43 protein-coding genes (1 of these 43 running past the window's edge) are annotated in these 57,671 nt (G+C 63.9%); 25 read left to right on the top strand and 18 right to left on the bottom strand.

Features of this window, described 5'->3' with window-relative positions; genetic code table 11:
* Nucleotides 1-1,173 carry the 3' portion of a PEP-CTERM sorting domain-containing protein gene (locus ABFD92_19300; GenBank protein ID MEN6506686.1) on the top strand. 837 nt of this gene lie to the left of the window's left edge, so 1,173 of the gene's 2,010 nt are visible here — the last part of the coding sequence; the start codon falls outside the window, past its left edge; the stop codon is at nt 1,171-1,173.
* A gap of 17 nt (nt 1,174-1,190) precedes the next feature.
* Here ABFD92_19300 and ABFD92_19295 read toward each other — a convergent pair whose 3' ends face one another.
* The 4 genes from ABFD92_19295 to ABFD92_19280 form a co-directional block, all read right to left on the bottom strand.
* Nucleotides 1,191-2,369: a glycoside hydrolase family 172 protein gene (locus tag ABFD92_19295; protein ID MEN6506685.1), complete on the bottom strand. Its 1,179-nt coding sequence runs from the start codon at nt 2,367-2,369 to the stop codon at nt 1,191-1,193.
* Between the two features lie 94 nt (nt 2,370-2,463).
* The gene (locus tag ABFD92_19290; protein MEN6506684.1) at nt 2,464-5,217 is read right to left on the bottom strand and encodes a GAF domain-containing protein; all 2,754 of its coding nucleotides are present in this window, start codon (nt 5,215-5,217) and stop codon (nt 2,464-2,466) included.
* Between the two features lie 680 nt (nt 5,218-5,897).
* Nucleotides 5,898-7,163 carry a DUF3863 domain-containing protein gene (locus ABFD92_19285; protein MEN6506683.1) on the bottom strand — a complete coding sequence of 422 codons (1,266 nt, stop codon included), beginning with the start codon at nt 7,161-7,163 and terminating at the stop codon, nt 5,898-5,900.
* 396 nt (nt 7,164-7,559) lie between these two features.
* The gene (locus ABFD92_19280; GenBank protein ID MEN6506682.1) at nt 7,560-8,033 is read right to left on the bottom strand and encodes a hypothetical protein; all 474 of its coding nucleotides are present in this window, start codon (nt 8,031-8,033) and stop codon (nt 7,560-7,562) included.
* Nucleotides 8,034-8,696: 663 nt separating this feature from the next.
* Here ABFD92_19280 and ABFD92_19275 point away from each other — a divergent pair.
* The 5 genes from ABFD92_19275 to ABFD92_19255 all read left to right on the top strand — a co-directional run bounded on the left by ABFD92_19275 (nt 8,697) and on the right by ABFD92_19255 (nt 17,024).
* Entirely contained in the window at nt 8,697-9,950 is a 1,254-nt protein-coding gene (locus tag ABFD92_19275; GenBank protein ID MEN6506681.1) for a hypothetical protein, read from the top strand.
* Between the two features lie 91 nt (nt 9,951-10,041).
* Nucleotides 10,042-11,187, top strand: coding sequence for a hypothetical protein (locus tag ABFD92_19270; protein MEN6506680.1), 1,146 nt, complete (start codon nt 10,042-10,044; stop codon nt 11,185-11,187).
* 401 nt (nt 11,188-11,588) lie between these two features.
* Nucleotides 11,589-14,375, top strand: coding sequence for a leucine--tRNA ligase (gene leuS, locus ABFD92_19265; protein MEN6506679.1), 2,787 nt, complete (start codon nt 11,589-11,591; stop codon nt 14,373-14,375).
* Nucleotides 14,376-14,570: 195 nt separating this feature from the next.
* Nucleotides 14,571-15,890, top strand: a complete 1,320-nt coding sequence (hemL, locus tag ABFD92_19260; GenBank protein MEN6506678.1) for a glutamate-1-semialdehyde 2,1-aminomutase — start codon at nt 14,571-14,573, stop codon at nt 15,888-15,890.
* A gap of 213 nt (nt 15,891-16,103) precedes the next feature.
* Nucleotides 16,104-17,024, top strand: a complete 921-nt coding sequence (locus tag ABFD92_19255) for a hypothetical protein (protein ID MEN6506677.1) — start codon at nt 16,104-16,106, stop codon at nt 17,022-17,024.
* Here ABFD92_19255 and ABFD92_19250 read toward each other — a convergent pair.
* Together ABFD92_19250 and dxr are read right to left on the bottom strand one after the other, a co-directional pair.
* Nucleotides 17,017-19,143: a site-2 protease family protein gene (locus ABFD92_19250; protein MEN6506676.1), complete on the bottom strand. Its 2,127-nt coding sequence runs from the start codon at nt 19,141-19,143 to the stop codon at nt 17,017-17,019. The two genes, ABFD92_19255 and ABFD92_19250, sit on opposite strands and share 8 nt — an antisense overlap.
* A gap of 69 nt (nt 19,144-19,212) precedes the next feature.
* Nucleotides 19,213-20,367 carry a 1-deoxy-D-xylulose-5-phosphate reductoisomerase gene (gene dxr, locus ABFD92_19245; protein MEN6506675.1) on the bottom strand — a complete coding sequence of 385 codons (1,155 nt, stop codon included), beginning with the start codon at nt 20,365-20,367 and terminating at the stop codon, nt 19,213-19,215.
* 203 nt (nt 20,368-20,570) lie between these two features.
* On the opposite strand from dxr, the gene ABFD92_19240 reads away from it, so the two are divergent.
* The 6 genes from ABFD92_19240 to ABFD92_19215 all read left to right on the top strand — a co-directional run bounded on the left by ABFD92_19240 (nt 20,571) and on the right by ABFD92_19215 (nt 25,715).
* Nucleotides 20,571-21,104 carry an NUDIX hydrolase gene (locus ABFD92_19240; GenBank protein ID MEN6506674.1) on the top strand — a complete coding sequence of 178 codons (534 nt, stop codon included), beginning with the start codon at nt 20,571-20,573 and terminating at the stop codon, nt 21,102-21,104.
* The gene (locus ABFD92_19235) at nt 21,101-21,943 is read left to right on the top strand and encodes a rhomboid family intramembrane serine protease (GenBank protein ID MEN6506673.1); all 843 of its coding nucleotides are present in this window, start codon (nt 21,101-21,103) and stop codon (nt 21,941-21,943) included. Before ABFD92_19240 ends, ABFD92_19235 begins: the two co-directional genes overlap by 4 nt.
* 297 nt (nt 21,944-22,240) lie before the next feature.
* Nucleotides 22,241-23,749 carry an endo-1,4-beta-xylanase gene (locus tag ABFD92_19230; GenBank protein MEN6506672.1) on the top strand — a complete coding sequence of 503 codons (1,509 nt, stop codon included), beginning with the start codon at nt 22,241-22,243 and terminating at the stop codon, nt 23,747-23,749.
* The gene (locus ABFD92_19225; protein ID MEN6506671.1) at nt 23,736-24,158 is read left to right on the top strand and encodes a helix-hairpin-helix domain-containing protein; all 423 of its coding nucleotides are present in this window, start codon (nt 23,736-23,738) and stop codon (nt 24,156-24,158) included. The genes ABFD92_19230 and ABFD92_19225 overlap by 14 nt, the downstream gene beginning before the upstream one ends.
* A 164-nt stretch (nt 24,159-24,322) precedes the next feature.
* A complete protein-coding gene (gene wrbA, locus ABFD92_19220; protein MEN6506670.1) occupies nt 24,323-24,937 on the top strand; it encodes an NAD(P)H:quinone oxidoreductase in 615 nt (204 codons plus the stop codon).
* 55 nt (nt 24,938-24,992) lie between these two features.
* Nucleotides 24,993-25,715 (top strand): CPBP family glutamic-type intramembrane protease, encoded by a 723-nt coding sequence (locus tag ABFD92_19215; protein ID MEN6506669.1) that lies wholly within the window; start codon nt 24,993-24,995, stop codon nt 25,713-25,715.
* Nucleotides 25,716-25,894: 179 nt separating this feature from the next.
* Here ABFD92_19215 and ABFD92_19210 read toward each other — a convergent pair whose 3' ends face one another.
* Nucleotides 25,895-26,692, bottom strand: a complete 798-nt coding sequence (locus ABFD92_19210) for a polysaccharide deacetylase family protein (protein MEN6506668.1) — start codon at nt 26,690-26,692, stop codon at nt 25,895-25,897.
* Between the two features lie 116 nt (nt 26,693-26,808).
* On the opposite strand from ABFD92_19210, the gene ABFD92_19205 reads away from it, so the two are divergent.
* Both ABFD92_19205 and ABFD92_19200 read left to right on the top strand, forming a co-directional pair.
* Nucleotides 26,809-27,543, top strand: coding sequence for a DNA alkylation repair protein (locus ABFD92_19205; GenBank protein MEN6506667.1), 735 nt, complete (start codon nt 26,809-26,811; stop codon nt 27,541-27,543).
* Nucleotides 27,544-27,662: 119 nt separating this feature from the next.
* Complete coding sequence (locus tag ABFD92_19200; GenBank protein ID MEN6506666.1) at nt 27,663-31,076, top strand: PQQ-binding-like beta-propeller repeat protein; 3,414 nt, start codon at nt 27,663-27,665, stop codon at nt 31,074-31,076.
* A 181-nt stretch (nt 31,077-31,257) separates the two neighbouring features.
* Here the strand turns inward: ABFD92_19200 and ABFD92_19195 are convergent, their stop codons facing one another.
* The 7 genes from ABFD92_19195 to rpmA form a co-directional block, all read right to left on the bottom strand.
* Nucleotides 31,258-32,088 carry a ZIP family metal transporter gene (locus ABFD92_19195; GenBank protein MEN6506665.1) on the bottom strand — a complete coding sequence of 277 codons (831 nt, stop codon included), beginning with the start codon at nt 32,086-32,088 and terminating at the stop codon, nt 31,258-31,260.
* 534 nt (nt 32,089-32,622) lie between these two features.
* On the bottom strand, nt 32,623-34,041 hold the full coding sequence (gene dnaA / locus ABFD92_19190) for a chromosomal replication initiator protein DnaA (GenBank protein ID MEN6506664.1): 1,419 nt from the start codon (nt 34,039-34,041) through the stop codon (nt 32,623-32,625).
* Between the two features lie 322 nt (nt 34,042-34,363).
* Entirely contained in the window at nt 34,364-35,536 is a 1,173-nt protein-coding gene (locus ABFD92_19185; GenBank protein MEN6506663.1) for a GTPase, read from the bottom strand.
* 210 nt (nt 35,537-35,746) lie between these two features.
* Complete coding sequence (locus ABFD92_19180) at nt 35,747-36,538, bottom strand: type III pantothenate kinase (protein ID MEN6506662.1); 792 nt, start codon at nt 36,536-36,538, stop codon at nt 35,747-35,749.
* A 107-nt stretch (nt 36,539-36,645) separates the two neighbouring features.
* Nucleotides 36,646-37,149, bottom strand: a complete 504-nt coding sequence (locus ABFD92_19175; GenBank protein ID MEN6506661.1) for a four helix bundle protein — start codon at nt 37,147-37,149, stop codon at nt 36,646-36,648.
* A 4-nt stretch (nt 37,150-37,153) separates the two neighbouring features.
* Nucleotides 37,154-38,182, bottom strand: coding sequence for a GTPase ObgE (gene obgE / locus ABFD92_19170; protein ID MEN6506660.1), 1,029 nt, complete (start codon nt 38,180-38,182; stop codon nt 37,154-37,156).
* 85 nt (nt 38,183-38,267) lie between these two features.
* Nucleotides 38,268-38,501 (bottom strand): 50S ribosomal protein L27, encoded by a 234-nt coding sequence (gene rpmA / locus ABFD92_19165; GenBank protein ID MEN6506659.1) that lies wholly within the window; start codon nt 38,499-38,501, stop codon nt 38,268-38,270.
* A gap of 318 nt (nt 38,502-38,819) precedes the next feature.
* Between rpmA and ABFD92_19160 the strand changes: the two genes are divergently transcribed.
* Together ABFD92_19160 and ABFD92_19155 are read left to right on the top strand one after the other, a co-directional pair.
* Nucleotides 38,820-39,155, top strand: coding sequence for an RNA-binding protein (locus tag ABFD92_19160; protein MEN6506658.1), 336 nt, complete (start codon nt 38,820-38,822; stop codon nt 39,153-39,155).
* Nucleotides 39,156-39,850: 695 nt separating this feature from the next.
* Complete coding sequence (locus tag ABFD92_19155; GenBank protein MEN6506657.1) at nt 39,851-40,651, top strand: PEP-CTERM sorting domain-containing protein; 801 nt, start codon at nt 39,851-39,853, stop codon at nt 40,649-40,651.
* A gap of 180 nt (nt 40,652-40,831) precedes the next feature.
* Here the strand turns inward: ABFD92_19155 and ABFD92_19150 are convergent, their stop codons facing one another.
* Nucleotides 40,832-43,324, bottom strand: coding sequence for a hypothetical protein (locus ABFD92_19150; GenBank protein MEN6506656.1), 2,493 nt, complete (start codon nt 43,322-43,324; stop codon nt 40,832-40,834).
* 228 nt (nt 43,325-43,552) lie between these two features.
* Here ABFD92_19150 and ABFD92_19145 point away from each other — a divergent pair, with 228 nt between their 5' ends.
* Nucleotides 43,553-45,562 (top strand): DUF6785 family protein, encoded by a 2,010-nt coding sequence (locus tag ABFD92_19145; GenBank protein MEN6506655.1) that lies wholly within the window; start codon nt 43,553-43,555, stop codon nt 45,560-45,562.
* A gap of 164 nt (nt 45,563-45,726) precedes the next feature.
* Nucleotides 45,727-46,203, top strand: a complete 477-nt coding sequence (locus ABFD92_19140) for a YXWGXW repeat-containing protein (protein ID MEN6506654.1) — start codon at nt 45,727-45,729, stop codon at nt 46,201-46,203.
* A 438-nt stretch (nt 46,204-46,641) separates the two neighbouring features.
* Here ABFD92_19140 and lptB read toward each other — a convergent pair whose 3' ends face one another.
* Both lptB and lepB read right to left on the bottom strand, forming a co-directional pair.
* Nucleotides 46,642-47,379 (bottom strand): LPS export ABC transporter ATP-binding protein, encoded by a 738-nt coding sequence (gene lptB / locus ABFD92_19135; protein MEN6506653.1) that lies wholly within the window; start codon nt 47,377-47,379, stop codon nt 46,642-46,644.
* Nucleotides 47,380-47,695: 316 nt separating this feature from the next.
* Nucleotides 47,696-49,423, bottom strand: a complete 1,728-nt coding sequence (gene lepB / locus ABFD92_19130; protein ID MEN6506652.1) for a signal peptidase I — start codon at nt 49,421-49,423, stop codon at nt 47,696-47,698.
* Between the two features lie 439 nt (nt 49,424-49,862).
* Here lepB and dapB point away from each other — a divergent pair, with 439 nt between their 5' ends.
* From dapB to ABFD92_19100, 6 genes are all read left to right on the top strand, one after another.
* A complete protein-coding gene (gene dapB, locus ABFD92_19125) occupies nt 49,863-50,654 on the top strand; it encodes a 4-hydroxy-tetrahydrodipicolinate reductase (protein MEN6506651.1) in 792 nt (263 codons plus the stop codon).
* A 148-nt stretch (nt 50,655-50,802) separates the two neighbouring features.
* On the top strand, nt 50,803-51,183 hold the full coding sequence (locus tag ABFD92_19120; GenBank protein ID MEN6506650.1) for a four helix bundle protein: 381 nt from the start codon (nt 50,803-50,805) through the stop codon (nt 51,181-51,183).
* A 46-nt stretch (nt 51,184-51,229) separates the two neighbouring features.
* Nucleotides 51,230-52,252 (top strand): GntG family PLP-dependent aldolase, encoded by a 1,023-nt coding sequence (locus ABFD92_19115; GenBank protein MEN6506649.1) that lies wholly within the window; start codon nt 51,230-51,232, stop codon nt 52,250-52,252.
* Between the two features lie 45 nt (nt 52,253-52,297).
* The gene (locus ABFD92_19110) at nt 52,298-53,386 is read left to right on the top strand and encodes an N-acetylmuramoyl-L-alanine amidase (GenBank protein ID MEN6506648.1); all 1,089 of its coding nucleotides are present in this window, start codon (nt 52,298-52,300) and stop codon (nt 53,384-53,386) included.
* A gap of 46 nt (nt 53,387-53,432) precedes the next feature.
* Nucleotides 53,433-54,329, top strand: coding sequence for a phosphoribosylaminoimidazolesuccinocarboxamide synthase (locus ABFD92_19105; GenBank protein ID MEN6506647.1), 897 nt, complete (start codon nt 53,433-53,435; stop codon nt 54,327-54,329).
* 466 nt (nt 54,330-54,795) lie between these two features.
* Nucleotides 54,796-55,191 carry a HEPN domain-containing protein gene (locus ABFD92_19100; protein MEN6506646.1) on the top strand — a complete coding sequence of 132 codons (396 nt, stop codon included), beginning with the start codon at nt 54,796-54,798 and terminating at the stop codon, nt 55,189-55,191.
* Nucleotides 55,192-55,232: 41 nt separating this feature from the next.
* Here the strand turns inward: ABFD92_19100 and trpD are convergent, their stop codons facing one another.
* Nucleotides 55,233-56,258 (bottom strand): anthranilate phosphoribosyltransferase, encoded by a 1,026-nt coding sequence (trpD, locus tag ABFD92_19095; GenBank protein MEN6506645.1) that lies wholly within the window; start codon nt 56,256-56,258, stop codon nt 55,233-55,235.
* An 827-nt stretch (nt 56,259-57,085) separates the two neighbouring features.
* Here trpD and ABFD92_19090 point away from each other — a divergent pair.
* Nucleotides 57,086-57,583, top strand: a complete 498-nt coding sequence (locus ABFD92_19090) for a hypothetical protein (protein MEN6506644.1) — start codon at nt 57,086-57,088, stop codon at nt 57,581-57,583.
* Nucleotides 57,584-57,671 lie beyond the last annotated feature (88 nt).

Here is a 57,671-nt window from a genome sequence, read left to right as displayed (position 1 = left end):
TACTCCGCCGCATCCTCCGCCGGTCTAACGGTCACCGCCGACGGCAGCATCGCCGAAGGCAGTCAGACCGAGACGCTGGCGATCGACCTGACGACCGCGCCGGCGGGCTCGGGCGTCAGCGGGTCCAAGACGCTGTCGGTGACGATCGACAATCTGGCCGCCACCAGCGCCGCGTCCGGTCAGGGCAGCGACGACGCCGCCGACACGATTGCGGTGACGGCTCAGGTGTATCAGGCGGCGGCGGTATCGGCCAATACGGGCAAGTTGGGCGACGGCGGCCTGGCCACGGTCACCAATGCCGCCTCCAGCGACAACGGGGCCTTGGGCCAGCGGGCCAGCGCGGTTCTGGAGAGCTACCAGGTCAGCGGAGACGGCTGGTCGGTTGCGGGCCTGACCAGCGGCGTTACGCAGACGGGCGTGGTGACGACAACCGCCCAGGCCTTCAGCGGGACTGTGCAATTCGATGCGACCGGACAGCTCAACGGCTCGCACAAGGGCACGTTGACGATGCAGGTCGCGACGGACCCGGCGCTGCTGGGGGCGGACCTGCTCAGCGCGACCCAACTGGTCTGGTCGCTGCAGGAGGTGGTGACCGGCAACACCGGGCACCTGTCATCCGTAGTGGCGGCCGATATCGACCTGGGCGATCTGGAGGAAAAACTCTCCAGCATCAGCGACAAGTCTCGCGGCACGGTGGTGACGCTGCTGGATGGCATTTTCAGCTCGCAGCGCACCGTGCAGACGATCTGGCGCGACGCGGACGCCAACGATATCGCCTTGATCAGCGACGTGCTGACGCTGGGCGACACCAACGGCGACGTCTATGTGATGCAGCTTTCCTATGACGATTCGCTTCTGGGCGGCGACCTGCAAGAACGCACGCTGGCCTCGGCCGGCGGGCTGCGGATGGCCTGGAAGAATGGCAGCGGCCTGTGGGTCAATCCCGTCGACGGCAACTTCGGTGCGGGCAACACGCCGCTGTTCCGCGGGCTCGGGGCCTACGATGCAGCCGAGGACTTCACGCTGGGCTACTGGGGCGTCGACACCGACGCCAACGTCGTCTGGGCCGTCCTCGACCACAACAGCGAGTTCGCCGTCAGCGCCATTCCCGAGCCGACGACGCTGGCCTTCATCCTGGCCGGAGGCCTTCTGGCGCTGCTGCGCCGCAGGTGACCACCGGGGACCGATCTTCATACGTCCGCGCGCTCGGTGCCTTTGATGTCGGTTCGCAGGGCGCCGGTGCGATGATCCGGCGGCGCGAGGGGCGCGCCGCATCCGCCGGGGCGGTCGAGGTAGACGTATGCGGTGGCAGACCAGTCGTCCTGACGGAAGAAGTTGTACCACCCGTCGGGCAACGAGGCGTCGGCGGCGTCGGTGGGTTGGGTCGCCCGCTCCATCAGCGGGATGTACTGCTTGCCGTCGAGGGTCGCGCAGGTCACGGGAACCAGCGGCACGCCGCCGTGCTGGAGTTTGACGACGTGCTCGCGCATCGATCCGCCGATGGTCTGGATCGCCACGCGGCAGTTGCGGTAGAAGTAGATCGGGCTATCGGTGTGATAGCGGTAGAAGCAGTACTGGCGGGTGTCGGCCTCGGCGATGGGGCAGCCCTGCACGCGGTGGGCGAACTTGCCCAGCCCCCAGCTCGTGCCGACGTAATCCTCAAGCCCGGTCCCGCAGATGGTGGGAAGCTCGCTGTCGCCGTCGAGCCACATCTTGACCTCGCCCTCGCCGAACCATGCGTGCTGGTAGCGGCTGTCGACAATCACGCCGATATTGCAGCCGAGGAACCGTCCCGCGCCTTCGACGCGGGGCAGGATCTCGAAGTTGGCCCCCAGCGCGTTGGGGCGCTCGCGCCGCCAGTAGGCGTGCAGGTACATCACATCCTCGTCGTGGGGCACGTCGAGCAGGAGTTCCACGTCGTAGAACAGCGTCAGGTCCGCGGGCGACTCGTTGGTGACGGCGATGCGGGCCGCGCGGCGGAAGGGCATCGGCACGAAGCTCAGAAAGTTGCGCCCCTCGGGGTTGGCGAACAGCTCGCTCTCGAAAGCGGCCATGCGGCCCAGGCCCACGCCGAAGAAATCGCTCAGCGGCACCGCGACGGCGGGTTCGGCTTGGCCGTCCCACCACATCTCCAGGCGGCACGCCCGCAGCGTCTCGGGCGAGCGTTCGTTGAGGGTCAGCCAGATCCGCCCGATCAGTCCGCTGCCCTGGACGTCCAGCAGCGTGAGCGTCTGTCCCGCCGCCAGGCTCGCGCAAGGCGACCCTTTGGCCCCGCGGTTGGCGCGCCCGGCGGCGCCCGCGGCGGCCGAGGGATTCTCAAAACTCGCCCACCGCGACACCCGCGCGCCACCCTTACGAAACAGATCCATCGACAGACTCCCTTGCGTCAGGTTCAGTCGCCGGCACTTCCGGCGGCAGGGGGCATGATATCCGCCGCGGCGCGCCTGAGCGAGCCTTCAGCGTTCAGGCCGCGGCGCCGGCGGCGATCCGCTCGCACAGGGCGGCCAGGCGGGCCAGGCACAGCGAGGCGCCTTCGATTTCGCTCTGGCGGCAGTGCCACTCGAGTTGGCGGGCTTCGCTGGTCAGTGCGTCGTAGCCGTAGCTTCCGCCGGCGCCTTTGAGTTGGTGGGCCATCCGCCCCAGGGCGGGCCAGTCGGCTTTGCCCAGGGCGTCGCGCATCTCCTGGACGCGTGCGGGCAGCGAAATGGCGAAGTCGCGCACCAGGAGGCGGATGTCCGGGTCGTCGTGCATGGTCGACTGCAGCGCTCGCGGCGGAGCGGGTGCGGTTGCCTCGGCGTCGGGGGTGGTCATCCTGGCGACCGTCCCCACCAGCGCCTGGCGGTTGATGGGCTTGGTGACGTAGTCGGTGCATCCGGCGTCGATGCATTTCTTGCGGTCGCCGATCATGGCGTGCGCGGTTAAGGCCACGATGGGCGTCGCGATGCCCAGGCCTCGCAATATGGCGGTGGCTTGATATCCATCCATCTCGGGCATCTGCATGTCCATCAGGACGATGTCGTAGGATTGATTGCGGGCGCGGGCGGCTTGGACGGCGTCGACGGCGAGTTGTCCGTTGGCGACGATGTCGACGTGGGCGCCGGCCTTGCGCAGGATGGTCGCGATCAGGACCTGGTTGTCATATCCATCTTCGGCCAGCAGGAGTCGGATGTTGTTGAGGTTCGCTGCCGCGTCCGGGACGTTGCCGGCGAGGTGGGTCCGGGCGGGGGTCTGCTCAGGGCTGGCAATGACGGCGGCGGTGGCGACCGGTTGGGCCTGGATGGTCAGGGTGAAGGTGCTTCCCTGTCCGGGGCGGCTTTGGACGGAGATATCGCCCCCCAGGGTCTGGGCGAGCTTTCGGCAGATGGCCAGGCCCAGCCCCGTCCCGCCGAAGCGCCGGCTGGTGGAGGCGTCGGCCTGGGCGAAGGGGCGGAAGAGCCCGGCGATCTGGTCGTCGCTGAGACCGATGCCCGTGTCGCGCACCTGGCACTGCAGGACCGGACCGCCCGCCGCGTCCAGGTGCCGCACGAGCAGGTCGACGCGCCCGGACTGCGTGAACTTGACGGCGTTGGCCACGAGGTTGGTCAGGATCTGCCTGAGGCGCTGGGCGTCGCTCCAGATGGCCTGGGGCATGGGGTATTCGTACTGCGCCTCGAGGGTGAGGCCTTTGTCGATCGCCCGCACCCGCATCACCGAAAGCACTTCCTCGATGATCTGCACCGCCGGGCACTCGATCCGCTCGACCTGCATCTTGCCCGCCTCGATCTTGGACAGGTCCAGGATGTCGTTGATCAGCCCCAGCAGGTGCTCGGCGTTGCGATGGATCGTCTCCAGATGCTCGTGACGCGCGGCGACGACCTCGCTGCCGCATTTACAGGACGCCTCGCCGCAGTGCGACTCCAGCGACTCCCGCAGAAGGTCCGCAAAGCCCAGAATCGCCGTCATCGGCGTGCGGATCTCGTGGCTCATGTTGGCCAGAAACTCGCTCTTGGCGGCGTTGGCGGCCGCCGCTTCCACCGTCAGCTCGTTGGCCCGCTCAACGGCGCGTTCGAGTTGCTCATTGGTGCGGCTGAGCTCCTGTTCGACGCTGCGGCGATCGACGATTCTCCAGGTCGAGTCCATCAGCAGCGTCAACTGGCGAATGTCGGTCTCGTCATAGTCGCCGGGTTTGTTGGCCACCCCGACGACGCCCACGATCTCGCTGCCGCGCATGATCGGGACGGTGAGGTAATTGATCAGCGGCGCGTGACCGTGGGGGCAGCCCTTCTTGAGCGGGTTGGCCGCGGCGTAGTCGTTGACGAGAATGGCTCGGCGCTGGCGGACGGCCTCGCCCCACAGGCCGGTCTTGTCGAGCTGGTAGCGGGTCTGCTTCTCGACGATGGAACATTCGCTCATGACGCCCTTGGACCAGGTGTTGAGCGTGAACTCCCGCGTGCGTTCGTTGTAGAAGTAGATGTACCCGATCTTGCTGGCGGTCAGGGCGATGGCCTCGTCCAGAGCGTAGTCCAGCAGCTCCTGCGTGTCGGTGGACTCGCGCTGGACGATGCGCATGAGGCTTTCGAGGCGCGCCTCGTTGAGGCGCGAATCCTCCTCGGCTCTTCGCCGATCCGTGATGTCGAGGATGAACCCGTCGAGGAACATCGCGCGGGAATCGGCCCCGCGCACGGCCGTTCCCTTCTCGTACACCCATCGCACCTGCCCGTCGCGGCGGCAGAGGCGATACTGGATTTCCCAACCGGCGCCTTCGGCGGCGGCCTGGTTGATGGCGCGATCGACCTCAGCGGTGTCGTCGCGATGGATGATGCTCTCGTAGGTTCGGACGCTGTTGCCGACGAAGTCGCCCGGCGGATATCCGCTGAGGCGTTCGATCTCGTCGCTGATATACTGCATGGTCCAGTGCTTGTCCAGGCAGCAGCGGTAGGTCACCCCGGGGATGTTGGCCACCAGCGACTGGAACTGTTCCTGGCTGCACGTCAGTTGCCCCTGCGCCTCGCGGCGGGCGGTGTCGGTGCGGTCGATCGCTCGGGCGCTGCGCCAGACCAGGGCAGACAGCATCGCCGTCAGCACCAGCACCATCGCCGCCACGCCCCACTCGATCCCGATCCAGCCGTGATCGTGTACTCCGACCAGCAGCCATCCCAGCACCGGTGGGACCGTGAGCACCGCGGGCAATATGCGAAACAACAGCCGGCGGCCGGCGGCATTTTGACTGTGATCCATGCAGTTCCTCTGCCGACGACCCGCGCAATCGACAGCGCAAGTCATTCCCAAGGCGCCCAAGCCAACCTGTGGAGTACATCGGGCCGCTGGCGGAAAGACCTTAGGGAAAATTCCCATCCCCGCCCTTCAGTGGCGACAACGCATTTCACCTGCACCGCCGCCCCAAAGCGGTACGCGCTGTACCACAATTCCACTTCCTTGCACTTTGTTGTACTTTTCACAGCTACTTGCAGGGAAGGTAAGCTATTACTATTGCCTTATGATACACCAATCAGTGCTTACTAGTAGGCCAGCAGCCTCCGGCGAAATAGACAACGTCAGATTCCAGATTACCGTTACGCTCCGTCGTTAGCGGCGGGGCTTGCCCCGCGCGTTTGCCGCACGACGTGCCACGGACATGTTCCATGATTGCTGACCAGGCCACAGTCGAACATGAACCTTGTACCCTAAACCAGAAGCAACCTTGCCACAGAGGGCACAGAGACCACAAAGGTTTTGAAGATTGCGCCTCTGCGTCGTAGCACGGGCGTCTCCCCCCCGGGAGTCGCATGCCCGCTTCATCCTGAGCCTGTCGAAGGGCCCGGCCATGTCCCGGCAACCTGCACGGGCGGGACGCCCGTGCTACTCATGGGCAAGATGCCCATGCTAGTACCTGACGTCGTTAAAGCCCCTGACCCCCGTTAAAGCCATAGTTTCAGGTCTGGGTATTTGTGAAATATCAGATCTCTGTCCTCTTGAGCCAACTCGCGAAGTAACACGGGCTTGTCTTGCGGACGTGTCTGTTTCTGGTTGATTTGCCCCAGTAGACTCCAACGGCGAGTCATGTCGTGCGGCTCTTCAGCGGGTGCCCCATAGCGCGTAAAATCAATGATCTGCGATGGACCGTCGGTCTGGCACTCGCGCAGAAACGCAAGTCGGAAAGCCTTGTTCATAAACCAGCAGATCTCCTTGTCCTTGTCGGAGCCGCCTATGCCTGTTCCGCGTTGGACAAAGCGGTAATCGATGCGGTCGTTGTCTTTGAACTGTTGTCGCCAAAGCAAGCCGAAGTCGCCCTGTGTGAGGCATGCAGCATTCGGCCAGCGTCTACGGATCTCTGACAACCACTCCGTCAGCACTTCGAGGTGGCCGATCTGGTCGACCAGGCAGATTTCCCAGCAGCAGGTAACCCAGGCAAAACCGTTGCGGGATAGACTATCATCGAAATGCATCGCCGTCGTTGCCATGATCTGTTGCAGGCCAATTTCAGGGCCGAAAGCCCCGATGGTTTCAATAGGACCCACCCCCATGCGACTGTTGAAACCGTCCTTGAAACCTTCTCGTCTGGCAGCCAGAAAATCCATCGTCCAGCCGTCGAGATTAACACAGTCGATAAAATCGGCTGTTCCTTGCGCGGGTTTGCAGAAGTGCTCCATGGACGGATAATAGGGGTAACAGATTGATCCGTCCCCGTCCTGGTTGTCGATCGCGTATTGACTCCAGATGTTGCCCTGGCAGACGTGAATGTTCTCTTTCTCTGCCAGGTACTGTTGGTTTTCCGCGGATAGAAACCCTGCAACGATGCTTGTCGGGCGAAAGCCGTCGCCCATAAATTCAGACACGCGGAGCAGGCCTTCATGAAGATCACGATTGACCTGTTCCCGAGAGTTGTATGCATTCGCAAAATAGGCGCCGGGGATGAAGGTCACATCATCACCGTATTTGTTGTGGCACAGTTTGACGTAGTCTCGGATTGCCTGGTAGTTCTCTTCTTTACAGTGAAGCGCGCGCCAACTGAAGGCCCAAGTTATCCTTGCCTGCGGCCAGCCAGCGCAGACCGCCTCGCGGAATTGTGTGACTGACTCGAGAGTATGGCATCGAGTTTCATCAGCACCTTCGTTCTGTTCTCGGCTCACTTCGATTTGGTTGACGCGGACGATAGTGTTGAGCGTAAAAAATCGTCCTTCCATTACTGATTCTATCTGCATATGTTATATCCACACCTGTCCAGGATAACGCCTCGGGAACTTAGGGCAAAAGTCTGGTTCGCATCCGCAGTATACGCGGGATTCTAGTAGTGTCAATGTCTGGTAACGGCCTGGTGATGGTTCTGAATGGCCTTTCCTGCATCCGGACAGGCATTGAGAGAGCGGCAATCGCTAAAAACAGGGCCATCGAGCACAGGTCGACTTTGCACTCCCGAAGGCGGCGGAAACGCCTTAACTTAGGGCCATTGGGGACAGTCGCCTATCAGTGCTCCCACAGAAATTGGGCGGCTTCGCCCTTTGCTCGGCGCCTGCGCTGCGTTTAGGGCCATTGATATCTGTCCCACTGGTCGCGCTTTCTGACACCCCACCAGTCTCAAGTCAGGGTGTCTTGATTACCTTCCAGCCGCCAAGTCGCCCCGAAAAGTCCTTACTGAAAACGACTCGCAATTCCACTTCAATCCAGTTCTTGCCACTCGATTGAATGGGTAAGGCTTGCTTGAAATATTCGGGATCCCAATCATCATTCTCGACAAGGCGGCCGTTGCCCACACCCAGTATCGCGACGCCGCTCTTGTGGGCTAGTACACTGACATTCGTGGCGGGAGATACCGAAAACTCCTTCATTGTTTTGCCCGGGGAAGGTCGGCATCGACCATTCCCAGGCAAGCCAGGTCTGACTCCAGGACCATATCGAATCTCACCTTTCTCCGAGTAGAAGACTACCTCCCCCCGCTCAACAAAGATGTTACTATACATAATCTCGCCGTAGCTATCGAGATTGATAAGCTTCAAAGAGCAGTTGATAGTTTGACCGGGGACGGGGCGTGAGAATAGGCCATCAAGCTTTTCCACTCGCGCAGAGCCCGGAAATGTTGGTACACGGATGGTTATCCTTCCGACCGGCTGCGTCGTAGTCGCCTCTCTTACGCTGGCCCTTTTTTCGCAGCCTAGGCAGGATATGATCGCAGAGATTCCTATTAGACCGAGTATTCTGGAGAAGGCCATGCGTTATAGTCCTAGCTGATCGATGATCTTGCCAAGGACCCGATCTGGAACCACAACAGGCACGGGCTGCGGTCCAAAGGGGCTTGGATTTGCTTTTTTATAATTGGCCACTCCTGCCTTATTCAACCATGTTTTGATTATTGTAACAGCAGTGGTACATGCAGTTAGACGTACGAGAGCCCGATTTCTTTTGAGAAATTGAAGAATGTTTCAACGGGACACGGACGGGGACACGCACAACGGAGTTGTGCGTGGCACCGGTCCGGGGGGAGCATGGGCGAGACGCCCATGCCACAAAGACACGGGACACGGGCGGGTCCTTCGGCGGGCTGAGGATGGAACGGCTATGCACGAGACGGGGAGCATGGGCGGGACGCCCATGCCACACGGCGGCAGGCCTGATGGGTCGGATTTTGCGCTGGCGGGGTGGGCGGGTCATGTTATACTTCTGGTGCGGTCTGATGGGGGGCGCGGGATGGGTTGTACCTGCGATCGGCCGCGGAGCCAACCATGCGTAGGCTGGTTTTACTCCTAAGCTTGATATTCGTCTGCCCGGCTTTGTCGTCGGCGGACCAGGTTGTCACTTCAGACGGCCGCACGTTCAGCGGAAAAGTCACTGTCGAGGGCGAATCGGTCACCATTGAGATGCCTTACGGCAGTCTGACGCTTCTGCGGTCGAAAGTGGCCCGCATCGAGATCCAGGAGACGCCCGAGGAGCAGTTGGCGTATCGTCTCAAGGAGATCGACCCCAAGAGCGAGACCGAACTGCTGGGCGTGGGGCTCTGGGCGGCCCGACAGGGGCTTGACCGGCAGGCCCGCAAGATATTCCAGCAGGTGCTCGACCTCAATGCGGAAAATCTTCAGGCCCGCCAGGGTCTGGGCTACGCGCGGATCGACAACGCCTGGGTCGAGTTCGACAAGGCTGTCGAACTGGCCCGCAGCCGCCTCGAGGCCGGCGACGTGTCGGCCCTGACCGGTCGAATCCTTCCGGCGATTCGCCAGATCGCCCGCGGCGCCGAACAGCAGATTCTCGTCGACGACCTGGCCGGGCAGGCCCAGCTCCGCGGCGGCAACTTCAACGAAGCCGCCAAGATCTACGCCGCCCTGGGCGCCAAAGGCAAAGACAGCCGCTATCTGCGCTTCGCCGCCATCGCCGAGATTCTCACGGCCAACGCCGACGGCATGTACGTGCTGACCGAACCGTACCCGCCCAGCGCGGGTCTGATGGGTCGCCAGGCGCAGGTGCAGGCCGGACCGGCTTCGCTGAGCCGTCCCATCGTCGTCGAGGCGGCCCTGAAGGACCTCGCCCGCCGGCGCATGGAGGCGGGCAAGAAGCTCCTGGCCGAAGCCAAAGATGCCCAGGCGACCAACAAGACCCTGGCCGAGAACAAGTTCACCGCCGCGGCGAAGTCGTTCGAGGCCGCCGACGCCCTCGTGCCGGACATCACGCGAAGCTATCGCGTCGAGATCACGCGCCTCCGCATCGTGACCATTCGCCAGCAGGTCGACGCCGACGCCAAACGTTTCGACGCCGCGATGGCGGCCCTGGGCAACAAGAACATGTCCAAGAACGACTACCGCGAGTCGGTCATGAAGCTCATCCACCATGTCAACGCCGTCCGCGGCTCGCTGACGGAGATCATGGAACTGGCCAAACCGTACCGCCGCGAGCTCGTGCTGGAAATCCAATGGGCCCAGGCCGACCTGAAGAAACTCACCGCCATGCGGGACCTGCTGGTGGGGGAACTTGATGACGCCGGCTAACAAGACAAGGTGGCACAGGCTTTCTAGCCTGTGTAAGCACAGCCTGGAAAGGCTGTGCCACCGCAGACACAGCCTGGAAAGGCTGTGCCACGTGCTGGCGCTGGCCCTGGCGGCCGGCGTGTGTACGGCGGCCGCCCTGACGCCGAGCGAGCCCTCGCCCGTCCAGTCGGCGCTGGAGCATTTGCGTCAGGGGCGCTACGCCCGGGCGACGGCCGTCGTCGACGACCTGCTCTCGCAGCCCGGCGCGCCGGGTCGGGCGTGGATCATCGCCGCCGAGTGTTATCAGCGCCAGAACCAGACCGCCAAGGCGCTGGACGCTTATCAGCAGTTCCTCAAGGCCTGCGACTCGACGCAGACCCGCGCGTATGTGCTTGAACAGATGCGCCGCTGCCGCGAAGGCTCCGCCGCCCGCCGCCCCGGGCTGCCCAGCGCCGCCCTGAGCGAGCAGCAGAGGAAGAATCTTGCGGCCGTCGGCTCGGCGGTCACCCGCACGAGCCGCCACTTCGCCGTCCACGCCCGCAATGCGGACCTTGCGGCGCTGATCGCGGATCTGGCCGAAGCAAGCCTGCGTCGCATCTGCGGCGACCTGCTGCCCCACGAGTATCCGCACGTCGTTGACATCAACGTCTGGGTCGACAAGAACGACTACGCCGCCAACGCCCCCGGGGCGCCGGAGTGGTCGGGCGGGCGATTCAGCCTCACCACGGCCGGCGGCGTCGTCACCCGTCGGATCGACCTGACGCAGCTCAACGAGGACCGCACCCTCAGCACCGTCACCATCGACCGCGTGCTGCCCCACGAAACCTGCCATCTCGTGCTCAAGGAATACTTCGGCGACGCGCCGTGCCCGCTGTTCCTCAACGAAGGCCTGGCCATGCTGGCCGAACCGGTCGTCGACAACGACCGCCTGCTGCTGGCGGCGGCGGCTTTGAGCGACGACGACGGCATCAGCATGGACAAGCTCCTGCTGATGGACCAGAGCGACATGGAACACCGCGGCACGTTCTACGCCCAGAGCCTGAGCCTGACGCAGTTCCTGCACAGCCGCCTGGGCCGCGAGCAGTTCTCGGCGTTTCTGGACAATCTCAAGGAAGGATGCACCGTCGCCGACGCCCTGGAGCGGACGCTGTGCGTCCCGCCGGACCCCAACTTCCTCGAAGGCCTCTCGGCCGCCTGGCAGACCTACGCCCTCCAGCAAGGCCAGGACCTCCACGCCCTGGAGACCGCCTCGCGCTGACAGATCAGAGACCGGGGAGTGCGGGATTACGCGGATTAAGAGGATTTTTAAAACAGGATTGAGGATTGGAGACATTGCGATTGGGGCTTCTGTCTGGCCGATCCCGCGATCTGCGTGTTCCTGATCTTTGTCTTAATCCTCTTAATCCTTTCAATCCGCGTAATCCCGCACTCCCCGTTCTCCGGCCAGGAAAGAAACAACCGACGACGACGACGAGGACGAGGACGAGGACGAGGACGAAACAAACGCTCCCCGATCCGGCACTCCCCGTCCCAATCCCCGTTTAGTAACTCCTCTTGTCTTAATCCTCTTAATCCCCTCAATCCCGTCCCAATCCCGCACTCCCCGTCCCCGTCCCCGTCCCCGTTGACTTAGCCACGCAATCGTCGTAGAAACAAGCCATGCGTGGATATGACTTTGCAGCGATCGAGACGAAGTGGCAGAAATACTGGGCCGACAAAGGCACGTTCTGCCAGGTCAACCCCGGCGATGCGGGCTTTGAGAACAAGCCCAAGCTTTACGTGCTGGACATGTTTCCCTATCCCAGCGGCGCGGGGTTGCACGTCGGGCACCCGGAAGGCTACACGGCGACCGACATCGTCGCCCGATGGGCGCGCATGTGCGGGTACAACGTGCTGCACCCGATGGGGTACGACGCCTTCGGTCTGCCGGCCGAGCAGTACGCCGTCGAACACGGCGTGCATCCGCGCGTGACGACCGAGGCGAACATCGCCAACATCGAGCGGCAGATCAAGATGTTCGGCTTCTCCTACGACTGGTCGCGCCGCCTGGCGACGACCGACGAAGACTACTACCGCTGGACGCAGTGGATCTTCCTGCAGTTGTTCAATAGCTGGTACGACGCGGCAGCGCAGCGGGCGCGGCCGGTCGCTGAGCTGATCAACGCCCTGGAAAACGGCCAATACATGGTGGACCTGTCGGGGGCCCCGGTTCCCAATCCGGTGGAGGGGCTCGATCCGGTCTTCGGCGAGGCGGCGGGGCTGAAGAAATGGCAGGAGCTGACGCCCGCCCAGCAGCGCGACGTGATCGACGGCCAGCGCCTGGCGTACATGGACGAGGTGCCCGTCAACTGGTGCCCCAAACTCGGCACGGTGCTGGCCAACGAGGAGGTCACCAACGAAGGGCGCAGCGAGCGGGGCAACTATCCCGTCTACCGCCGCGCGCTCAAGCAGTGGATGCTCCGCATCACCGCCTACGCCGAGCGCCTGCTGGCCGACATCGAGACCGTCGAGTGGCCCGAGCCGATCAAGATCATGCAGCGAAACTGGATCGGCAAGAGCATCGGGGCCGAGGTCATCTTTGAGATCAATGGCTACGAAGATGAACTGGTCGTCTACACCACGCGGCCGGATACGCTCTACGGGGCCACCTACATGGTGCTGGCGCCGGAGCATCCGCTGGTGATGCAGATCACCACGCCCGACCAGCGCCACGCGGTCGAGAGCTACATCGCGGCCTCGGCGCAGAAGTCCGAACTCGAGCGGACGGCCGAGTCGAAAGACAAAACCGGCGTCTTTACCGGCGCCTACGCGATCAACCCCATCAACGACGCGCGCATCCCGATCTGGGTGGCGGACTATGTAATGATGGGCTACGGCACCGGCGCGATCATGGCTGTGCCCGCCCACGACACGCGCGATTACGAGTTCGCGCAGAAGTTCAACCTGCCGATCGTGCAGGTGGTGGCCCCGCCCGAAGGGGTCGATTGGCATGGGTACGTCGGCAACGGCACGGCCGTCAATTCAGGACTCTACGACGGTCTGCCCACGCAGGAGTTCAAGAAGCGCATCACCGAATGGCTGGCCGAAAACGGCTTGGGCAAGCGCGCGGTGAACTACAAGCTGCGCGACTGGTTGTTCAGCCGGCAGCGGTACTGGGGCGAGCCGTTCCCGATCGTCCATTGCGAGACCTGTGGCGCGGTGGCCCTGGGCGAGGATCAGTTGCCCCTCGAACTGCCGGAGATGGACGACTTCACGCCCATGTCCAGCGACGACCCGTCGGCGCCGCCCTCGCCGCCGCTGGGCAAGCTCACGGACTGGGCGGCGACCACCTGCCCGGTCTGCGGCGGGCCGGCTACGCGAGAACTCAACACCATGCCCCAGTGGGCCGGGAGCTGCTGGTACTACCTGCGCTACCTCGACCCCGACAACGATAACCGCTTCGTCGGCCGCGACATCGAGAAGTATTGGATGTCGCCCTCTGAAACGAACGCCTCCGGCGGGGTGGACCTGTACGTCGGCGGGGCCGAGCACGCCGTGCTGCATCTGCTGTACTCGCGGTTCTGGCACAAGGTGCTGTTCGACCTGGGGCACGTCTCGACGAGCGAGCCCTTCGGCAAGCTGTTCAACCAGGGTATGATCACCAGCTTCACCTACCGCGACCGCCGTGGCGTGAGCATGCCCTACGACGCTATCGACTTTACCGGCGACAAGCCCATCCTCAAGGCCACCGGCGAGGAGCTGGCCATCAGTGTCGAGAAGATGTCCAAGGCCCTGAAGAACGTGGTGAACCCCGACGACGTGATCGGCCAGTACGGGGCCGACACCTTCCGCCTGTACGAGATGTTCATGGGCCCCCTCGACGCCTCCAAGCCCTGGAACACCCGCGACGTGCCCGGCGTACACCGTTTCCTGCAGCGCGTCTGGCGGATGATCGCCGGCGCCGAGGAGAATGCGCCGCTGCTGTCGGCCGAGGCGCCCGACGAGCAGGTCGAGCGGGCGCTGCACCGCCTGATCAGGAAGGTCGGCGAAGACTACCGCGCGATGAAGTTCAACACGGCTATCGCCGCCATGATGGAGTTCGTCAACGCGGTCTTCAAAGCCGGGCGCATCACGGGCGACCAGGCCGGGCGCTTTGTTCTGCTGCTGGCGCCAATGGCCCCGCACATCGCCGAGGAACTCTGGCAGGTGCTCGGCCACGAGGGCTCGCTGGCGTACGAAGCGTGGCCGGCATTCGACGAGGCGATGATCGTTGAGAACACTGTCGAGTTGGCCGTGCAGGTCAACGGCAAGATGAAAGCCCGCATCACCGCGCCCGCCGACGCCGCTGAGGCCGACGTGATCGCCGCCGCCCTGGCCGAACCCGCCGTCGCCGCGGCGGTTGAAGGCAAGCAGGTGCTCAAGAGGATCGTCGTGCCGGGCCGGTTGGTGAATCTGGTGGTGAAATAAGTTCGAAGTTCGAAGGTCGAAGTTCGAAGTGGATGGGTGGCATGGCGACGCGCGTTGTTGTTTTTTGCGGGTCGCCATGAGGACCCGCAGTGAAGAGTTAGCGGCGGAGCTTGCTCCGCGCGGTTGTTCGGTCAGCGAAAAACCACGTCGAGCAAGCTCGACCGCTAACATTCCGGTGCTTTGGGCGACTTACATATGACTCATCGTGAAGAAAAATCCAAAGCTGCTTTTGCCCGTGCATGCAAGGTACTCGTCGGCGGGGTCGACTCGCCGGTGCGGGCGTTTGCGGCCGTGGGGGGCACGCCGCCGGTGATCGCCCGGGCGCGGGGCGCCCGCATTACGGACATCGACGGCAACACGTATATCGATTACGTCGGCAGCTACGGTCCGGCGATACTCGGCCACGCGGCGGAGCAGGTCACCGCGGCGGTGGCCAAGGCGATCCAGAATGGCGCGAGTTTCGGAGCGCCGACCGAGAGCGAGACGCTGCTGGCCGAGGCGGTGATCGCGGCGTTTCCGTCGATTCGCAAGGTCCGGTTCGTCTCCAGCGGGACCGAGGCGGTGATGTCGGCCGTCCGGTTGGCGCGGGGCGCCACGCGGCGCGACAAGATCGTCAAGATCATCGGCTGCTATCACGGTCACAGCGACGCGCTGCTGGTCAGCGCCGGCAGCGGGGCGTTGACGCTGGGCATGCCCTCCAGCCCGGGCGTGCCCCGCGGCGCCACGGCGGACACGCTGCTGGCGCACTACAACGACCTCGATGCCGTCAAGGCGATGCTGGCCTCGCAGGGCGAAACAATCGCCGCGGTGCTGGTCGAGCCGGTGGCCGGCAACATGGGCGTCGTGCCGCCGGCGCCGGGATATCTGCAGGGCCTGCGCGACGCGTGCGATTCCTGCGGAACGCTGCTGATCTTCGACGAGGTGATGACGGGCTTTCGCGTGGCGTACGGGGGGGCGCAGAAGCTCTACGGCGTGCGGCCGGACATCACCACGCTGGGCAAGATCATCGGCGGGGGCCTGCCGGTGGGGGCCTTTGGCGCCTCTGAAGCGATCATGGCCAACCTCGCTCCGGAGGGACCGGTCTACCAGGCGGGAACGCTCTCGGGCAACCCGGTGGCGATGGCCGCGGGCCTGGCGACGCTGTCGGCCCTGCGGGCGGAAGGATTTTATGAGAAGCTCGACATCGCTTCGTCGCACCTGGCCGCGGGGTTGTCTCGTGCCGCCGCCGGCGCGGGATGGAAAGACCAATGCTGCCTCAACCGCGTCGCCAGCATGATGACGCCGTTCTTCGCCGCCCCGCCCGTGAGCGACTACCGCCAGGCGACTGCCGCCGACACGCGGGCATTCGCGGCGTTCTTCCACGCGATGCTGGACGAGGGGGTCTACATCGCCCCAAGCCAGTACGAGGCGATGTTCGTCTCGGCGGCCCATACCGACGCCGATATTGCCGCAACCATCGCCGCGGCGGAAAAAGCCTTCGCGGCTGCAGCAGTAGCACGGGCGTCTCGCCCGTGAGTCGCATGGGCGTCCCGCCCATGCTCCCCGTCGGGTGCTGCGATCATGGCGACCCGCTGAACAACGCGTGTCGCCATGCCACCCATTCTTCCAACATTCCATTCTTCCGGTCTTTCATCCATCCATCCATCCATCCATCCATCCATCCATTCTTCCTCCCGCCGTCGCTACTGTTCGTTGACTTGCCTGCGATGTGCAACTAGCATGTTTTGCATGAATCGCATGACGATCGCATGCACGTTGGCGCTGGCGGTCTGTTGCGGCTGTCAGCCGCAAGGGGACGATTCGCAGATCGGCGTGCCGCCCCGCGCGGTTGTCAAGAATCCGCCGACGACCACCCAGCCGGTCCTGGTTGCCCGGATCGGGCAGACGGTTCATCCGGTGGTGGAGGTCGTTCCCGGCGCCGCGCCGGACCCGCGCACGCACGTGTTGATCCTGCGTCTGCAGGTGATTTCGATCGAGGCCCCGATCGGCACCGTCAGCGGGTCGGAAGAGATCTGGAGCTATGTTGACGAAGAGCCTCTGGGCCCGGCGCGGGCAGCCGCCCTGGGGCGCAACGGTCTGCGCGTGGGCCTGGGTCGCCGCGACACGTGGCCGGACTTGGCGCGCATCCTCAAGGCCCTCACCGCCAAGGGCTACACCGACCGGCTCATGCACTGCCTTCCGGGCAAGAGCGTCGAGGTGCCGCTCAAGGACGACGATTCGCCGGCGACGATCTTCGTCTCGCGCCCTGACCGCACCCTCAGCGGCTGCGACTACCCCGCCGGGCAATATCTCATGAGCCTGCTGGGGACGATCAACGAGGACGAACCCTGGAACGTGCTGGTGACGGCCACCCCGCAGATCCGCGACGCGCAGACCCGCCAGCGTCTGTTCACTCGCGACGGGCGCGTCATGTCCGAGTTGCGCCAGGACATGTACGACTTCGACAGCCTGCGGTTCCAGTTGTCGGTGCGCGCCAACGACTTCCTGATCGTGGGTCCCAACGCCCAGTCGGCCAGCAGCTCCAGCCCCGGCCATCACTTCCTGGTGCGCGAGAAGGACGGCGCGAAGTTCGAGACCGTGCTGGTCATCATTCCGCAGGTTCTGGCCACGCCCAAGCCCAGCGAGCCGGCGTCGCCGGGGCCTACTTGACCATCCGCAGCAGATCGTTGAAGGTGATGGCCAGGAATGCGCCGAGGATCAGGAACAATCCAACCATCTGAATGGCGTTGACGACCCGCGCCGGCAGGGGCTTGCCCCGGACCTTCTCGACAATCAGCAGCACGGCGTGGCCCCCGTCGACGACGGGGATCGGCAGGAAGTTCATCACCGCCAGGAAGCACGAGATCATGGCCATGAAGTACACGAACTGCACCACGCTCTCGCGCCCGACCTGGATAGCCAGCCCGCCGATGCCCAGCGGCCCGGTCATCCCCGACAGCGGGAACTTGCGCTGGAACAGCGCCAGCAGGCTCATGTAGGCTTCGCGGATGAAGTCGGCCGATTCGCCGACGCCCCAGGCGATGGCTTCGAGGGGGCCTTTGCGCACCTCGAACGTCAGCGGGCGCTGGGCCGCGCCGGGACCCAGCAGGTTCACGTCGAGGTCCTGCGGTTGATACATCGCCGCATCGAGAACGCCCAGCGCCACGGGAATGTCCTTGCCGCCGTCGCGGAACGTCAGCGTGACCTCTTTGCCGGACAAGGCGTTGAGCGCCTGGCGCACGTCGAACCAGGTCCGCACCGGAGTCTCGTTGACGCTTACCAGCGCCGCGCCTTTGTGGACGCGTCCCTTGGCGTTCTTAGCCACCGGTGAGTTCTCGCGCAGGCCCGCCACAATGGTCGACGAGATGTCGGACGCGCGACCGAACCCCAGAATCGCCTGGTCCTTCTGCATCTTGGGAGCGGCTGTCAGGTCGAGAGTCTTGCCTTCACGTTCGACGGTCAGGGCGATGCTCTGGCCGGCGGAATCCTTGAGGGCCTTCTGGAGCTCTTCGTAGGTGGGCGTGGAGATGTCGCCGATTTGGACGATCTTGTCTCCGGGCAGCATCCCGGCGCGGGAGGCGGGGGAGTCTTCGGAGATCCAGCCCACTTCCGCCCGCGGCGTCATGCCCAGGATGTCCAGCGGCGAACCCGTTGACGCCAGGTCCCTATCGAGCAGTTCTCTCCGCGACCCGTCGCTCAAGGTCACGACATATTTGAGCACTGTCGAACCGTCGGGCGCCTCCTCGCTGTCCATCCACAGCGGCCAGGCGCGCACGACCGTGCCGTCCTTTTTGAAAAAGACGTTGGACCCCGTCTGCAGGCGCGGCTGCACCGTCAGCGTCTGCTCCTTCAACGCCTTGCCGTCGGACTCGACCTTGCGCATCACCGTCACGGTGACGCCCTTGCCGTCGAGCTTCTGGCTGAGCGGATCCAGTTCCCATCCGTGGCGGATCGGCTGATCGTTGACGGCCGTCAGCACATCTTTGTTCTCAAAGGGCACGTCCAGCAGGGTATAAGGGGGGACGGCCAGCGTTCGCCCCGGCGCCGCGGCGATGCCGAACATGCGCATCGTCGATCCGGCGGTTCTTCCCTGGGTGGTGGCCATCTGCATGGCGCCCCGCCAGGTGCGTCCCTGGAACTGGCGTTCGATGACGAAGGTGAAGACTTCGCCCTTGTCGGCGAAGGCGCCTTTGAGCACGAGCTGGCGATAGGTGGTGATTTCTTTTCCGTTGACGCTCACGATCCGGTCGCCGGCTTCCAGGCCGACCGTGTCGGGGCGATCGGCCGTGGGCGGCAGATCCTGCGGCGTCGTCCAGACGATCTTTTCGGTATCGGCGGGCATTCCCGGTATGGCGCGGCCGGCGACGGGCGCCTGCATTTCGATGCCGACCATGCAGACCGTCACGAACAATGCCGCGGCGAAGATGACGTTCATCACCACCCCCGCGGCGATCACGATCATCCGCGCTCCGACGGATTTATTGGGATACGCCCTCGGGTCCTCGTAGTGGTCCTGGACCTCCTTGGCGTCTTCCTGCCCGAGCATCTTGACGTAGCCGCCCAGGGGAACCAGGTTCACGCAGAAGTCCGTCTCGCCCCATTTGCCGCCGAACAGCCGCGGACCAAATCCCAGGGCGAACCGCTCGACCTTGATGCCCACCGCTTTGGCGGCGATGAAGTGTCCCAGTTCGTGGAAGAAGACTACCGCCGCCAACCCCATCACCATCAGGGCGACCGGCCAAAGCCATTCCGACCACATATACGCCATACTCGCTGCTAATATCGGCATGCAATCCTCTTTGGGTGGCACAGCCTTTGGAGGCTGTGGAGCACAGGCTGGAAAGCCTGTGCCACCAAGTTAGCCCTCGATAGCCGCGGCTACGCACTGGCGGGCCCAGGCGTCAGCCTCGATCAATGCGTCCAGCGTCACGTCGCGCCCGCCGCGGGGGGCGCGGTTGAGTATTTCTTCGACCAGCGGGACGATGCGGCCGAACCGAATCTTGCCCGCCAGAAACGCCGCCACGGCCGCCTCGTTGGCGCTGTTGAGCACGGCGCCGGCCGTTCCGCCGCGGCGGATGGCTTCGAACCCCAGGTCCACCGCGCGGGCGAATCGCCCCTCCACGCGGCGGAAGGTCAACGTTCCCACAGCCGCCAGGTCCAGCGGCGCCCCGCGGCGCACCTGGCGGTGGGGGTGGCTCAGCGCGTAGGCGATGGGCCCGGTCATGTCCGGCCGGCCCATCTGGGCGATCACCGACCCGTCGCAGTATTCCACTAATGAATGTACGATTGACTGCTCGTGCAGGACGACCGCAATCTCGTCGGCCCCGAGGTCGAAGAACCAGTGTGCCTCGACGATCTCCAGGGCTTTGTTGATCAGCGTGGCAGAGTCTATGGTAATCTTAGGCCCCATCTGCCAGGTGGGGTGGTTCAAAGCGTCTTTTACGGTGGCGAACTCGGCCGTGTCGGCGGGCCAGTCGCGCAGCGCCCCGCCGGAGGCGGTAATGATCACCCGGCGCACTTCCGAACGCTTGCCGGCCGAGAGGCACTGCAAAATCGCCGAGTGCTCGCTGTCGACGGGCAGGACGGCTACGCCCGCTGCCCGGGCCGCGGGCATGACGACCGCCCCGGCCATCACCAGCGTTTCCTTGTTGGCGATGGCCAGGTCCGCCCCGCATTCGATCCCCGCCAGCGTCGGCGCCAGACCGGCTGCTCCGACGACGGCCGTCAGAAGAATGTCCGGGCGGCTTCGGCGGACGAGTTCGGTCATTGCATCCGGACCGTTGAGCACCTCGACGCCCGCCCCGAGGCGCGACCGCAGGTCCGCGTGATTCTTTCCGTCCGCCAGGGCAATGGTCTGCGGACGGAACTTCTGGGCCTGCTCAGCCAGCAGTTCCCAATTGCCCCCCGCCGCCAGCGCGCAGGCACAAAGCCCGGGCGTGGAGTCGATCACCTCCAGCGCCTGGCGCCCGATGCTTCCGGTGGAACCGAGGATGGCTACGCGTTTAGTTTTCATGGCATGAATCAGCTATCTTAGCTGCCAAGGAAATATTGGCAATCACGTAATCGGTAATCAGTAACCGGTAATCAGTAACCAGTAACCAGTAACCAGTAACCAGTAACCAGTACAGTAACCAGTAACCCGATTACTGATTACCCGATTACTGATTACTGTTTACGGATTACTGCTTACTGCCTCCCGGTTGTTATAATCCCCTCATGCCAACACACAAGTTCGAAAGCCAGAAGCTCGTTTACCAGGGTCGCGTCGCGACGGCGTACAAGGTGACGTTGCGCATGGACGACGGCAGCCTTGTCGAGCGCGACTTTGTACACTACGGCGGTGCGGCGGTGATTCTGCCGGTGCTCGACGACGGCTCGATCGCCCTGATCCGCAACGAGCGGTTCGCCGTCGGCGAGGACCTGCTGGAGCTGCCTGCCGGCATGCTCGAAGACAGCGAGAACCCCGACCTCTGCGCCGCCCGCGAGCTGACGGAAGAAACCGGGTACGTCGCCGGGCGCATCGAGAAGCTCGGGCAGTTCTTCACCGGTCCGGGCACCACCGACGAGGTCATGCACGCCTACCTGGCGACGAACCTGTCGGCCGGCCCGCAGAACCTCGAACAGTACGAGCGGATCACGGTGGAAGTGTATTCCGACTCGGCCGTGCGCCGAATGGTTCGCGACGGGACGCTGCACGACGGCAAGTCGATTGCGGCCTTGGCGCTATACTGGCTTAAACGGGAGTCATGATGGGGTTGTCCAACCGCCCATACTGGCGCGGCGGCGGCGGGGGCCCGATGTCGCTGGCGTTTCCGCGTCCGTCGCGAATGGTTCTGATCCTGTTGATCGCCAACGGGGCGATGTTCGTCCTGCAGGTTGTCCTGAAGAAGAGCTATCCCCACGTTCAAGATGCACTGGTCCTGTCGGCCAAGCAGGCGTGGCAGGTGTGGCGGTTCCTCTCGTTCCAGTTCCTGCACACTGACGAGTGGCACCTGGCATTTAACATGCTGGGGCTGTACTTCGTGGGGATGATGCTTGAGAGCGCCTGGGGCCCGCGGCGGTTCCTGGCGTTTTACCTGATCTGCGGCGCCGCCGGCGGGCTGTTCCACGTGGCGGTCTCGTCGGCCCCCGTGATCGGGGCCTCGGCAGGGGTCCTGGCGATCGTGGTGGCCTGCGCGCTTCTGTTTCCGCACGTGCGGCTGCTGTTGATCATCATTCCGGTGCCCATCCGGGTGGTGGCGGCTGTTTTCGTGGCGTGGTCGGCGTTCCAGGTGCTTTCCGGTCTGGCGGGGCGCGGCTCGACCGGCAGGGTCGCCGACGCGGCGCACCTGGGCGGGGCGCTGGCGGGGGCGGCGTGGGTGTACGCCGTGCCGGCCCTGGAGCGGGCGTGGCAATCGCTGCGCCGGGGCGGGGGCAGCTCGTGGAAGCGCAAGATGCAAAATCGCGCCGACGACCGCCAGGAGATCGACCGCATCCTGGCCAAGGTGCATCAGCAGGGGCTCAACAGCCTCACTTCGCGCGAAAAAAAGACCCTCGCCCAGGCCTCGCAGCGCCAACGCGAGCAGGACAGGGACGTCTATAAGGCGTAGGGGGTCGGTTGCATCCGTTCCGGGGTCACTGAAGTGACCCGGCCGCGATTTGCACGTCTGGGCAAACATATCGTTCCAAAACGCACTGCCTGCCAGTACATTACTTAGTAAGTCACGGGAAGGGGTGGCATGGCCAGACGCATGTGGAGTGCGGCGGCCAGAGCCGCCGCTTTGGATGTTGTTGGGTAGCTGTTGCCCCAGAAACAGGGAAAGCGGCGGCTGCTGCCGCCGCACTCCATAGTTCTGTGGCTGTGATTGTCAAATATGCTTCGCTTCGACGTATATCGTGATGGTAAGTTGGCCAGTCAGATCGACCTGACAGGGGCGTACATCTTTGGCCAGGACAATATTCCCGTCCGCGCCGACCTGGCGGCCAGCAACGGGCAGATCTCCTGCATGAAGCACGCCCCCGGGGCCTGCGGGTTGGCGCTGCTGTGGCACGCCGGATCGTCGGGCACGTTCATGCTGCCGACCACGCGCCTGCCCGAGCGGGGCGAGCCGTACAACCTCAACGTCGAGATCGCCCGCGGGCAGATCATGCGCCTGGCCCAGAAACGCGAAGACTGGGGACTCTTCGACTACGTCGGCGCCGAGAGCCTCAACAAGGAATTCGACGAGGTCCGCCGCAAGTTCGCCCGGTCGCTTAAACCGGCCGACCCCGCCGAGGCCGCCGCCCTGGCCGACCAGGCCCTCGAACAGACTGTCACGCTGGGCGAAAAGGCCGCCCTGTTCCACGCCGACATCTTCCTGACGCGCCGGCGGGCGCCGGCGGCCGCCAAGGCCACTTTCGGCTGTGAGATCGACCTGGCCCAGACCGCCGACAACTACCGCACCCGTGTTCGCGAGATGTGCGACTTCGTCAGCATCCCGCTGCCCTGGAAGCAGATCGAGCCCAAGGAGCGGCAGTACGATTACACCGCGGCAGACAACTGGATCAAGTGGGGCGTGCAGCACAAGAAGCCCATCCACTCGGGGCCTCTGCTGAGCTTCGACCCGGCGACGGTGCCGGAGTGGCTGTACATCTGGGAGAACGACTTCGACTCGCTGCGCGAGCTGGTGTTCGAGCACGCCAGCCGCATCGTGCAGCGCTACAGCAAGCAGGTGCAGGTGTGGAACGTGGTCTCGGGCATTCACGCCCACAACGCCTTCAACCTGAATTTCGAGCAGCTCATGGAGCTGACGCGGATGACCTGCCTGCTGGTCAAGAAGATGGCCCCGCGCAGCCAGGTGATGATCGAGCTGGTCCTGCCTTGGGGCGAGTACTACGCCCGAAACCAGCGCACCATCCCGCCGATGCTCTACGCCGACATGGCCGTCCAGAGCGGCGTCAAGTTTGACTCCTTCGGTCTGCAGATGTTCATGGGCGTGGCGATGGACGGGTTCTGTGTGCGCGACTTCATGCAGATCAGCGCCCTGCTCGACGAGTTCATCAGCCTCAGCAAGCCCGTTCACGTGACGGCTTGCGGCGTGCCCTCGGACATCACCGCCGACCCCGCCGACGCGTGGGAGGGCAAGGAGTCGATCGTGCGGGCCGGGCAGTGGCATGCCCCGTGGTCGCAGCGCCTCCAGGCCGAGTGGCTGCAGGCGTTCTTCCGCGTGAGCCTGTCCAAGCCCTTCGTCGAGAGCCTCTGCTGGCGCGACCTGTCGGACACCACCCCGCACTACATCCCCCACGGCGGGCTCTGCCACGATCCGGCCGAACCCAAACTCGCTTGCCGCGAACTGCGCAACTTCCGCAACAACTTCCTGGCCGGTCAGCGCGGTCCGGCCCCTGCCGCACCGGCCCCCAGCGATGAACACCCCTGACCATCGCCGGCGATTCGATCTGCTCTGGACAGCCCGGGAAACGTCCACCATCCTGATCCTGTGCGTGCTGGCGGCCGCGGCCATGATCGTGTCTTCCGCTTTGAGCCAGTTCGATTGGATCCAGTCCCTGCCGCCACCAAACGAACAAGCCCAGGCTCGCATCCGCGAGAAGATCGACCCCAATACGGCATCGGTGGGCTCCCTTCGCCGCCTGCACGGGATCGGCCCGGCGTACGCCCAGGCCATCGTGGACTACCGCAGCGGCGGCAAGACGTTCCGCACCCGCGCGGACCTGGAACACGTCCGCGGCCTGGGCCCAACCCGCGTGGCGAGAATCATTTCTGAACTGGCCTTGCCCGGGGAACCGGCAGCCGGCAGTCAGGAACCGCCGACTGACGAAAGCGATTGACGCCCCGAGCGCTGCTTGCTGATGGTGCTGTGGCGGGAGGGCGAAGCCCGACAGCCACGACGGACTCTGCTGCGATGCGGGGATCGTGGCTGTCCGGCCCTTCGGGCCTCCCCGCCACGGCACCCGAACCGCGGGGCCTATAATCCCACAAAGGAGTTCTACGCATGAAAATCCAGATCATCTTCTACAGCATGTATGGGCACATCTACAAAATGGCTGAGGCGGTGGCCTCCGGAGCACGCGAGGTCGACGGGGCGGAGGTTTCCCTGTTTCAAGTGCCCGAACTGGTGCCCGAGGAGGCGCTGGAGAAATCCGGCGCCAAGCAGGCGCGCGAGGCCTTCTCGCACATTCCCATCGCCGAGGTCGACCGCCTTCCCGAGGCCGACGCGCTGATCTTCGGCACGCCCACGCGCTTTGGCAACATGTGCGCCCAGATGCGCAACTTTCTCGACCGCACCACGCGGCTGTGGCTGAACGGGTCGCTGGTGGGCAAGATCGGCAGCGTTTTCGCCTCGACCGCCACCCAGCACGGTGGGCAGGAGACGACCATCACCAGCTTCCACACCACGCTGCTGCACCTGGGCATGATCATCGTCGGCGTGCCTTACGGTGAGACGCACCTGCTCAACATGAAAGAAATCACCGGCGGAACGCCCTACGGCGCCACCACGCTGGCCGACGTCGACGGCTCGCGCCAACCCAGCGAGAACGAACTGACCATCGCGAAATATCAAGGGCGCCACGTCGCCCAGATTGCAGGGAAACTGGCCGGGAAATAGGCAAAGCTTCTGATCCCCATTGGCAACGCGCGGCGCGTCGGCGATAATGCCGCCAATGACTGCCTCTGACAAGAACATCCGCCCGGATGAACTGGGATACTTCGCACAGTCCCGCCAGGCCTGGAATATCCTCATGTTCATCACGCTGCCGCTGCTGGGCTTCCACATGGTCGCCGCGTGGCACCCCAGCGGACTGGTCGTGCCTTACTACTTCAATTTCGTATTTCAGCACCTGGGCGCCTCGGCGGTGCATCTGTCGAGCCTGCTGATCGTCTCGACGCTGCTGGTGGCCCACTGGCGCACCCGGGCGCCGTGGCGCCTGGAACCGGCCGTCCTGATCGGGATGGCCGTCGAGTCCATCCTCTGGACGCTGCCGCTGGTGGCGCTGTCGTTCCTGCTGGGGTTCATGGCGGCCCAGACGTCCCAGGCTGCCACATCCGCGGCCACCGCGCTGCACCTGGTGACCCAGGCCGTCGGTGCGGGAATCTACGAAGAGTTCTTCTTCCGCCTGGTGCTGATCAGCGTGGCGCTGGCGATCTTCGTGGACCTCTTCGAGATGCCCCAGCGCCCGGTGCTGATGGTGGCGGTGACGGTCTCGGCGATCGTTTTCGCCCTGTGTCACTGGGGCGGCCTGGCGACGCCGGAAGGGTTTGCCTGGCAGAGGTTCTTCTTCCTGCTGCTGGCCGGGCTGCTCTGGGGCACGATCTACGTCCACCGCGGCCTGGGAATCGCCATCGGCTCGCATATCGTCTGGGACCTGTACGCGATGGCGTTCTAGCCGCAAAAGCGACTCACCGCAGAGATCGCAGAGGACGCAGAGAAAGCTGAAGAGAAGGAACAATGGAATAATGGAATAATGGAACGTCGGCTTGGTGCAGGATTCCATTATTCCATCATTCCCCTTCCTTGTCCGTCTTCTCTGCGTCCTCCGCGAACTCTGCGGTGAGACATCCCCCGCTAGAGCGCGGCAGTCAGATACGCCTCGAACGCCCCGTAATCGTGAATCAACTCCTGCAGTTCCATTGCCGGCAGCATGTGCGGCGGCGTCTGCTCTGTGATGTATCTCGCGGCCGCCGGCGGGCCGCCGTCTGCTTCGTCCGCCCCGGGCGCGCCGACGAGGTCGGCGTAGCGGATCGCCTTGCCGTCGGCTTCGTACATCGCCCCGATAATCCACAGCCGCCCGAAGCGGTATCGCCTTTGCACCAGGCGGTAGGCCTGGCTCGACCAGCTCGTGCCGGTAAAGGCGAAGTCGCGCGGCACGACACCCAGGCGCCGCCGCAGCAGATCGTCGTTGGTCTGCAGTTCGACGGCTATCGCCTCGCCGCTGGGATCTTTCATCGCCAGCGCCGAAAGGTTCGGGTGCGTGTGCGTGTGGGCGCCGATGTGCCAGCCGCCGGCGACCAACTCGCCGATCTCGTCCCAGGTCATGTAAGACCGCTCGTCGTGCGCTGGTATCGGCCCGGCGTGCATCTGCTCCAGCGGCTCAGTGTGGACGAACAGGTTGCCGCGATATCCCGCCGCTGCCATGACGGGCATGATCTGGTGGCGGATCGAAACGGCTGCGTGGTCGAAGTCGAACATGATCGGCCGCCCGGGCAGGGCAGCGCCCTCGAACCGCCAGGCGGCCAGGTCGTCGTACGAGATCGACTCGAAGCCCAGCCTTCGCGCGATGGCGAAGTAACGCTCGAACCGTTCGGCGTCGAGGGGCCTCGGGCCGCCGCCGCAGCCGTGGCACATGGTGATTGGGATACGCATGGCACAATCTTATATCAGTAATCAGTAATCAGTAATCGGTAATCGGTAATCGGTAATCACTGCTCAACTGTGCAATTACTGGTTACCGGTTACTGATTACTGGTTACTATGCCGGTATGACGGCAAAAGACCTTCAATCACGTTTGCGGGCCCTGGGCGATCCGGCCGATGCGCTATTCCTCCAGCGGTTCTTCAAGACCGGTCCGGGGCAGTACGGAGAGGGCGACGTCTTCATCGGTCTGCGCGTGCCCGTCATTCGGGCCGTTGCCAAAGACTTCGCGGCCATGGCGCTTTCGCAGGTCGAGAAGCTGCTGCACTCGAAGATTCACGAGGAGCGCCTGGCGGCCTTGATCATCCTGGTCGCCCAGGCGGCGCGGGGCGACGACCAAAAGAAGAAGACGATCTACGCCCTGTACCTGGCCAACACCAAGTTCGTGAACAACTGGGACCTGGTGGACGTTTCGGCCCCGCAGGTGGTGGGGGAGTACCTGGCCGACAAGAGCCGCCGCCCGCTCTGTCGCCTGGCCCGCTCGAAGTGGCTGTGGGAGCGGCGCATCAGCATTTTGGCGACGCTGCACTTCATCCGCCTCGGCCAGTTCGACGACACGCTGGCCATCACAGAAATCCTGCTGGGCGACGCGCACGACCTGATGCACAAAGCCGTCGGATGGATGCTGCGGGAAGTCGGCAAGCGAGACACGGCCGTGCTGGAGCAGTTCCTCACCCGCCACGCCGCCGTCATGCCCCGCACGATGCTGCGGTACGCCATCGAACGCCTGTCGCAGGATAGACGCAAGATGTTCATGGCCGCCAAAAACTCACCACAGAGGCACAGAGCCCTCAGAGGATAAGACAACAACCAAAGCGGCAACCCCGCCGCGCTGCGTAGTGCTTGCCGCTTTTGTTTTACACTCTGTGAACTCTGTGCCTCTGTGGTAAGTTTCTTGTATTAGCATCAGGAGGTCCACGCATGGATTGGCCGACGTATCAGCACGACAACCGCCGCAGCGGCAAGACGCACGCGACCCTCAACGCCGGTTCGCTGGCTCAGGCCTGGACGTGGCAGTCGCCCCAGCCGCCCCAACCCGCCTGGAGCGGACCGGCCAAGTACGACGCCTACCGCATCGTAAAGCCCCTGCGCTCGATGCGAAATTACGATCCGGCTTTTCACATGATCGTGGCCGGCGGGTCGCTGTTTTTCGGATCGAGCGTGGACGATTCCGTCCACTGCCTCGACGCGATCAGCGGGCAGGAGAAATGGCTCTTCACCACCGATGCGCCGGTGCGCATCGCCCCGACGTTTGTTGACGGCAAGATCTACTTCGGCAGCGACGACGGTTTTGCATACTGCCTGGCGGCCGACGACGGCTCGCTGGTCTGGAAGTTCCGCCCCTCGCCGGATGGGCGGCGGTTCCTCAACAACGGGCGGCTGATCGGGCACTGGCCGGTGCGCACGGGTGTGCTGGTGGAAGACGGCACGGCGTATTTCGCCGCCGGCATGCTCCCGTGGGAAGACTCGTATCTCTGCGCCGTCGACGCCCACAGCGGCAAGCCCCAAGGACGCGGGCGATACGTCGCCCTGCACCAGGGGGCCCCGCAGAGCGGACGCGTCGAGCAAACCGCCGGGCTGACGATGGAAGGAGCCATGCTGATCTCGGCCGACCGGTTGTACATTCCCCAAGGCCGCATCCCGCCGCTGATGTTCTCGCGTAAAGACGGGCGGCTGCTGGGCTCGCTCACCAACGGCGGGGGATGCTTCGTGCTGCTGACCGAAGATGACCAGGTCCTGCACGGCCCGGGCAACAACGCCGGATGGATCACCCTCAGCGCCGGCGATTCGGGGCAGAAGCTGGCGGCCTTCGATGATGGAACCGCCGCCGTGGTGCATGACGGCACGGTCTTCGTGCTCACGCGCAGCACGCTGGCGGCCGTCGATCGCGCCAGCGGCGCCGAGCGATGGAAGCAACCGTGCGACTACCCGTATTCGCTCGTGCTGGCCGGGACCACGCTCTTTGCCGGCGGGGCCGACGCCCTGGCGGCCTTCGACGCCGACACCGGTCTGCAACTCTGGCAGTCGGCCGTGACGGGCAAAGTACACGGCCTGGCGCTGGCCGCGGGAATGCTCTACGCCACCACCGACGCCGGGGCGATCTACTGCTTCGCGCCTCAGGGGCAGGCCGCCGCCAATGCGTGGAAACCGGCACCCCCCGCGTACGTCGAGGGCGGCCCGGTCGAGGAAATCACCCCGCCCGAGGCCATGCCCCTGGCGCCGTACCTGCAATTCACCAGCCGCACCGCGGCCACAGTCCGCTGGCAAACCCCCGACCCGGTCCCGACGAAGTTTCAATATGCCCACGGCCAGGACCAGCGCGCGATCGAAGACCCTCAGCCGAAGGTCCAGCACGAGGTGCATCTGACGGATCTGCGCCGGGACGCCATCTACGACTGCACGGCCTGGGCCGGCGATCAGGCGGTGACTTTCGAGTGCGACACGTACTTCAACTATGAGCCCTGTAGCGTGGGCGTCTTGCCTGTGCAGGGACAAAAGCAAGAGCATGGGCGAGACGCCCATGCCACCCCGGAGCATGGGCGAGACGCCCATGCCACCCCGGAGCATGGGCGAGACGCCCATGCCACACGACAGGCCGCCGAAGGCATTCTCAAGACCGCCGGCGTCGACCGGGGCATCTGCCTGATGCTCGGCTGCGGCGACGGGCAATTGGCATACGAACTGGCACGCCAGAGCCGCCTGCGCGTGATCGCTGTCGATACCGACGCCGCGGCGGTTGCCTCTGCCCGCCGCATGTTCCAGGCCGCCGGCGTGTACGGCGCATGCGTGGCTGTCCATCACGTCCGGAGCTACGACGCCATCCCCTTCGTCGGCAGCTTCGCCAACATCATCGTCGCGTCGCAACCGCTGAGCGATCCTGCCGCCGCCGAGGCCATGCGCCTCCTGTGCCCCGGCAGCGGCGTGTTGATTCGCGGCGGCGACACAGGGTGCCATGGCGGCCGTTCCCCAGCCGCCATCTCCCCGACCGTCACCACGCTCCCGCCGATCGCCACCGCCGGCGTCTGGACTCACCAGTACGGTCTGGCCGACAACACCTCCTACGGCGGCGAGGCGCTGGCCGGCGCAGGGTCCACGCTCGACCTGGCCGTGCAGTGGGTCGGTGAACCGGGCCCGCGGTATCAGCCCGACCGCAACGGCCGCAAACCCGCCCCCCTGGCGATCAACGGCAGGCTGTTTGGCCAGGGGCGCCGGCGCATCGTGGCGCTGGACTCGTTCAACGGCACGGTGCTCTGGTCGCTCGAAATGCCCGCGTTCTGCCGCTTCAACATGCCCCGCGACTGCGGCAACTGGTGCGCCGACCAATCTCATCTCTACGCGGCCGTCAAAGGGCAGTGCTGGAAGATCGACCAGCGAGACGGCAGCGTGGCCAAGATGTTTGAGGTAGTTTCAGGGTCCGGGGACATGGCGGCGGGAAAACGACCGCCATGGCACACAGGCGCGGCGTGGGACTGGGGCTATGTCGCCGATGGCGGCGCCAATATCATCGGCAGCGCGGTCAAGGCCGGATCGGCGTTCGTGGCGTTTGTCGGCCATGCGAACTGGTATGACGCCAAGGACGGTCCGGCGACGTTCAAGGTCTGCAGTGAAAATCTCTTCGCGATGAACAAGAGCACCGGCGGCCTGGCGTGGAAGTACGCCGGCGGCGTGGTGATCAACTCGACGATCTGCATCGCCGACGGGCGGGTGTATTTCGTCGAGTGCCGACACCCGGCTGTGCTGGCCAGCGCCGATCGCCGCGTCGGCATGGACGAGCTGTGGCAGCAGCAGTATCTCGTGGCGCTTGACGCCGCCGATGGACGCCTGCTGTGGGAGCAGCCGCTCAAGACCGCCCCGGGCGTGGTGGTGTTCTACATGGCCGCGGCGGAGGGGCGGCTGGTCATTAACGCCTCCGACGTGCGGTACAACGTGTATGCGTTCAGCGCTGCCGACGGCTCGGCGCTGTGGCAGACGAGCTTCGAGTGGATGAGCGACAACCACGGCGGGCACATGTCGCATCCGGCGATCGTCGACGGCAAGGTGTTCGTGCGTCCGCGCGTGCTCGACCTGGCCACCGGAGCGCTGCTGGAGGTCCGCATGCCCGGCGGCGGATGCGGCACGTACATTATGACCGACCGCACGGCGATCTTCCGCTCCAGCCACGTGACGGTGTGGGACTTCAACAACGACCAGGCAAGCTTCTGGTACCGCCTGCGCCCCGGGTGCTGGATCAGCACCGTCGCCGCCTGCGGGATGGTGCTCTCGCCCGAGGCCGGCGGCGGATGCAGTTGCGGCTCGTGGCTGGAAACGTCGATCGCCTTCGCGCCCAGCGTCTAGCCTGCGTATTTCACCGCGGAGATCGCAGAGACCGCAAAGGTAGAATGCTTCAAAGAAGTTCGAGAGATCGCTTCTTGGACAGTCTTTCGATTGAGCCCACCGCGACTGCGATTATTTAAGTCGTTTGCTTCTCTGCGGTCTCCGCGGTCTCTGCGGTGAAAGCAGTTTCCTTGTCCGGCCCTTATCCCAGCGCCACGTCGAGGGTCATCATGATGGCAAAGCCGACGATCCCGCCGCCGGTGGCCAGGTCGACGTATCCGTTGCGCTGGCTCTCGGGGATCAGCTCCTCGATCACGACGAAGATCATCGCCCCGGCCGCAAACGCCAAGGCATAGGGCAGAATGCCCGACATGGAAAGCACCGCCCAGGCCCCCAGCACGCCGGCGATGGGTTCGACGAAGCCCGAAAGCTGTCCGTACCAGAACGCCCGCTTGCGGCTGAGCCCTTCGCGGCGCAGCGGCAAGGCCACGGCAGAGCCCTCAGGAAAATTCTGCAGCCCGATCCCGATGGCCAGGGCGATGGCGGCGCCGAGTTGAGCAGTGGCGGCGTCGCCGGTCATCGTGCCGGCCGCCCCGAACGCCACGCCGACGGCCAAACCCTCGGGGATGTTATGCAGGGTGATCGCCAGCACCAGCAGCGTGCTGCGGTGCCATCGCGTCTTGACGCCTTCTGGCGAGATCAGCCCCGGGTGCAGGTGGGGCAGCAGGCGGTCAGCCACGCGCAGAAACGCCGCCCCCAGCAGGAACCCGATCAGCGGAGGAACCCACTTGGGAAAGCACCCCAGCGTACCGTAACCGTTCTCGGCCATCTTGATCGCCGGGGCCAGCAGGCTCCAGAAACTCGCAGCGATCATGACCCCCGCGGCCATTCCCAGGCTGGCGTCGAGAAACTTCTGCGAAAACTTACGGGTGAAAATGACGATCGCCGCGCCGGCGGCCGTCACGCTCCAGGTGAACAGCGTCGCCAGCAGGGCCTGAACGACAGGGTTGAGATTTACGAACCAGTCATACATGTGCGTCTCCGGCGGAGGACATTATGCCCACGCGGCCGGGAATTTCAATCATGGGGGTAGATTGTGGTTCCCCGGGGGGGCCGGAGACGGGGAGTGCGGGATTAGAGGATCAAGGGGATTCAGAGGATGGGAAGAAACGGATGACGGGGCGATCTTTCCTGAGTCCCTGCAGTCGCTGCAGTTCCTTGGGTCCTTTTCCCCCAAAACAAAAAAACGTCGGCGCCCGGGCATCCAAACCCGGGCGCCCGTCCGTGAAGGATAAAAACGCACCGACGCCATCCGGTACGGCGGTCGGTCCCTGACCAATCACGCCCGGCGCCATCCGGGAAGGGAAAAATCAGAAACAAAATTCGAATACCGAAATTCGAAATTCGAAACAAAAAGCAAAAGAACAAGAAGCAAGAAACAAGACACAAGAAACAAGAAACGGAAAACCAACAGGAAGAACGCCGGCTTCTGACTCCTATTTTTGTTTATTGCCGTTTTGCTTCTTTTTGCTTCGAATTTCGATATTCGTATTTCGGATTTTCTTTTCTATTTCAGTTGCGCCGAGAGCGTCTCGATCAACTCCCCGGCGGGCACGGACTTGGGTCCGGCCGGTCCGGTCCAGCTCAGCGGTTCGTCCGCGGCGATCATTTCGGCGACCCGCTGGACGGCCTGGATGACGGACGAATGATGTTTGCCCATCGCCCGTCCGATCTCCGGGAAGCTCATCGTCGTGTGGCGGCGCGCCAGGAACATCGCGATCATTCTGGCCGCCGAGACCGGGCGCGTGCGGCGCGAGGAGTGGATGTCGGCGGGCGTGATGGCGAAGTACGCCCCGACGGCCGACTCGATGTCGCCCAGCGTCAGGGCGCTGTCGGTGCGGGCGAGGTGGTCGGACAGGGCGCTGACAGCCAGGGGCAGGTCGATCGTCTTGCCGCCCAGTTCTGCCAGTGCCGCCAGCTTGATCAGCGTGCCTTCGAGTTCCCGCACGGATCCGCGGATATGCACGGCGACGTAGTCGAGCACGTCGGCGGAGACGCGAAGCTTCATCATGCGGCTGCGGCGGGCGAGGATCGCCAGGCGCGTGTCCTTGTCGGGGGCGTCGACTTTGACGACCATTCCGGCTACGAAGCGGCTGACGAGTTGCGGGTTGAACTCGCCGACGAGGCGCGGATGGGCGTCGCTGGCCATGACGACCTGCCGCCCGCCGGACTCGATGGTGTTGTAGGTGTGAAGGAACTCGTCCTGGGTGGCTTTCTTTGCGGCCAGGAAGTGTACGTCGTCGATGGCCAGCATGTCGAGGTTGCGGTATCGCCCGCGGAACTCGTCGACGCGTTTGGCGCGCAAGGCGCTGATGAACTCGTTGGTGAACTGCTCGCCGGTGACATAGCGCCACGTGCAGGGGCGTCCGTCGCGGCGGCGGCGCGAGACGGCGTTGCAGATGCCCTGCAGCAGGTGCGTCTTGCCCACCCCGCACGGTCCGTGGATGAACAGCGGATTGAACGGCGGAACCGGCGCCTCGGTGATCGCCAGGGCGGCCGAGTACGCCATGCGGTTGCTGGGGCCGACGACGAAGTCGTCCAGCTCGCCCCTCAGGGCGACGGGCGCCGCCGCACGCCGCGGTCGCAGGCGACCTTCCTGGGCCTTGGCCACCAGGTCGGCCTGGGTGTCGAGGTCGTTCTTGCGGCACTCGCCGGTGAGGGCGGCGTCGACGGTGACGATCACGGGCAGCGTGCGCCCGGTGTGCTCGGCGACGACGGCGGCGATCTCGGCCTGGAAGTGCGTTTCCATCCAGTTGGCGACAAACGGATTGGGCACGCTGACGCGCACGTGGTTTTCTTCGACATCCAACTGCGTGCCGTGGCGGAACCACGCGTTGAACCGCTGTGGACCGATGCGCTGGGCCAGCATGCTCAGTATGGTGCGAGGCGTGTTGTCTGCGCGCAGCGATGGCGCTAATGCCGTCATGGTCTTTTTTCCCTGTCCCTGGGCTACCGCGGGCGGCTGCCCGCTATCGGTGGCACAGGCTTTCCAGCCTGTGAGTCACAGCCTGGAAAGGCTGTGCCACTTGCGATTGCCCGAGCCCAAATCAACTGCAACGAGTGCTGAATCTAAGCATGTCGGCGCGGCAGTACAATTACAAAACGAGGCGTTTCTTATCCACATCGCTCAAGACATGATCAGTGGTGGAGTTGGGGTCGAAAAAAAAACTTCCTCCACAAGTTATGCACAGGCTTATCGCCCCGCTTTTGCCCCCGCGGGCAAAAAGAGTCCCGCGGCGGCGGGGTTCTCATCGCCCCAGCAGTTCAAAAAGGGCTTGTTTTATGGGCAAATCACTTGATCGCTCCGCGCGATCGAAGACATCGGCGGCCTGCGTCAGGAGGTCTGCCTGACGCTGCGTGAACGCCGCCGGCGCGCGAGGATCGAGATCGCGCAACTCCAATCGCTCGAGAATCGCATCGGCCAGCTCATCGAGCCCTTCGCCCGTGCGAGCCGAGATGGGAACTGCGGAATGCGTGGCACGGCCACACGCCTGCGGGTCACCATGGGGCGGCAGATCAGCCTTCGTCCGCACGCACAGCACATTCTTTGCCGCCAGCCAGTCCGGCACGCGGGGAGAACGTTCGTCCAGCAGCAGCACCAGATCGGCAGCCGCAGCGCACGCGCGGGCGCGTTCGATCGCCTGGCGGTCGATCGCTTCGGCGGCGCCGTGCCAGAGCCCCGCAGTGTCGGTCAGATACACCGGAAGGTCGCGCAGCAGGGCAGGCTCGCGAACCCAGTCGCGCGTCGTGCCGGGCTGGTCATGTACGATGCTGACAGCCGTGCCGGTCAGGGCGTTGATCAGCGTGCTCTTGCCTGCGTTGGGCGCCCCCACGAGCACGATGTTGGGCGGATCGAGCAGGCGCCGCATGCGCGGCAGCGCCCGCGCCGCCTCGCCAAGCGCCGCGCTGGCCCTCCTGGCGTCGAGCCCATGGCACCCAAGAATGTCAGACGCCAACTGACTCAGCCCGGCAGACCATTGGTTGCTGATCGCCGCCAGCACGCGCGCGGAGCGAGCCTTGATGACGGCCGACAACATCTCACGCCCGATCGCGGGATTGTTCCACCGCGGATGCGCCGGCGCAAGGGCGGGCGGGGCCTGCTCGGCAGTGAGAATCTTCGCCCCGTGCGAGGCCAGCAGTTCCAGCACCGCCCGGGCGACCGCCGGGCCGCCGTGGATGTTGATCTCGAAGCCCTGCGGCGTGCGACAAAGCACGACCTGGTCGAGCACGTCATCGCCGCGCACGATGGCGCCCAGTTGCAGACTATGGAGTGCGGCGGCCGAGCCGCCGCTTTGGAAGTTTTTGGAAACGAAGATGTGCTGCAGAATCTGCCCCGCGCCCGGTCCGTTCAAAGCGATGACAGCGATTCCCCCGCGCCCGGGCGGGGTCAGGACTGCCGCGTAAGAAGTGCGTTCGCTCATCCTATCGTTCCGTTACCCCCGCTGCGCACCCATGGCGACCTGCCTGCCGGCAGGCAGGCCCGCAAGAAACAGAAACGCGTGTCGCCATGCCACCCCTTTCCCATCCATCCATCCATCCATCCATCCATCCATCCATGCCAACGTCCACCTTCCAGCAACTCTTAAAGCGGCGTCGCTGCCGCCGCACTCCATAGTGGCCGTGCTGCGGAGTTATTCCGCTTCTTCTTTAGTCAGGGCGTTGTAGTAGGCCATCGCGACGCCGCGCAGGACCAGGTCGGGCACGATCGCCTGGACCAATGAGGATTCTTCCAGCTCGCCGACGACCGCCGCGGCGTCCCCGCCGGTGGCGATCACCAGCGGCCAATGGTTCAGCGCCGTGGCGTACGCCTCGACAAGCTGCTGCAGCGCCCCGCGGGCCGAAGCGAACAGGCCCGCCAGAATCGCCTCGCGCGTGTCGCCGCCGAAGGCCCACGTCGGGGCCTCGATCGTCACCTGCGGCAACTGCGCGGTGTGCTCATGCAGCGCCGCGGCCGACAGGTGCAGCCCCGGAAATATCGCCCCGCCCTGGAACACGCCGCCGTCGTCGACGCAGTCGATGGTGACCGCCGTGCCGAAGTCGGCCACCACGCATGCGGCGCCCAAGCGGTCGTACGCCGCCACGGCGGCACATAGGCGGTCGGTTCCCACAACCTCAGGATGCTTCAGCGTGGTCTTGATCGGCAGCGGCAGATCGCGCCCGACGACCTGCACCGGCGGGGCGCCGGCGGCCATCGCCGCCCGCTCCAGGTGCGCAAGAGCGGAGGCGTTGACGCTGCAGGCGGCCAGGGCTTTGGGCTCGGGAATCTCGTCCCATGCGGCCTTGATCGCCGCGGCGATAGCGCGCTCATCATCGGAGGGCACGATGACGACACTACTGACCTCCTCGCCACTGACGCACGCCATGCGGATGTTTGTATTGCCCACATCGCAGGCAAGAACCGACGGGATTTCTTCGATTTCCATGGTTCACTCCAAATCGACAGAGGGATGAATGGATGGATGGATGGATGGATGGATGGATGAACCTTGCCCGGCGTAGTTCGCAGTGCGAACAGGTATGGGCCGGCAGGCTACCTTTCTGAGAACGCTTCATTCCATTCTCCATCACGGTTCTTGTTCCGAATCGCTTGTATCAGTTTAAGCAGTTCATTCTCCACCTTGTAATGCAATGTGTCGATGGCTTCGAATTTATCGTCAGGGAGTTGTGAAGCCTTGTTGGATGCGGTGACGGCAGAAAGCAATTCGCCGCAGGAACCCAAGGCAATGTTCAGGAAGTTCAGATACTCTTTGGCAGATCGCCTGCAATAACCCTCTGCGATGTTGCGGGAAATGCTGTTGGCCGCATCCAGCAGGTTCGACGTCACTTTTCCAAGCTCGAAGGCAGGTTTAGCGAATGCACGTGAAACGAGAACATACAAGTCAACGGCATCTTGCCAAACCCGAAGGTCCCGATATCCCCGGTTGACATTGTTTCTCTTCACAGCCCATCTCCCTGCGCCAGAAGAAAGCTCCCAAACCCGAATCCCCCATCCATCCATCCATCCATCCATCCAATCATCCATCCATCCAATCATCCAATCATCCCGGTCCCATCTCCTGCAGCTTCTTCCAGATGGTTTCGCCGAACTCTTCGAGGCCTTTGCCTGTGGCGGCGGAGATCGCGATCACGTCGGCGCCGACAGCCTTGCGGAACTTGGCCAGGTGTTTGTCGCTGTCGGTGAGGTCCATCTTGTTGGCCACGACGATCTCGGGCCGCTGGGCAAGCGCGGGGGAGTACTTGGCCAGCTCTTTGCGGATGGTCTTGTACGCCTTGACCGGGTCGCCTTCCAGGGGCGAAATGTCGACCACATGCACCAGCAGTCGCGTGCGCTCCACGTGCCGCAGGAACGCGTCGCCCAGGCCCGCGCCGGCGTGGGCGCCCTCGATGAGCCCGGGCAGGTCGGCCATCACAAACCGCCGGAAGCCCGCCAGCTCGACGATCCCCAGGCATGGCGTCAGCGTCGTGAAAGGGTACGCCGCGATCTTCGGCCGCGCGTTGCTCAGGCGGGTGATCAGCGTGCTCTTGCCCGCGTTGGGCATGCCGACCAGTCCCGCGTCGGCGATGAGCTTGAGCTCCAGGTGCAGCGACCGCTCCTGACCCGGCGCGCCGGGCTCGGCGTAGCGGGGAGCCTGGTTGACCGAGGTCTTGAAGTGTACGTTGCCGCGCCCGCCCTTGCCGCCGGCCGCCACCGTCACCTTCTGCCCGGGATCGGACAGGTCGGTCAGCACCAGGCCGGTCTCGGCGTCGCGCACGATTGTGCCCGGCGGAACGCGGATGATGAGGTCCTGCCCGCGGCGGCCGTGGCACTTGCTGCCCAGACCGTGCTCGCCGCGTTCGGCGCGCCAGTGGTGTCGCCCGCTGAGGTGCTGCAGCGTGTTGTACGACTCGTCGGCTTGCATGTAGATGCTTCCGCCGTCGCCGCCGTCGCCGCCGCTGGGTCCGCCTTTGGGGATGAACTTCTCCCGCCGAAAGGCCATGCACCCGTTGCCGCCGCCGCCGGCGACGACGATGATGTCGACCTCGTCGACAAACGCCGCCTTGCCGGTGATCTGTCCTGGATTGTCCATGTGAGTATGAAAAGGAGGATGGCCGTTCGACCATCCTCCTGCTTTCCTGCAGTTCTATACGCGCCCAAAGCCTGGGGAGGCTGTGCTACAGCACGTCGACGTATCGACCGCGGTAGGTGACGGTGCCGTCTTTGAGGGCGAACAGCGTGTCATCGCGCCCGCGACCGACGTTGTGCCCGGCCTTGAGGGGCGTGCCGCACTGGCGAACGATGATGCTGCCGGTGACGACGACCTGGCCGCCGTATACTTTCACGCCGCGATACTGGGGGTTGGAATCGCGCCCGTTTCGCGTCGAGCTTTGTCCCTTTTTATGCGCCATACCGTTACTCCAAAGTCAGTGCCGAATCTCTGCGACCGGCTAGTCCAGTTACTATAGAAAACCGGCGGCAGGATGTCAAAGAATTTATCGTGGCTTTGGCGTTAGAAAGAACTTGTGTACAACCGCAAGAGGGACTATACTTCTTTTGTTCGGTTCGTCGAAAGACGGGAACTGTTACGGGACCAGACGTATTGCCAGTCCACGCCACACTCTCGCGTCAGACGCTCCTGACTCCCTGGGCAGGAATGAGAGCCCCTTTCAGATGGATCCACGAAAGCGAAAATATGGATCCAAAGCCCTGAAGCAGGAGAATCCTCAATGGGCAAGAAACTGTATGTCGGTAACCTCAGCTACAACGTCAACGACGCGGACCTGTCGCAACTGTTCGCGCAGCACGGCACTGTCGAAAGCGCCGTGGTGATCATGGACAAGATGTCCGGCCAGAGCAAGGGCTTTGGTTTCGTCGAGATGGGTAGCGATTCCGAAGCCCAGGCCGCCATCAGCGCCCTGAACGGCAAGGAATACGACGGCCGCGCCCTGACCGTCAACGAAGCGCGTCCCCAGGTCAAGCGTCCTGGCGGCGGCGGCGGTGGCGGCGGCGGTCGCGGTGGCTACGGTGGCGGCGGTGGCGGCGGTGGCCGCGGCCGGTACTAGTCGGTAAATGGTCCATCGCTTCGGCGAAGGCCCATGAAACCACAAAAGACGAAGGGCTCCTGAGCAATCGGGAGCCCTTTTCTTATACCTTGGCTAAGCGGGCTTAGGACGCCGTAAGACCAACAACTTTGCCACAGAGATCACCAAGAGCACGAAGAAAGACAAGAAAGAGAGTAACAGGAGTTTCTTTGCGCCCTTTGTTATCAAGGGGACATGGCGACGGGGGTAGGGCAGGGACTTTTGGCCCTGGCACGGCAGGCCCCCGACGGCTTCGCCGGGACCAAGGGCTGAAGGGGTCCGCAGAGAAACTGGTCACGCAAGGAACCCGGCGGGTAAAAGTATCTGTCACACTGCAAGTTGCTTTTCATCGTTTCGGCTGAACTGCAGGTTCATGATTGACTGTGGTTAGTTGTCTTGGCCAAATCATCGGTTGAAGAATGTCCGATCTGGTGAGAAATCCGATTTTCGGCTTGCAAATCGCGCGTTTAGTGGTAAGATCGCGCCAGTCAGGCTTAAGTGCCCCGTTCATTGCCCTAGGAGAAGCTGCCAATCATTCGGCGGTTGGGTAGCAGAGACGGAGGCGGGCACGTCTGGCCTGTGACAGAAGCAGTTTTGTCGTATCGGAATATTTCTATTGGGCTCCGGTTCTTTTGCAGCCGGAGCAGGTATGGGCACTTTTTTGAAAGGACGAGGCAATGAGGATGACGTATGCGATTCTGGGGCTCGGGCTGGTTCTGGCGACGTGCGGTACTACCCATGCAGCGATCAGCGACGGTTTGATCATGTATACGCCTATGGACACGGTCACCACCGATCAGGTCGGCGCTTCGGACGATCCGATCATGGCTAACATCAGTCTTACGGGTGGGAAATTCAGCGGATTCGCTTATCAGGGCGCCGGGGGACTGGGCTTCCCGACCATCAAGGGCGCCGCAAGCTTCGGTTCTAGCTTCAGTGCAACGGCGTGGATCAGACCTAGTCTGACCAATACGGTGGTCCTTGGGAACGGAGCAACCAACGCCCAAGGCTGGACCATCTCGGCCGCCAACAACGGTAATCTGTATGTGCGCGTGAGCGATGGCGTCAGCGCTCAGACCGGGAACCTCCCCTTTGACTACACCAACAACCCGTGGATCTTCGCCTCCTTCGTCTACGACCAGGGAGCCCAGACGGCGACGTTCCGCATCCAGAACGGTTACAGCGGCGCCCTGGTGACGCACTCGTTCACGCTGGATGCAAGTGCCAGCCTTGTTTCGACCGGTGGATACTACTGGAGCGCCGGGGCTCTGTATCACAACAGTGTGACGAACGACACGCGGGGCATAGACGACATCGCGTTCTGGGGCCGGGCACTGGCTGCCGACGAAATCGGCCAGATCTTCAACAATGGCGATGGCGCGACGATCGGGTCATTGCTGGCGGTCCCCGAGCCGGCGACGATGAGCTTGCTGGCTATCGGCGGCCTGGCGGCTTTGATTCGCCGCAAACGCAGCTAAGGCAGCAGAGGCTTTCGCCCCTGTTATCACAGCCCTCAAGAAGGCTGTGGCACGAAACGAAAGACCCCGCTACGGCGGGGTTTTTCATTGGAATCTGAAATACTCAAATCTCAAATCTCAAATCTCAAATCAGGAATCTGAAATCTAATCCGAAATCCGCAATCGACAATCCGAAATCGCTCACTGCGTCGCCGCCGGTTCGCCCGGTTGTCGCACGTGCCAGGCGTTCTTGGGGCTCAGGCTGGCGGCGCCGTCCTGGCCAAAACGCAGGTCGATCCGGCCGCTCAAGGGGCCGGTGAGTTTCAGGCGGTGGAACCCCTTGGCCAGCGAGACGGGAAAGAAACTCCAGCCCCTGCCGCCGTGGGCGAAGGTCTGCGCGCCGACGGTCAGGACGGCAGGCTCAACGCTGAAGATCTGGATCTGATGCAGGCCGTTCTGCTGGGCCTCGACAATGCCCTCCAGGACGTTTCCGCCGGTCTTGGCCAGGCCTGTGAGCCCCGCCGGTAGCGTGGTAGCGGTTTTTGCCGCTTCGGCGCCGGCTTTGAACAGCAGCCCGGCGGTCAGCGTGGCGGTATCGATCGTCTGGGCCGGCAGCGGCGCCTCGGGAAGAATCTCGATCTCCAGCGGCGGACTGGCCGCCTGCATTGCCCCGCCTGGCGTGACGACGTCCGAGACAGCCTGCACGCGAACCTTCCCCAGCCCCAACTGCGCCGCCGGAACACTGATGGTTCCGGCAGGACCGGCGGCGACACCCAGCGGGCGGGCATTGTGCGTCAGCGAGATCCGCGCGGCGTCCTTGGCCGCGACCGAAAACCGCACCGTCTGATTCAGCGTGAACGTCTTTGCCGCAGCCGACAACTGCACGCTGCGCCCCTGGTTGTCGACGTTGAAGGGCACCGGGGTGCTGGTGCGGGTTTCCGCCGCGTCGCCGCTGACAGCCACATATCGCAGCTCGTGATACCCGTCCGCCCCGGCACTGGTGTTCAAAACGGCGGGCTTTCCGGATTCATGCGCAGCCGCCCACCGCCCATCGACGAACAGCTCGAACTGCTTGATCCCGCCTGCGGGAGAGGCTGAGGGGGCCAGTTCGATCTTGCCCGAGACGGGGCGATCGCTCGCCAGGCCCGGTAGCGTGACCTTCGTGCCCCGCGCCCACGGCTGACAGAGCGGGTCGCCCACGGTCAGTAATTCATAAGGCGACTGCACGGTCTGGTACAGGGCTTCGGCCAGGCTGAACCCCTGGGCGTAGATGACCTGGAAAAAGGGCGTGGGGAACTTGGATTGGGTGGCGCCCGGTTCGGTGACCGTGCCGCACGTGCCGGCCGCCCCGTGGCGCATCAGCACCGTCAGCGGCGTCTGGCTGGAGGAGTAGAAGATTCCCCCGCTGCGTTCAGACCCGTAGACCAGGACGCCGCCCCAACTGGTGAGATTGTGGCAGAACGCCCCGGGCAGCACCTGGGCCTCCTTCGGCCAGGAGTAGCCCGCCATTCCGGTCATGAGCCCGGCGATGTCTTTCTCTTTCGGGATCGAGCCCTTGAGCGACCGCGCCCTCACGCCCAGCGCCTGGGCGGCCTCGGCAGCGGCCGGATACGCCCAGAGCTGAATCTGGGTGCGGATGTCGCCGCTGTTCATGAAGTAGAACGTGCCAGAGGGCCTGGTGCCGTCGGCGGCGGCGCTGCGGCGCAGATAGCTTCGCACCTCGTCGAGGCTGTTGCCCCGCCCGCTGGTCACCGCCAGCATTGTCGAGAGGAGATACCGGCTGGCCTGCCCGCCGCCCGAGACGCGGTTGCCCTCGTCGTCCCAGGCGTAGCCGGCGCGGAACGCCTGGGGCGGCTGGGTCGAAACGTTGCTGTCGAAGGCCGGCGTGGCCATCTGCATGAGCAGGGGCGCCCAGCCCTTGTGCGTGTGCAGGGGGGCGAAGATCTCGTTTCGCTCGATGGCCGATCGATTGCGGAATCCCTCGCCTGCCGCGGCGGCGAGCATGGCCATCGCTTCGTCGTTCTTTTTCTGCCCGGCCAGGCAGCAGGCCAGGCCGAAGTGCATGGTTCCGCGCGCGTCGGGGATCTTCAGCAGCGGACGAAAGAGCTTTTCGCCGCCGGCATAGTCGCGCGACGCCAGCGCCGCCGCGGCGTCCCTTATCTGCTGGCGCTGCTGGGGACTGGGCGGCTCGATCGCTGTCGTGCGCACGGTGCGGCGAAAGTAGTTGTTGGCCACCGAGCCGAACTGCGTCTGTCCGGCCAGCACCATCTGGTGGAAGTACGTCAGACTGGTCAGCGAGCCCAGCCCCATCCGCGGTTTGGCGGCGGCGGTGGCGCCGGGGCTCATCGGGTATCGCACGGCGTAGGGGATGTCGCTGGAGTAGGCGATGCAGTCGATCTGCCCAGTCAGCCCGCGCGACTTGATCGTCTCGAGCACCGGCTGAAGGATCTTCTCCTTGAAGGTTGCCAGCGAGACGATCTCGAAGCTGGGCTGATCGCCCAGGGGGAGGTAGATCACGTTGAGGGCGGGGATGCGGCGCAGGTACACGTATTCATTGGCGACGGCCTTGGAGGCCCAACTGTCTTCGTTGACGACGACGGCGACGTTCTCCGGCGCCAGCCCGGCGCGGGCGGCGGCGGACAGCGTCAGCAGCGTAAACGCTGCCGCGTAAACGATCGATTTTCCTGAGGGCATGAGGCTGTTTCCCACTGAGGCTTGGTCCCTTAACTATAACACGTCGCCGGGACCCATGTCGCCCCTTCTTATCTTTTATCGGTCAGTGGACGCATCAGATGAATCTGGCCGCATGGCTTGCGGCTTGGCAGTTCCCCGCCCGGGCGGGCGACACCTGCGCTACTCCGGCGAAACCATTTCCGTTATGATGGGTTGATTGGCGGGACGATTGCAGCGAACTGAGAGGCCATGACGTCACGGTCGGTCATTCTGGGTCTGGTGCTGGCGGCGCTGATCTGCGGCGTCACGTTCTTCAATGACATGGTCCTGCACGGGACCTTCATGGTGGGCAATTACATGCCCATCTCCGTCTTCGGGGCGCTGTTCCTGCTGGTGGTGGTGGCCAATCCGCTGCTGGGGGTGCTCTGGCCGAATCGCCGCTTCAGCGGGCTCGAACTGGCGGTCGTAGTGGGGCTGGCGCTGGTGGCCTGCAGCATTCCCGGCAGGGGGTTGATGCACTCCTTCACCAACACCCTCATGCTGCCCCACGATCGCGCCGAAAGCGCCGACTGGAAGAGCACCGAAGTCATCAAGGTCCTGCGTTCCTACATGCTCACCGACGCCGATCCCAAGGCCGTCTCTGACTTCCTGACCGGCGGTCTCTCCGACGTCCCCTGGCAGCACTGGACGCGCACGCTGACATTCTGGCTGCCCCTGCTGCTGTGCCTGTCCCTGGCCATGATGGCGCTGGCCGTCGTGGTACACCGCCAGTGGTCGCACCACGAGCGCCTGCGCTATCCCATCGTCACCTTCGCCGACGCGCTGATGCCCGACCAGAACGGCAACATCGCCTCGATCCTGCGCAACAGGGTGTTCTGGGTGGCTGCCGTGCTGGTGCTGGCGGTGCATCTGGTCAACTACTACGCCCTGTACAACGTCAACATGTTCAGCATCCCCATGTCGGTCGACTGGCGCCCCGTCACGAGGTTGTTCCCGCAGTTCAACCAGGCCGGCGGGTGGTGGTTGGTGATTCAGCCGATCTGCCTGACCGCTGTCGGGTTTGCGTTTTTCCTCTCGCTGGATCTGTCGCTGTCACTGGGGTTGGCGCCGTACGTTTACCTGGCGGTGGTGGCCTTTTTCATGAGCCAGGGCACCTCCATCGAGAAGGGCAAATTCTTCGCCGTCTACCCCGGCGCGTTCGCTCACGCCGGGGCGTTCTTCGGGCTGTTCCTGATGCTCCTGTTCTCCGGGCGGCGATACTACGGGACCGTGTTCGGCCGGGCGCTGCTGCTGCCGGTGTCGCGCGAAACTCAGCCCTCGGCGGTCTGGGCGGCCAGGCTCTTCCTGATCGCCCTCGCGTGCTTTGTGCTGCTGCTGGCAAAGGCGGGGGTGGACTGGCCGCTGGCGATCCTGTACTCGATCGAGGCTGTCATTATCTATACCGTCATCTCGCGCATCGTGGCCGAGACGGGCACCTTCTTCATCCACCCGTATCACTTTCCGTGCATCGTGCTGCTGGGGTTCCTGGGAATCTCGGCCATCGATGTGCGGTCGCTGGCGATCATGATGATGGTCTCGACGCTGGCGTTCATCGGCTCGCGCGAGTCTCTCATGCCGTTCATGGCCACGGCGCTGAAGCTCTTCGAGAAGCGCGGCGGGCAATCGCAACGGTTCGGTCGCCTGGCGGTCGTGGCGCTGCTGCTGGGGCTGGCGGTGGCGCTGCCGGCGACGCTGTACATCCAGTACAGCAAGGGCGCCCGCAACGTCGGCGCCGGCGACCAGGAATGGACGCGCGAGATGGTTCCGTTTTACGCCCTGGACGCCGTCGCGGCATTCAAGAAGCAGATCGACATCACGCCCGAGCTGCGCCAGCAGCAATCCGTCACTGGGCTGGGTCGCTATCTCAACGCCAGCCCCGATCTGCCGGCCGTCACGGCCTTCGGCGTGGCGGTGGCGCTGGTGCTGGCCTTCAGCGCCTTGCGGATGCGGTTCACGTGGTGGCCGATCCACCCGGTGCTCTTTGCGGTGCTGGGCACGATGGAGAGCAAGACGCTGGCCAATTCGTTTCTGTTGGGATGGCTGATCAAGCTCGTCGTCACGCGGCTTTTCGGCAGCCGCGGATACCAGGGGCTCAAGCCGATCATGATCGGCCTCATTGCCGGCGACCTCATGGGCGGGATCATCCCCATGATCCACGGCGCGATCTACTATCTCCTGGGCTACGGTTCTCCGCACGCCTTCCGCGTTCTACCGGCCTAACCCGCACCGATTGCGGATTTCGGATTTGAGATTGCGGATTATTTCTTCGTGTCCTTTCTGTCACGGGCGTCGTATCCGGTTCTTTGTATCCAACGCACGTGCCTCAACGCCGCTAGAATTAGTTGAAACGGGGGAATATCAGTCTCTAACAGGGGAGGGGTCTCATGAACAATTCAAAGGCAATGTTGGCTATGGGTGTGGGCGTGGCCGCGATGCTGCTGCTGTCGGGATGTTCGGGCGGAACGATGGTCTATCGCTCGACAGCGGCGCCGACGGCGTACGGGTATAACGACGTGCCTCCGCCGCCGGAGCCTCGTTCTGAGGCGGTCCCGCCCAGCCCCGGGCCCAACTACGCCTGGGTCGGCGGGTACTGGGACTGGACCGGATCGGAATACGTCTGGGTTCCGGGGTACTGGACGGTTCCTCCGACCGGAACGACCCGATGGGTTTCGCCGCGTTATGAAAGCCGCGACGGCGGGGTGTATGTTTACTACCGCGGCTATTGGGACCGCGACGACTGGCGCGAGGAGCAGCGCGAGCGGCGCGAGGAAATGCGAGAGGAGCGGCGCGAACGCCTCGAGGATGCCCGCGAGCGAGAAGAAGAGCGGCGCGAACGCTTGCGCGACCGCTATGACGACTAGCTTCGATCGCAGATCCGGAAGATACCGGCTGCCCATGCCATAACAAAGGAGGATGTATCATGGTCGTTTTGAGGACGTTGGCGGTGGCTCTGGTTGTGGGGATGGTTCTCTTTCTCAGCGGATGCAGGACCGATGTGACGGTGCATGATAACGACGCGGATGTGCAGCCTTCCCGGCAGGCGTCACCGTCGGATTCCGATTATAACAGCGATCGCGACTAGCCGGGATATTTCACCGCGGAGATCGCAGAGACCGCAGAGATATTTTGAACCACGCAGGTGGGTCGCCTGGACAGTCTGTTTTTTCAGATTAACGCCCAAGCGATGTTAGATGGCGTTGTTTTGAGCCACTTGCGTCTCTGCGTGCTCTGCGGTCTCTGCGGTTCATGCAGTTTTCGCCCTGGCGGGGAAATCTGACGTGCGTCGCCATGCCACCGGGCTACTCTGAGAACTCGTCGCCGCGGAAGGAATTGCCCAGGTAGGTTCTGCGGACCAGTTCGTCGTTGATCAGGTCTGCCGGCGGGCCTTCGCGGAGGACTTTGCCGTTGTCGATGATGTACGTTCGGTCGGTGACGGTGAGGGTCTCGCGGACGTTGTGGTCGGTCAGCAGGATGCTGATGCCCCGCTCGCGCAGGGCGACGATTTCCTTCTGAAGGTCCTGCACGGCGATGGGGTCCACGCCGGAAAACGGTTCGTCCAGCAGGATCATCACCGGGTTGGTCACCAGGGCGCGGGCGATCTCGAGCTTGCGGCGCTCGCCGCCGCTGAGCGTGCGCGCCAGTTGCCCCGCCACGTGCGTCAGACCGAACTGGTCCAGCAGGTGCTCCGAACGCTCATCGCGGGCAGCCCGCGAGAGGTTCATCGTCTCCATCACGGCCATCAGGTTGTCGCGCACCGTCAACCGCTGAAAGATGCTGGGTTCCTGCGAGAGGTATCCCATGCCGTGGCGGGCGCGTTTGAACATAGGCATGCGCGTGATGTTGTGCCCGTCGAAGCTGACCGCCCCGGCATTGGGGCTGATCATGCCGACGACCATGCGGAAGGTCGTGGTCTTTCCGGCGCCGTTGCGCCCCAGCAGACCGACGATCTCGCCCTGGTTGACGCGGATGGAGACGTGGTTGACCACGGCCCTGCCGCCGTACCGTTTCACAAGCCCTTTGGCTTCAAGCAACACCATTCGGTGATTCCTGTGATTTCCGCTCTTGGCGGAATCGCTGTGGATAACCTGTGCAGAAGGCTTACTGCCGCCATCCCTCTGCCTCGTCGCGGTCTCGCCGGGGCCGATTAAGCAATCTTCATGCCGCCGGCAATAAAATCGCCAATGATTATCGTAAACAACGTAAAGGCAACATTACTATAGGCTTATCGGGCACTGCCGCCCTAAAGCCTCAACGGCGCCGGCCTCATTCAACTGTAGCGATCCTCAAACATTCGCGCTGTCGCGAACACGTCCCAAAGGCCGTGGCCGCTTGGGTACGCTTGTGCATAACTCATCAATAGATCAGCCGCATTTTACCGACATTGGGAAGGATTGGCAAGGAAGGCAATCCCGGCGGTCGATATCCCGCCGGCCAGTATACGTAGATCGCCTTGCCGATCATGCTGTACCGCGGGACCGTGCCCAGTTGGTAAAGCGGGGTTCGCCCTGCCTCGTCGGGGTTCTGGGGATCTTTCCACAGCTTCAGCGTCGGGGCCGCCTTGATCCACGCTCGCCCGTCGAGGCTGGCGGGGCTGTTGTCGCCCAGGACGAAGAAGGAGTCGAGGTCCGGGTTGTCCGGGTAATGGTGCAGCGTGATCGCCCTTCCCGTGACGCCCCAGCCGAGATAGCCTCTGCCGTTTCGGGCCGGGAACCGCTCGATCTCCTTCCGCACCGGCGGGCTCTGGGCGTATTGCATCAGCACTGGATTAATCGCTATCTCCCTGGGATCGTCCAGGTCCAGGCTGCGCGAGACATAGTACACGTCGCGGTCGACGCGCACGTGCAGCAGCGAGAACGCCTCGCCCGAACCTTCGATCGAGATCTTCGGCGTCGGGAACAGCCTCTGGGCATCGGCGGGCGTCGTCTGCACCTGGGCCAGCTGCTCGATGAGGCGCTGGTAAGGCGCCTCGTATTCGGCGCGGATGACGGACTTGCCAGCCACGTCGACGGTGACGGTATAGTCGGCGTGGGCGAGCGAAATGGCTTGCCCCTGGCCGCTCGAGATCGCTCCGATGCTCGCCCGCCGCCACGGCTGACCCCATGACGCCGCGTCCCGCTCGCGGCGGAAGAGTTCGACGCTGCCGCCGGTGTCGATGACAGCCCGGAACTCCTGCGACACCGTGGCGATCTCCAGCGACACCTGCGACTGCCCGCCGCCGATCAGCACCGCCGAGAGGCGCAGGTCGCCGTTGACGTCGGCCTCGGGGTACAGGTCGGAGGCGTCGCTCTGCAACTGCGGGTTGTAACCGTAGACGGGCTTGAAGTGATTGCGCGGAACCGACAGGGTCAGCGTCTGGGGAGCCCCGCCGGTGAAGGCCAGCGTGCGGGTATCGACGTGCTCCTGGGCATTGACCTTCCAGCGCGCGCCGCCGGCGTCGGGCAGAACCCATTTGGGGCAGTTTTCATCGCCGGCCCACTGCGGACTGGGGCGAAAGTCGTTGTCGAACAGGACCTCCCACATCGCCTCCTGGGCGCGGGGGGGCTTGCGGCGGACCTGCCATCCGGAGGCGAAGTCGGCGGCCTTGGTGGGATCCTTGGTGTTCACGAACACGTCGCCATGCACCAGCTCAATCGTCTCGCCCGGCAGGCCGATGAGGCGCTTGATGTAGTTGTCTTCGTTGCTCTGGGGGTTGTGGAAGACCACCACGTCGAAGGGCTCGGGCGAGCGGAACGGGTAGACATACTTGAGCACCAGCACGCGGTCGCCGTTGTTGACCAGGTCGCGCGACTCGTAGGGGTGGCGGCAACTGGGGCAGGCGGCGTTCATCGGCGTGACGTCCTGCCCGCGCCGCGGCGGTCCGCCGTAGAGCTGCTCGTTGTAGCCGAAGGGGTACTGCAGCCCGCACGAGGGACACGTCAGGTCCCAGTGCTCGCCCATCAACCGCGGGGCCATCGAGCCGGTGGGAATCACGAACGCCTCGACCATGAACGCGCGCAGCACGAACGCCAGGATGATCGCCACCCACACGCTCTCGACCGTGTCGCGCACGGAATGCAGATCTTTGTTCGCGTCGGCTGCCATGGGAAGCCCTAAACGATAGCCCTTGGCCGCGGCCAGAGCAAATCAAAAACGCCCCTCCGGCGCCGCGGCAGCAATGACCCTTGCCACAGAGAACCCAGCGCGGGCTTGGCCCGCAACCTATTGCAGAGTGCGATTACTGCCGCCGAACGATTAAGCCGCAGAGGTCGCTGAGGACGCTGAGGATGTAAGAAGACAAAACTACTTCTTTCCTCTGCGACCCCAGCGACCTCAGCGGCTATTTGATCCCCGGAACTCTTCGCCTCTTCTCTGTGCTCTTTGTGGGCTCTGTGGCAAGGTTGTTTCTTCGTTGTTGCCTCAGAGCCCTCTGTGCCTCTGTGGTAAGGTTTCATCTGCCAGAGATCGGTCACCCCCGGCGCGGCGGCCCGGCGTTGATTTCGATGCCGCCTTCGGTTACTTGTGAAGCCGAAAGGACGATGCCATGATCAAAATCGCTATCACGGGCGCGGGCGGGCGCATGGGGCGGCGCATCGCGGCGCTGGCTATCGAGTCGGAGCAGTTCGACATCGTGGCGGCTGTCGAAGTCGCCGGTCAACCGGCGCTGGGAGCCGACGTCGGCGAATTGGCCGGCGTGGGGCATTTCGGCCTGGCGGTGACGCAGGAGATGGCGGCCTTGCCGCAGGTGCTGATCGACTTCTCGCTGCCCGAGGGCACGATGGAGTGGCTGCGGGTCTGCCGCGAGCGGGGTTGCGCGATGGTCATCGGCACGACCGGTCTGACCGATAGCCAGCGCGCCGAGATCGCCGACGCGGCGGCGACGATCCCGATCGTGCATGCGGCCAACATGTCCGTGGGCGTCAACGTGTTGCTCAAGCTGGTGGCCCAGGCGGCCGCGGCGCTGGGGGGCGACTATGACATCGAGATCTCCGAGACGCACCATCGCTTCAAGAAGGATGCGCCGTCCGGGACGGCGATCGCCCTGGCCAAGTCGATCTGTGCCGTCACGGGCAAGGAATACGGCGAGGTCGCCGTCCTGGGTCGCGGCGGGCAGTGCCCCAGGAACCCCGGCGAGATCGGCATGCACGCCCTGCGCGTCGGCGACACCGTCGGCGAGCACACGGTGCATTTCGGCAACCTGGGCGAGACGATCACCCTGGGCCACGTTGCCCACACCCGAGACAACTTCGCCCGCGGCGCCCTGCGGGCCGCCCAGTGGCTGGCCGGCAAGAAGCCGGGGCTGTATGACATGCTGGATGTGCTGGGCTTGAAATAATTTCCGATTTCCAATTTGGAATTTCCAATTTAACAACATTGACAACGGGTGCCCTATGACGCCTGATGAGATGAAGAAGGGTTTGGAGTAATTTCCAATTTCCAATTTGGAATTTCCAATTTAACAACATTAAACAACAGAGGCGACCATGACGCCTGATGAAATGAAGAAGAGACTGCGGGCATACGCGCTGCGGTGCATACGCCTTGCCGAGTCATTTCCAAAGACCATTACGGGCAAGATCATGGCTAATCAGTTGATTAGATGCGGAACCAGCGCCGCGGCGAATTATCACGCCGCGTGTGCAGGAAGAAGCTACGCAGACTTTCTCAACAAGCTCGGCATCGTTGAAGAGGAAGCGGATGAATCCGTCTTCTGGATCGTCATGGCAAAAGAGGCCGAATTGACAAAGGATGCTCTTGTCAGCGACCTGATCAAGGAAGGACGAGAGATCATCTCGATTGTTGTAGCGTCCGAAAAGACCGCCAAAGCAAGAAGGGTCGCCAAGGCCAGGAAGAACCCGGCGTGAAGGTTCTTCTCAATTGGAAATTGGAAATTGTAAATTGGAAATTGAAATGCCCATAGACCTGCGATCTGACACGATTACCAAACCAACCCCGGCCATGCGCGCCGCCATCGCGGCGGCGGAAGTGGGCGATGATGTGCTCGGCGACGATCCCACCGTCATCGCTCTGGAAAAGAAGACGGCCGAGATTCTCAGCAAAGAGGCCGCTCTCTATACGCCTTCGGGGACGATGGCCAATCAGATCGCCATACGCTGCCACACGCGTGCGGGCGACGAAGTCGTCACCGACGCCAACGCCCACTGCCACTACTATGAGGCCGGCGCTCCGGCGGCGCTTTCCGGCGTCACGATGCGGCTGATCGAGGCCCGGCGCGGAATCTTCAACGCCGATGAACTGGCCGCGGCGATCCGGCCGGCGAACGTACACTTCCCCCAGCCGTCGCTGGTGTGCCTCGAGAACACGCACAATCGCGGCGGCGGGAGCATCTGGCCGCTGGAGACGCTGGCCGGCGTGTCGGCCGAGGCACGCAGGCGCGGGATGAAGATCCACATGGACGGCGCGCGGCTTTGGAACGCCGCCGTCGCCGCCGGCGTATCCGAAGCGGACTACGCTGGGCAGGTGGACTCCGTCAGCGTGTGCTTTTCGAAAGGCCTGGGCGCGCCGGTGGGCTCGGCGCTGGCGGGCACGAAGGACTTCATCGCCCAGGCGAGACGCGTGCGAAAACTCTTCGGCGGCGGCATGCGGCAGGTGGGCATCATCGCGGCGGGGGCGTTGTACGCCCTGGAACACAATCGCCGGCGCCTGGCGGAAGATCATGCCAACGCCCGGAAACTTGCAGGCGGGCTGGCGGCCCTGCCGGGCGTCAAACTCGACCCCCAGAGCGTCCAGACCAACATCGTCTTCTTCGACATCACCACCATGCCCGCCGCGGACCTGGCTGCCAGGCTCGACGAGGCCGGCGTGCGGATCATGGCGCTGGGTCCCCATTCCTGCCGGGCCGTGACGTGCCTGGAAGTCGACGAGCAGGATATCGAGCGGGCTCTGGCGATCGCCGGGCAAGTTCTTTCATGACCTGCGAGATTCGCCGCCTTGACACGCCGGCTGGTTTGTGGTGCCATGGTCGAAACGAAGGGCGGGGGCTACGCGGAGAGTCTGCCGGTGAATGCTATCCGCAATCTTACGATTGTCGTCCTGCTGGCCGCCGCGGCGTGCGGCTGTACCGAGGCCGACCGCCAGCGGTGGGACAGCATGTGGGGGCGCCCCAGCGACCTGGTCGACCCGACCAGCGAGTACGTGCCGCTGGAGACGATGGCCGCCGATCTCAAGCTGCGAGTCCTTTCCGCATCGGCCTACAGCGCCATGCTTCGCGATGCCTCGGGCAACCTGGTGACGCTGGTGGTCGACCCCGGCGGGGCGGTTCTGGTGAACGGGCGGCCGCTGACGTACCGCGGGCAGATCAGCCCGCACGAGAAGGGCGATTCGCTCCTTCTGCCGCGGGGCCTGGATGAGGACCTGGCTCGGGCGCTGCGTACGACGTCGCGCCCGCGCCGGGCGCTGGTGGCGCCGGAGGCGCCGTCGCGTCTGTCGCCGCCGATCAAGCTGCAGTACAGCGGTCCGCGACTGGGTCCGGTGCTCATCGACGCCGGCCATGGCGGTAAGGACCCCGGCGCCGTCGGCGGTTACGGCGTGGCCGGTCAGCACCGGCAGGTTCGCGAGAAGGACGTGGTGCTGGCGGTGGCGCTGGACCTGGCGTCTGTCCTGCGAGCGCAGAACGTCGAGGTGATCCTGACGCGCAGCGACGACACGTTCATTCCGCTTGCCGATCGCGTGGCGATCGCCAACCGCAGCGGCGCGCGGCTGATGCTCAGCCTCCACGCCGACGCCGCCGCCAACAGCAGCGCCTCGGGCTTCACGGTCTACCTCGGACGCAGCCCTTCCTCCGCATCGATCACGGCCGCCTCCGCCATCGCCGGGGAGATGGCGTCGCTGAACCTGGCCAGCCGCGGGATCCGGCGCCATCCCAAGACGATCCGCGTGATCAACGAGCCGCGGATTCCATCGGTCCTGGTGGAGATGGGGTTTGTTTCCAACAGCACCGACGCGTCCGATCTCGACCGGGCGGACCATCGCCGGCGTCTGGCGTCGGCGATGGCCATAGGCATCATCGAGTACCTCAGCCCGCCCCTGTGGACCGCCCGGCGCTGAGTGCGCTCTTGACCTGCCGCGCCGGCGGCGGTAGAAGGGTACCCCTATGAAGAGCACCGCCTTGCTGACAACCTCCATCGGACACTATCCCAAGCGGTCGGGAAAGGTGCGGGACATCTACGACCTGCCCGAGCAACTGCTGCTGGTGGCCACCGACCGCATCAGCGCCTTCGACGTGGTCATGCCCAACGGCATCCCCGACAAGGGCCGCGTCCTGACGCAGATCAGCCTGTTCTGGTTCGACCTGCTGTCCGACGTGACGCCCAACCACGTGATCTCGGCGGCCATGAAGGACCTGCCCGAGGACTGCCGCAGCGACGAGCTCGACGGGCGGTTCATGCTCTGCCGCCGCGCCAAGGTCGTGCCCATCGAGTGCGTGGTGCGCGGGTACCTCGCCGGAAGCGGATGGAAGGAATACCAGAAATCCGGCACGGTCTGCGGGATCGCCCTGCCTAAAGGGCTCAAGATGTCTTCCAAGCTGCCCGAGCCGATCTTCACGCCCGCCACCAAGGCCGAACTGGGCGAACACGACGAGAACATCAACTTCGAACGGGCCTGCGAACTCGTGGGCAGCGACGTGATGACGCAGCTTCGAGACAAGTCCATCGCCCTGTACTCCCGCGCCCGCGACTACGCCGCCCAGCGAGGCATCATCGTCGCCGACACCAAGTTCGAGTGGGGCTTTGACGAGAGCGGCCGGATCATCCTCGTCGATGAATGCCTCACCCCCGATTCGTCGCGATTCTGGCCGGCCGACCAGTACAAGGAAGGCCGCGAGCAAGCCAGTTTCGACAAGCAGTTCGTCCGCGACTACCTCGATGACATTCACTTCGACCGCACCCCCCCGGCCCCGGCCCTGCCCGCCGAAGTGGTCCAGGCTACCCGAAGCAAGTACATCGAGGCCTACACCGCCCTGACCGGCAGAGACTTCCCCTGGGAATAGACCGTAGCATGGGCTCTTGCCCATGAGTCGCACGGGCTCCTGTATGCATGCCGCTGTTAGCCCCGATGTTTCACCGCGGAGATCGCAGAGGCCGCAGAGGTGCTTTGAGCGAAGAGACCTACGGACACTTACGGAAGCGGGCCGCATGGACAGTCTGTCTTTCCGGATTAACGCCGATGGCGACGTTAGATGGTCTTGTTTTAAGCCATTTGCTTCTCTGCGTACTCTGCGATCTCTGCGGTTCATGCAGTTTCCCGATTAGCCGGGATATTTCACCGCGGAGATCGCAGAGCCCGCAGAGGCTGGCAAGTCGCTCACATGGACAGCCTGTTTTCTCCGGTCACGCCGGCCGCAACATTGAATGTTCTTGTTTTTAGCCATCTGCTTCTCTGCGTGCTTTGCGATCTCTGCGGTTCATGTAGTCTTCGGGTTAGTCGCTGCTATAATACCGCGAAAGGGGGCTGCCATGCCTGCGGCGAAACTGCTTCAGGAACATCGTCACTGGCTCGATCTGGCGCAGAAGGAATTGGAGTTCGCCCGCATCTCGCCCGGGGCCGGAGGCGTGCTGCTGGAGAACCTCTGCGACCACGCCCACCAGGCCGCCATCAATGCCCTGCGGGCCGTGCTGATACACTACCACGTTGCTTTCAACGACAACGAGGACCTCTCCCAACTGCTGCGCCGCGTGCCTGACTACGCAGCCGCGGCCGAGGCGATGGAGCATGTGACGTCGCTGGAGCGGATCGGCGCCGGCGAACCCTACCAGCGCGAGGTTCCGGTCACCGAACCGCAATACCACCAGGCCCTGGCCGTCGCCCAGCGCGTCGTCGACTGGGCGGAAACCCTGATTGAAACGAGTTGAGCAGCGTCCCGCGTGACGCCTGGGCACGCCGTCTGTGACCGCTACGAATTGCTGACCGCGATGAGTTTTTCCAATGCGGCGGCAGCGGCGCCGGAGTCGACGGAGCGGGCGGCGATGGGGACGGCGGCCCCGATGTCGTCGGCTTTATCCGCCACGGCGATGGCGGCTGCGGCGTTGAGCAGCACGATGTCGCGGGCGGGGCCCTTCTTGCCGGCCAGCACGTGCTGAATGACCTGGGCCGACTCGGCTGCCGATGTCACCAGCAGGTCTTCGCTCTTTGAACGGGCAAACCCGAAGTCGTCCGGCTCGGCGGTGCAGGTGACGACGTGTCCATCGCGCAGTTCGCTGACGCGGGTGGGGCAGGTGGTGGAGATTTCATCCAGGCCGTCATCGGCATGCACCACGAACGCCCGCACCGCGCCCAGCGACGCCAGCACGCGGGCGATGGTCTCGGTCAGCGCCGGATCGAAAACGCCCATGACCTGCCGCCGCGCGCCGGCGGGATTGGTCAGCGGGCCCAGCAGGTTGAAGATCGTTCGCACGGCCAGGGCTTTGCGCACCGGACCGGCGTAGCGCATGGCGGGGTGGCAGGTCACCGCGAAGCAGAAGCACACGCCCGCCTCGCGCAGGCAGCGGGCAGCCGTCTCGGCCGAGGCCTGGATATTCACGCCCAGCGCGGCCAGCACATCGGCCGATCCGCTGGCGCGGGTGTGGGTGCGGTTTCCGTGTTTAGCCACCGCCACGCCCGCCCCGGCGGCGACGAGGGCGGCGGCCGTCGATATGTTGAACGTGCTGATGCCCGTTCCGCCGGTGCCGCAGGTGTCGACGACGTCGCGCCCCCCGGCGTTGATGGGCGTGACGTGTTCTCGCATGGCGGTGGCCGCCCCGGCGATCTCGTCAACGGTGTGCCCCTTGACCGCCATCGCCACCAGCAGCCCGGCGATCTGGGCCTCGCTCCACAGCCCGTCCATGATGGCCCCAAAGGCCGCACGCGCCTGCTCGGCGCAGAGGTCTTCGCCGTTGACGACCTGGCTCAGGATCGCCGAATATGCCTGCGGATGGTTCATGGTCGCAGATTATAGCGGCAACGGGGAGAGCGGGATTGGGAAAAGATTAAGAAGATTAAGAGGATTAAGAGCAGTCAGAAAAGGCAAACGTTTGTGCGATTCGTTAGCGGCGGAACTTGCCCCGCGCGTTTGCGGCGCCGCGCATGACGGATCCCAACCGACAGTGGTCAGGGAGACAATCGTGGGAGGAATACCTTTGGGGTGAAAAGGACGAGCAACCCCTTGCCGAGGCGATCCGCCGCAGCGAGAATACAGGCAGACCGCTGGGGCCGGGGGGATTCGTCAAAAAGCTCGAGACCGCGCTCGGTCGTCCCTTGCTCCCCAGCCCCGAAGACGACCTCGTTATGGTGACTGAGGCCGGCGACGCACGAAGAATACTGGCGCTCCCTGAAGGGATGACGCCGAATGAATGTGTGGGCACGCCCGCTAAGATTCGCCCGCTAGAGTCTTGACACAGACTTGCTCATGGATGTCTCCGGATAACTCCGGATAACCGGCCACCGACAACTCACTCAAGGTCTTGGCTTGGGACAGCCGAAGAGAAGCGCAGAACGACACGACCCAAGCGATCGCATCCGTGCGATCCATGGCGGTGCCTTCCTTTCCAGGTTGTTCCTGGAGCGCGCTCCGTCTTACCTAACGGAATCATCGGGAAGGCGCCGCCTTTTTCTTTGCCCCTCTCAACCAAAACTGGGGATGAGTCAGCAAGATACGGTGTTGACATGTCCACTGGAGAAGATAGAATCGCAACTTCAACGGGTGAAACGGATAGCTTCGATCTCTGTGCTAAGAGCAATTTGTGAGCAACTGGTCTTGCGAGAACGACCATGGCTGAAGAAGTCACACTTCGACACATCGAGCTTACTGGAGAAGAACTGTGGGAGGAGGATGTATGCATTCCCGATTGCACCTACTACGGTGCGGAAAATATCACACTTGATGGGCAGGCGTATTTTCAGCTCAGACTAGGAGATGATTCAGGCGGGAATGCTTACGTATGGGCCCAGAAAGAGGGTTTCAAGGAGATCATCCTGTCCCTGAGAGATATGGAGCACATTGGAATTCTCGGATGGGTAAACGTTCAATACGACGATGCGGGCAATGAGTACTATGGCGTCTTCGTAGACAAGATCGTCCGAGAGGGTGATGAAGGGGGTGAGGATGATTCTTCTGCGGCAGGGGAAGGAAATGAGGAGGAAGAAGTTGCAGAAGGGGCAGAGGTAGGTGAAGCGATGTTGTCAGACGACGCAGAAAGAATAGATGTGAGTGACCTACTGTATCGGCACTGGGCTTCCCCACGAACGGTGGGCGCGCCGAGAGGGTAATATAAGAGCCCTCAGGCAACAGAAGGAGCCCACGATGGCACGCGGCAGATACACGCTGGAGTTCAAGCAGTCGGCAGTCCAGTTGGTC

The organism is Planctomycetaceae bacterium (assembly GCA_039680605.1).
Taxonomy (GTDB): Bacteria; Planctomycetota; Phycisphaerae; order SM23-33; family SM23-33; genus JAJFUU01.
Note: the sequence above shows the minus strand (reverse complement) of the source record. Positions and strands in the feature narration are given on the sequence as shown.

Excerpts from the sequence above, each read along its gene's own strand:
- ABFD92_19225 (MEN6506671.1), top strand. The coding sequence starts at position 23,736 with ATGAACACCCCTGACCATCGCCGGCGATTCGATCTGCTCTGGACAGCC.
- leuS (MEN6506679.1), top strand. The coding sequence starts at position 11,589 with ATGCGTGGATATGACTTTGCAGCGATCGAGACGAAGTGGCAGAAATAC.
- ABFD92_19215 (MEN6506669.1), top strand. The coding sequence starts at position 24,993 with ATGACTGCCTCTGACAAGAACATCCGCCCGGATGAACTGGGATACTTC.
- lepB (MEN6506652.1), bottom strand. The coding sequence starts at position 49,423 with ATGGCAGCCGACGCGAACAAAGATCTGCATTCCGTGCGCGACACGGTC.
- ABFD92_19120 (MEN6506650.1), top strand. The coding sequence starts at position 50,803 with ATGACGCCTGATGAAATGAAGAAGAGACTGCGGGCATACGCGCTGCGG.
- ABFD92_19255 (MEN6506677.1), top strand. The coding sequence starts at position 16,104 with ATGAATCGCATGACGATCGCATGCACGTTGGCGCTGGCGGTCTGTTGC.
- ABFD92_19145 (MEN6506655.1), top strand. The coding sequence starts at position 43,553 with ATGACGTCACGGTCGGTCATTCTGGGTCTGGTGCTGGCGGCGCTGATC.
- ABFD92_19285 (MEN6506683.1), bottom strand. The coding sequence starts at position 7,163 with ATGGAAGGACGATTTTTTACGCTCAACACTATCGTCCGCGTCAACCAA.
- hemL (MEN6506678.1), top strand. The coding sequence starts at position 14,571 with ATGACTCATCGTGAAGAAAAATCCAAAGCTGCTTTTGCCCGTGCATGC.
- ABFD92_19195 (MEN6506665.1), bottom strand. The coding sequence starts at position 32,088 with ATGTATGACTGGTTCGTAAATCTCAACCCTGTCGTTCAGGCCCTGCTG.
- ABFD92_19295 (MEN6506685.1), bottom strand. The coding sequence starts at position 2,369 with ATGGATCTGTTTCGTAAGGGTGGCGCGCGGGTGTCGCGGTGGGCGAGT.
- dnaA (MEN6506664.1), bottom strand. The coding sequence starts at position 34,041 with ATGACGGCATTAGCGCCATCGCTGCGCGCAGACAACACGCCTCGCACC.
- ABFD92_19140 (MEN6506654.1), top strand. The coding sequence starts at position 45,727 with ATGAACAATTCAAAGGCAATGTTGGCTATGGGTGTGGGCGTGGCCGCG.
- ABFD92_19110 (MEN6506648.1), top strand. The coding sequence starts at position 52,298 with ATGGTCGAAACGAAGGGCGGGGGCTACGCGGAGAGTCTGCCGGTGAAT.
- dapB (MEN6506651.1), top strand. The coding sequence starts at position 49,863 with ATGATCAAAATCGCTATCACGGGCGCGGGCGGGCGCATGGGGCGGCGC.
- ABFD92_19150 (MEN6506656.1), bottom strand. The coding sequence starts at position 43,324 with ATGCCCTCAGGAAAATCGATCGTTTACGCGGCAGCGTTTACGCTGCTG.
- ABFD92_19290 (MEN6506684.1), bottom strand. The coding sequence starts at position 5,217 with ATGGATCACAGTCAAAATGCCGCCGGCCGCCGGCTGTTGTTTCGCATA.
- wrbA (MEN6506670.1), top strand. The coding sequence starts at position 24,323 with ATGAAAATCCAGATCATCTTCTACAGCATGTATGGGCACATCTACAAA.
- ABFD92_19155 (MEN6506657.1), top strand. The coding sequence starts at position 39,851 with ATGAGGATGACGTATGCGATTCTGGGGCTCGGGCTGGTTCTGGCGACG.
- ABFD92_19210 (MEN6506668.1), bottom strand. The coding sequence starts at position 26,692 with ATGCGTATCCCAATCACCATGTGCCACGGCTGCGGCGGCGGCCCGAGG.
- ABFD92_19105 (MEN6506647.1), top strand. The coding sequence starts at position 53,433 with ATGAAGAGCACCGCCTTGCTGACAACCTCCATCGGACACTATCCCAAG.
- lptB (MEN6506653.1), bottom strand. The coding sequence starts at position 47,379 with ATGGTGTTGCTTGAAGCCAAAGGGCTTGTGAAACGGTACGGCGGCAGG.
- dxr (MEN6506675.1), bottom strand. The coding sequence starts at position 20,367 with ATGAAAACTAAACGCGTAGCCATCCTCGGTTCCACCGGAAGCATCGGG.
- ABFD92_19185 (MEN6506663.1), bottom strand. The coding sequence starts at position 35,536 with ATGAGCGAACGCACTTCTTACGCGGCAGTCCTGACCCCGCCCGGGCGC.
- ABFD92_19275 (MEN6506681.1), top strand. The coding sequence starts at position 8,697 with ATGCGTAGGCTGGTTTTACTCCTAAGCTTGATATTCGTCTGCCCGGCT.
- ABFD92_19250 (MEN6506676.1), bottom strand. The coding sequence starts at position 19,143 with ATGCCGATATTAGCAGCGAGTATGGCGTATATGTGGTCGGAATGGCTT.
- ABFD92_19180 (MEN6506662.1), bottom strand. The coding sequence starts at position 36,538 with ATGGAAATCGAAGAAATCCCGTCGGTTCTTGCCTGCGATGTGGGCAAT.
- obgE (MEN6506660.1), bottom strand. The coding sequence starts at position 38,182 with ATGGACAATCCAGGACAGATCACCGGCAAGGCGGCGTTTGTCGACGAG.
- ABFD92_19175 (MEN6506661.1), bottom strand. The coding sequence starts at position 37,149 with ATGATTGGATGGATGGATGATTGGATGGATGGATGGATGGATGGATGG.
- trpD (MEN6506645.1), bottom strand. The coding sequence starts at position 56,258 with ATGAACCATCCGCAGGCATATTCGGCGATCCTGAGCCAGGTCGTCAAC.
- ABFD92_19235 (MEN6506673.1), top strand. The coding sequence starts at position 21,101 with ATGATGGGGTTGTCCAACCGCCCATACTGGCGCGGCGGCGGCGGGGGC.
- ABFD92_19115 (MEN6506649.1), top strand. The coding sequence starts at position 51,230 with ATGCCCATAGACCTGCGATCTGACACGATTACCAAACCAACCCCGGCC.
- ABFD92_19200 (MEN6506666.1), top strand. The coding sequence starts at position 27,663 with ATGGATTGGCCGACGTATCAGCACGACAACCGCCGCAGCGGCAAGACG.
- ABFD92_19090 (MEN6506644.1), top strand. The coding sequence starts at position 57,086 with ATGGCTGAAGAAGTCACACTTCGACACATCGAGCTTACTGGAGAAGAA.
- ABFD92_19240 (MEN6506674.1), top strand. The coding sequence starts at position 20,571 with ATGCCAACACACAAGTTCGAAAGCCAGAAGCTCGTTTACCAGGGTCGC.
- rpmA (MEN6506659.1), bottom strand. The coding sequence starts at position 38,501 with ATGGCGCATAAAAAGGGACAAAGCTCGACGCGAAACGGGCGCGATTCC.
- ABFD92_19160 (MEN6506658.1), top strand. The coding sequence starts at position 38,820 with ATGGGCAAGAAACTGTATGTCGGTAACCTCAGCTACAACGTCAACGAC.
- ABFD92_19205 (MEN6506667.1), top strand. The coding sequence starts at position 26,809 with ATGACGGCAAAAGACCTTCAATCACGTTTGCGGGCCCTGGGCGATCCG.
- ABFD92_19100 (MEN6506646.1), top strand. The coding sequence starts at position 54,796 with ATGCCTGCGGCGAAACTGCTTCAGGAACATCGTCACTGGCTCGATCTG.